This window comes from Rathayibacter sp. AY1G1, assembly GCF_002932095.1.
In the GTDB taxonomy this organism is placed as follows: domain Bacteria; phylum Actinomycetota; class Actinomycetes; order Actinomycetales; family Microbacteriaceae; genus Rathayibacter.
This window is the reverse complement of record NZ_PSUZ01000024.1, coordinates 1-55,271: the sequence shown is the minus strand read 5'-3', so window position 1 is coordinate 55,271 and position 55,271 is coordinate 1. Positions and strand designations below refer to the sequence as shown.

The following is a 55,271-nucleotide window of genomic DNA, read 5'->3' as shown; positions in this document are numbered from 1 at the left end:
GGGAGAGGACGAGCGTGGCGCCGAGCGCGAGGACGGAGGCGAGGGAGACGCCGACGGTCACGGACTTGAGGGCGCCGCGGACCGACTGGCCGAGGAAGCTCTGCAGCAGCCAGAAGGTGTTCGAGGTGACGTGGATGCAGAACAGCGCGCCGGAGCCCGCGGCGAGTGCGATCAGCAGCGGGTCGAGGCCGAGTGTCGCGGCGACCGGCGCGACGACTCCGGCCGCCGTGATCGCCGAGAGGGTGACCGAGCCGACCGCGATGTGCAGCACGGCCGCCATCACCCAGACGAGCAGCAGCGGCGCGGTCGCCGAGGTCGAGAAGTAGCCCTTCAGGATCTCGCCGAGGTCGCCCTGCGCGATCACCGCGGCGAGCGCCCCGCCGACGCCGGTGAGCAGGAAGATCTGCCCACCGTCCTGGAAGCCCTTGGCGACCGCCTTCTCCATCCGCGCGGTTCCCACGGTGGACCGGCCGACCACTCCGGTGCCGATCACGGCGAGGAGGAGCGCGATGACGGGGTTCCCGAGGAACTGCAGCACCGGCAGCTCGACCCCGGAGACGGTGAGCACCGCCTGCGCGGCGATGAGCAGGAGGGCGAGGAGCATGGGCGCGAAGAGGAACAGGAGCGGGCGCTCGCGGGCGGCGTGGGCGTCCTGCGCTCCGGCGGGACCCGCCGCGTCCTCGACGGACGAGCCGGACGAGCCGCCCGATGCCGCTCCGGCTCCGCTCGAGGACGCCCCGCCGCTCCCCCGCGCTCCGAACGACGGCAGCCGTCCGCCGTCCGCGGCGGGCGACGCCCCCACCGTCGCGAGCCCGGTCGTGTCGTCGCGCACGACCAGCTGCTCGTCGCGCGCCGGGTCCCAGAAGCCGAGGCGAAACGCGAGCGACATCAGCAGGATCGTGACCACGACCGTCGGCGCCACCACCGCGAATCCGCCGAGCATCATCACGCCCAGCGGCACTCCGAGCAGCCCCGCGAGCGCGACCGCGGCGAAGCCGGGCACCATCATCACGATGCCCGTCTCGAGCCCGACGGCGAAGGTCACGGCGACGATGCCGGTGCCGGCGCGCCCCAGCCGCGGCGCGATCCGGCGCGCGAGCGGGGCCGCGATCACGATCAGCGCGTCGACGAAGATCGTCTGCAGGTAAGTGGCGAAGGAGAGGCCCAGCGCGTAGGGGATCCCGCGGCGGCCGAAGACGCGCAGCAGGCCCTCGACGAGCCGGACGACGGCGCCCATCTCGTTGAGCATCGCGCCGATGAGCACGCCCCAGCCGATCAGGAGGCCCGCCTCCATCATCACCTCGCCGAAGCCGGTGGTCATCGTGGAGACGGTGTCGACGGGGCCGAGCCCGGTGAGCAGGCCGATCGCGGCGGCTCCGACGGCCAGCGCCAGCACCGGGTTGAACCGGAAGCGCACGATCGCGACGACCACCACGACGATCACGAGGGCGACGACGCCCAGGGTGTACCACTCGGGCATGACGTCCTCCTCCGCCCGCGACTGCGCGTGCCGTCACACCCTAGGGGACCGCCGCGCACCCCCTCGCCCCCGCCGGGCACGGGGCCCTAGCGTGGACGCATGGCACTGACGCTCCCCGAGCCCCGACTCCCCTCCCTCCTCGACTCCCCCGTCCTGCGCTGGGGGGTGATCGCGCCCGGCTCGATCGCCGGCTCGTTCGTCGAGGCGCTGCAGAAGCACACCCGACAGCGCGTGGTCTCGGTGGGCTCCCGCTCGCTGGAGCGCGCGGAGCGGTTCGCGAGCCGGTTCGGGATCGAGCGGGCCTCGGCCGGCTACGAGGCCGTGGTCGAGGATCCGGAGGTCGACGTGGTCTACATCGCCTCCCCGCACTCGGAGCACGCCCGCCAGGCACTGCTCGCCATCGCCGCGGGCAAGCACATCCTGGTCGAGAAGCCGTTCGCGCCGACCCCGGGCGAGGCCGAGATGATCGTGCACGCCGCGCGCGACGCCGGAGTCTTCGCGATGGAGGCGATGTGGATGCGCTACCTGCCGCACATGGACGTCGTGCGGCAGCTGCTCGCGGACGGGGCGGTCGGCGCGCCCGCCGTCGTCTTGGCCGACTTCGGCGCCGCCTTCGACTTCGACCCCTCCAGCCGCATCTTCGACCCGGCGCTCGCGGGCGGCGGCCTGCTGGACGTCGGCGTCTACGCCTCCTCCTTCGTCTCGATGGTGGCGGGCACCCCGCAGAGCACCGTCGTCGCCGGCAGCATGACCTCGACGGGCGTCGACGCGACCGCGACGATCGTCGGCAGCCACGCGCACGGGGTGCAGTCGGTGGCCACCTCGACCGTGCTGGCCGACACCCGCCACGCGGCGAGCGTCGCGGGGCGGGCGGGGCGGATCGACGTGCACCCGTCGTTCTGGACGCCGGGCGGCGTGACGCTCACCCGCGGCTCCGAGAGCGGGTCGTGGATCGACGAGACGCCGCTCCAGGGCGGCGAGGGCCTCGCCTGGGAGGCGCTGCACGTCGCGCAGTACGTGACGGAGGGGCGCACCGAGTCGCCGCTGCACCCGCTCGACGAGGTGGTCGCCGTGGTGCGGACCCTCGACGACGCGCGCCGCCGGCTGGGCGTCTCGGTGTAGGGCGGGGCGGCGGGAGACCGCCGTTCCGGCCCTCAGCCCGCCGGCAGCTCGACGCGGAAGCTCGTGCGCCCCGGCTCGGACGCGACGAGGACGCGCCCGCCGTGGGCGTCGACGACCGCCGCCACGATCGCCAGGCCCAGCCCCGTCGATCCGGTCGTGCGCGCTCGGGAGGAGTCGCCGCGGGCGAAGCGCTCGAACAGCACCGGCACCAGCTCCGGCGCGATTCCCGGGCCGGAATCGGTGACCGTGACGACCGCGATCGGCCGCCCCTCCGACACCTCCTCGGCGAGCGCCGCCACGACCCGGGTGCCGGGGGGCGTGTGCACGGTCGCGTTCCGCAGCAGATTGGCGACCACCTGGTGCAGCCGGAAGCCGTCGCCGCGGATCTCGATCGGCTCCTCGGGGAGCTCGAGGTCCCACTCGTGGTCGGGGCCCGCGGCGTGCGCGTCCGACAGCGCCTCGATCACGAGCAGCGTCAGGTCGACGGGCTCCTTCTCGAGGTCGCGGCCCTCATCGAGGCGGGCGAGCAGGAGGAGGTCCTCGACCAGCGAGGTCATCCGGGTGGCGGCGGACTCGATCCGATCGAGGGAGTAGACGGCCGACTCCGGCAGCTCGGTCCCGCCCCGACGGGGCAGCTCCGCGTAGCCGCGGATCGCCGCGAGGGGAGTGCGCAGCTCGTGCGAGGCGTCGGCGACGAACTGCCGCACCTTGTCCTCGCTCGCCTGCCGCGACTCCAGAGCACCGGTGACGTGGTCGAGCATGCGGTTGAAGGCGGCGCCGACGCGGCCGACCTCGGTGCGGGTGTCGGCGTCCTCCTCCGGGACCCGCTCGACCAGCTCGACGGCGCCGCGGTCCAGCGGCAGCTCGGCCACGCGGGTCGCCGTCGCCTCCACCCGCTCCAGGGGCCGCAGGGCCACGCGGATGATCGCGGTGGCGACGAGGGCGACCAGCAGCATCGCCAGCAGCACCACCACGACGACCACCCAGGTGAGGGAGGCGAGCGTCTCGGCGACCTCGCCCAGGGGGACGCCGACGACGACGACGGAGCCCTCGACCGCCGCCGCGCGCACGCGGTAGGTCCCGAGGCTCCCGGGCAGCTCGATGGTCGCCTCCTCGCCCCCTGCGGCGACGGCCGCCGCGAGCACCGAGTCGGCCGGGTCCGAGAACTGCCGGCAGACCCCGTCGGCGTCGACGTAGGCGCCGATGAAGGAGCCGTCCGAGCCCTGGACGGCGGTGATGGTGCTGAGGTTCTGGCTCGGGCCGCCGCCGAAGGATCCGCTCGGGCAGGTCGTGGCCTGCTCGATCGCGCTCGACCCGCCGAAGCGGCTCGGCCCGTCGAAGTCCTGGAGGCGCGTGACCGACTGGCTGAGCGACGCGTCCGTGCTGCCGTAGAGGATCGAGCGGGCGGAGAGCACGCTGACCGCTCCCACGACGCCCGCCGTCACCGCGACGAGCGCGACCACGGCGACGACCATCCGCCGCCGCAGAGTCCACGGCGCGCGCCGGCCGCGGCGGGAGCCGCGGAGGGCGGAGCGGGTCGCGAAGTCGCCGAGCGACGGGCGGCCGGTACGGCTCACTGGTCGGCGGGCTTCAGGAGGTAGCCGGCGCCGCGCACGGTGTGGATCATCGGCGAGCGGCCGGCGTCGATCTTCTTGCGCAGGTACGAGATGTAGATCTCGACCACGCTCGACTTGCCGCCGAAGTCGTACGACCAGACCCGGTCGAGGATCTGGGCCTTGCTGAGCACGCGGCGCGGATTGCGCATCAGGAAGCGCAGCAGCTCGAACTCGGTGGCGGTCAGCTCGATCTCGTCGCCGCCCCGGCGGACCTCGTGGCTGTCCTCGTTCAGCACCAGGTCCCCCACGACGACCTCGGGGTCGTCCGCGTCGTTGGCGAGCAGGGTGCTGCGGCGGATGAGGCCGCGCATCCGGGCGACCAGCTCCTCGAGGGAGAAGGGCTTGGTGACGTAGTCGTCGCCGCCGGCGGTGAGGCCGGCGATCCGGTCGTCGAGCGCGTCCTTCGCGGTGAGGAAGAGGACCGGGGTCTCGCTGCCGTCCGCGCGGACCCGCTGCAGGACCTGGAGGCCGTCGATGTCGGGGAGCATCACGTCGAGCACGATCACGTCGGGCCGGAACTCGCGGGTGATCGTGATCGCGGCGCGGCCCTCGGCCGCGGTGCGCACCTCCCAGCCCTCGTAGCGCAGAGCCATCTGGAGCAGGTCGGTGAGGGTGCTCTCGTCGTCGACGACGAGGACGCGGATCGGCGTCCCGTCGGCCCGCTTCAGGCGGGTGCGCTGCGCGGGGGCGAGGTGCTTCGAGGGGGCCGGGGTGCTCATGACTCCAGTATCGGGAGTTCCCTATGGATCGGCTATGACCGGCCGATGCCGTCGCTGTGCGCTCCCGATGCGTCCTCCGCGGGATCGGCATCGAGCTCCTCCGGAGCGATCGCCGCGGTGCGCGCGTAGCCGCGGACCCGCCGGTCGATGAAGGTCGCCGCCCAGAGCAGGACGCCGATCACGAGCAGCACCCCCGCGATCCCGTACTGGGCCGTGTCGCGTCCCGAGGTGATCGGCAGCACCAGGTAGACGCAGGCGATCGTGCCCAGCACCGGCAGCACGGTGGGGGTCCGGAAGTGACGGTGCTCGACCGGCTGCCGGCGCAGCACCAGCACGGAGACGTTGACGACGGCGAAGACCGCCAGCAGGAGGAGCGACGTGGTCCCGCCCAGGAGCACCGCGATGGGGTCGGAGGGGTCGCGCGACACGTAGGCGGTGAGGAGCAGGGCGATCACCGTCGTGAAGAGGATCGCGGCCCACGGCGTGCGCCGTCCGCGCAGCACGTTCTGCAGGAACGGCGGCAGCACGCCCTGGCGGCTCATCCCGTAGAGCAGGCGGCTGGCCATCATCATGTTGATCAGCGCGCTGTTGGCCACGGCGAAGAGCGAGATGAAGGGCAGCAGCGTCGAGATCGGGAAGTCGGGCGCCGCGGCCTCGACGACCGTGACGAGCGGAGTGTCGTTGCCGGCCAGCTCCCCCACGGGGACGATCGCGACGGCGAGCGTGGACACGAGCACGTAGACCACGGCGGTGATGCCGAGACCCGTGAGCATCACGCGCGGGAAGATGCGGCTGGGCTCCTTCGTCTCCTCCGCCATGTTCACGGAGTCCTCGAATCCGACCATCGCGAAGAACGCCAGCGAGGTCGCGGTGCTCACCGCGAGCAGCAGCGACTTGTCCTCCGGCGCCTCGAACGCGACCACCCGCGAGAAGTCGGCCTGCCCGCCGAACACCGCGAAGAAGCACACGAAGATCACCAGCAGCAGGCCCGAGAGCTCGATCAGGGTGAGCACCACGTTCAGCCCGACGCTCTCGGCGACACCGCGCAGGTTCACCAGGGCGATGCAGACCATGAACACCAGCGCGATGCTCAGCCGCGTCCCCGCGCCGTCCCCGAGCCCGAAGCCGATCGCGAAGTTGCTCGCGAAGGCGCCCGAGGCGGCGGAGGCCGAGGTGATCCCGCTCGCCATCACGGTGAAGCAGACGAGGAACGTGACGAAGTGGATCCCGAACGCCTTGTGCGCGTAGAGCGCGGCGCCCGCCGCCTGCGGGTACTTCGTCACCAGCTCCAGGTAGGAGCAGGCGGTGAGCGTGGCGACGACGAACGCGATCACGAAGGGGAGCCACGCGGCCCCGCCCACCTCGGCCGCGACCTGCCCGGTGAGGGCGTAGATCCCGGTGCCGAGGATGTCGCCGACCACGAACAGCAGCAGCAGCTTGGGGCCGAGCACGCGCTTGAGCTCGGGCGGGGCGGACGTCTCTCTCGTGGCGGTCATCGTCGGCCCCTCCCGTTGCGGATGAGCGCGAGCCTACGACCGCGGGCACCGCCCCGGGAAGAGCGGGCGCCCGGAGAGCAGGAGCCGACGACACCCACCACTCTGCCGTCGCGCCGTGCGCAGCGCAGCCTCCACCTCGCCGGCGGGAGGCTGCGCGAGGCCGGCTGACCGGATGCTGCCACGGCCGGAGCCTGCCCGGACGTCCCGTGGGCCCCCGACCCTCCGCCCCGCGCGGAGCCGGGGGTCCGCCGCATGTCCGGATGCTGCCGTGCCCGGATGCTGATCTGGTGCCGCCGACGGGCCTCCGCGAGGCTCGGAGGACCACGACGAGAGGACGCACCATGACCGCCACTGCACCCGCCGCCACCCCGCACCTCGGCCCCGTCGCCGCCGGAGGCGCCCTCGCCTGGGCCGCGCTGTCCGCGCTGCTCCTGCTCGGGGAGCCGCACCCCGCGGCGGTCCTCCTGCTCGTGCTCGCCGCCGCCGCCGCGACCTCGCTGAGCGTCGTCGCCGTCGCCCGCCGGCAGCCCCCCGCCCGCCGTACCGGAGTCGTGATCGGTCTCCTCGCCCCCCTCCTCGCGAACGCCGGTCTCACTCCGCTCGCCGCGCTGGTCGGCCCGGCCGTGTTCGGAGCGGTAGCGCTGGTCCTCGCCGGTGAGCTCGCCGTCGTCGCGGTTCTCGCGCGGCGGCGCTGAGTGCGCGCCTCCTACACTCGGGAGGGTCGGGAGAACGGGGGGCCGCCGGTGCTGAGCGAGAACGCGATCGCGCTGTACCTGCACGCGTCCGTGCGCGGAGACTGGTCTCTCGAGAGCGCGTCGGACGAGCTCGGCGTCACCGTCGACGGCCTCCGCGAGGCGCGCGACGAGCTGATCGGGCTCCGGCTGCTCGCTCCGCTGCACGCGGGGGCGGAATCGCTCGCCACGGCCGCACCGGACATCGCCCTGGCCGAGCTGATCGCCGAGGACGAGCGGCGCCTCCTCGAGCTGCAGACCGGGATCACCCGCCGCCGCAGCGAGCTGATGGCCCTCGTCCCCGCCTACCGGAGCGCCCGCAGCGCCCTCGCCGCCGCGGAGCAGGTGGAGGTGATCGAGGACCCGGCGACCGTCCTCCGGCTGCTCCTCGACCTGCAGCGCGGAGCCTCGGAGGAGGTGCTGATCGCCGCTCCCGGCACCAGCAGCGTGGAGCGGCACGAGGCGAGCGACGCCGTCGACCGCGAGCTGCTCGGGCGCGGCATCGCGAGGCGGACGCTGTACCACGACCGCCGCCGCGACAACGCGGCCCTCCGGCGCTCGGTCGCGGAGCTCGAGCCGCTGGGCGCGCGGTTCCGGACCCTCCCGACGCTGCCCTTCCGGCTGGTGGTCTTCGACCGCTCCCTCGCGATCGTCGCCCGCTCCCGCGACGAGGACGACCGCGCCGCCCTGGTCGTCCGCTCCCCCGAGCTCGCGGCGACCCTGGCGCGCGTGTTCGACGCGGCGTGGGAGTTCGCAGCGCCCCTGCACGCGGCAGGTGCCGAGGAGGAGCCCTCCCTCTCCGCGGTGCAGCGGTCGATCCTGCAGGGCCTCGCCGCCGGGCTCACCGACGAGGCGCTCGCGGCACGGCTGGACCTCAGCGTGCGCACCTGCCGTCGGCACATCGCCGGTCTCTTCGATCTGCTCGGCGCCGAGAGCCGCTTCCAGGCGGGCGCGCTCGCGGCCCGGCGGGGCTGGCTGCCGGTCCGGCCGCGCTGAAGCCGGCCGTCGGCGAGCTCAGCGCCGCGGAGCCGCAGTGTCGGAACGGGGTGTCCGCTAGCGGACACGTCCTCTTCCGGCTCTTGTCCCGGCACTCTCCCAGGTCGAACATGGGGACCGCCGCCGACATCCCCGATGACGGGCGGCCTCCGCACCGCGACCCCGTACCCGACGGGACCGCGGCCCCGACGCCCGCGCCGTACCCGACGGACCGCGGCGCATCAGCGACCTGAGCCGAACGCGCGCACAGGCGCTCCTCCGGCGCGCCGTCCGGTACCCCCGACCGACGACGCTCCGGGCCCCCGCTTCCGCCTACCCGAAGAGCTCACCCGTGAACCCCAGCACCCCCGCCCGCCCTGTTCCTCCCTCTCCACCCGAGATCCGTCCGCTCCTGACGCGCCAGCAGCGCGTCGCCAGCCCCCGTGCCGTCACCAGCCGCGCCAAGCAGCAGTCGCCCTCGCTCATCATGATCGTGCTGCTCTCCGGCGCCGGCGCTCTGCTCTACGGCGCCTTCCTGCTCAACCCGCGCAACATCGGCGACCCCCTCCCGTTCGCCATCGTCATCATCTGCGAGCTGTACCTGATCGGCCAGGCCGCGCTCACGATGTGGACCGCCCTGTCGAGCACCTACGACCCGCGCGACTCCGCCTTCCACTCCGCTCGAGCGACGCTCTACGGGAGCCCGGTCGACGGCATCCCGATCGGCGAGGACCTCTACCTCGGCCGCCGCCGCATCACCGTCGACGTCTTCATCACGACCTACAGGGAGGACCCCGCGATCATCGAGGAGACTGCCCGTGCGGCCCGCGACATGCGCGGCACCCACGTGACGTGGCTCCTCGACGACGGGGACGACCCGCAGGTCGCCGCGATCGCCGAGCGCCTGGGCGTCCGCTACGTGGTGCGCGAGGACCGCGCGGGTGCCAAGGCCGGCAACGTGAACCACGCGCTCCGTCTGACCGACTCGGACTTCGCCGTGATGATCGACGCCGACTTCGTGACCGTGCCGGAGTTCCTGGAGGAGACTCTCCCCTTCTTCGCCCACGACGACGTCGCCTTCGTGCAGGCCCCGCAGGTCTACGGGAACGCGCACAACTTCATCTCGCGCGGCTCCGCCTACATGCAGATCGTCTTCTACGCCCTCACCCAGCCGGGCAAGAACAAGTACAACTCCGCCTTCTGCGTGGGCACCAACGCCGTCTTCCGCCGCAAGGCCCTCGACGACATCGGCGGGATGTACGAGGGCTCGCAGTCCGAGGACATCTGGACGTCGATCTTCGTGCACGAGCGCGGCTGGCGCTCGATCTTCGTGCCGATGACCCTCGCGGTCGGGCGCACGCCCGAGACGATCGAGGCCTTCGTCCGCCAGCAGGTCCGCTGGGCCGTCGGCGGGTTCGAGATCCTGCTCAAGCACAACCCGTTCTCGCCGAAGCGCCGGCTCACGACCGACCAGCGCGTGCAGTACTTCATGACCGTCACGTTCTACTTCACCGGGATCGTGCCGCTGGGCCTGATCGTGCTGCCCCCGCTGCAGATCTACCTGAACATCACGCCGGTCAGCCTGGAGGTGCCGCTCGTCGAGTGGATCCTCTTCTACTGCGGGTTCTACGTGCTGCAGATCGGGCTCGCGCTGTTCATCATCGGCTCGTTCCGGTGGGAGACGCTGCTGCTGTCGACCGTCACCTTCCCGATGTACACGAAGGCGTTCTTCCTCGCTCTTGCGGGCCGGAAGCCGGCCTGGACCTCGACGGGCGCGACCGGGCAGGCCGCCTCGCCCTTCAACTTCATCAAGGTGCAGATGGTCTTCCTGGTGTTCCTGGCCGCGACCTCCGTCGTCGGCTTCCTCAAGGCGGAGTGGACCGCGGAGTACTCGGTGGCGCTCGCCTGGAACGTCCTGAACACCCTCACGCTCGGAGCGTTCGCGGTGATCGCGGCGCGCGAGCACGTCCTCCTGAAGCGCGCCGCCCGGGCCGAGGTGGTCGCTCCGAGCGGCCCCGCCGCCGCGGGACGCCACGGACTCGCCGTGGGTGCGGCATGACCGCGCTGCGCTGGCTCGGCTTCCTCGCCTCGTGCGCCCTCGCGCTCGGCGTCGCCGCCGCCGGCCTGGTCTACGCGAACAACTCCTCGCTCACCGTGCGGGCGGCGAGCGCTCAGCTCGTCACCGACGAGTACTCGCTGGGGACGCCCTACGCGGGCACGATCCAGGACCTCACGATCTCCCGCGGCGACGCGGTGGAGAAGGGCGACGTGCTCTTCAGCCTGCAGAGCACCGTCCTCGAGTCCGACATGCAGACGAAGACGTTCACCAGCGCCGATGTCGGCTACCGGATCGAGGAGGGCGGCCTGATGGTCTTCACGGCGGCGCTGGACGGCGTGGTCACATCGGTCGACGCCGAGATCGGCTCCTTCGTCGAGGAGGACCAGATGATCGCGGTCGTCGCGATCTCGGACTCGATCCACCTCGAGAGCGAGTTCGTGCTCGGCGCCCGGGACTACTCGCGGGTCCCGATCGGCGGCACCGTCGCCGTGGCGATGCCGGACGGGACGACCGTCGACGCCGAGATCTACGACGTCGAGGTGGAGCGGTTCCACGAGGGGCGGGCGACGACCTTCATCCGCGCGCGCACCGACGAGATCACGACGCAGGACTACACCGTGGTCGGAGCTCCCGTCGCGGCGGAGGTGCGGCTCCGCGACGACGACGACGGCTTCGGCGGCTGGCTGGTCGCCCAGCTCGGCAGGCTCTTCACGCCGGGCGGATTCGCGCGGTGAGGCGCGGGGCGGGGGCGGCCCTCGCTCTCGCCCTCGCGATCGCAGGCCTCACCGGATGCACGTCCGACGGCTCCGCGTCCGACTGGGCCGTGGCAGCGTCCGTGCACGCGCGGGAGCTGCCGCAGGTCCCCGGCCCCTACGCGGGGACGGCGCGGCTCGCCGAAGGGGTGCGGCCGCCGACGAACTCGTGGGTGTCCGGACCGGTGTTCGGGGAGGATCTCCCGCTCTACTCAGGGATCCTCACCGTCACGCCGCGCGCCGACGGCTTCACCGTGGGCCTCCCGATCGTGGAGGCGGCTCCGCGGACCGTCTACGCCCTCGCCCGGGACGATCTCACCGTGACGGTCCCCTCGAGCGCGGTGGCGCTCTCCGCGTTCGACGACCTCGTCGCGCACTGGAGCCTCGCGGGTGCCGGTGAGCTCGTCGCAGCCGAGGGCTGGCCCTACGCCTCCTACCGGACCGAGAGCGCCCAGACTGTGCTGATCGGAGGCGCCACCGCTCCCGAGCGCGCGGCCGGCGGCCTGCTCCTGGTCACCGCGGGCGGACAGCGGTACGGGCTGGTGGCGCCCGCCGCCGCCCTCGATACGTTCCCCCGGATGACGCTGGACGGCACGCTGCTCCTCTTCGCGGTGCCTCCGGGAGCGAGCAGGGCGCGGATCGACGAGCTTCGGCGTCGTGCAGTGCCCCTCGAGGGCGCGAGCGTCTCCCACGACGTCACGGCGAGCACCACCACCACGACCTACGCGCTGCGGACCGAGGGCGGCGCCGAGACGTTCTTCGGCCTCGGGGCCGAGGGGGCGATCGGCTACGACACGCTCTACGGCCGGGTGGGGCTCCGTGCGGGAACGTCGTTCTCCCGCGCCGCCCCCACTATCGTCGAGTCGGGGGCGCTCGATCTCGGCTCCCTCACGGCCGAGGAGAAGACGACGCTCCGGACGCAGGTGCCACTCGACGCCGCGGCCACCCGCTTCGCCGCGCCCGACACCTACGGAGCCGGCAAGGAGCTCTACCGCGCCGCTGCTCTGCACCGTCTCGCCGTCGACCTCGGCCTGGAGGAGGTGGCGGCCGACCTGCACGACCGGATCGCCGCCGAGCTCGACCAGTGGCTCGACCCGCGCGGCTGCGCACCGGGCGCCGTGAAGTGCGTCGTCTACGACCCGGTGCTCGGAGGCGTCGTCGGCTCCGCGCCGTCGTTCGGGTCCGACGCGTTCAACGACCACCATTTCCACTACGGCTACCTGCTCTCCGCCGTCGGGATGCTGGCCGCTGAGGACCCGTCCCTCCTCGAGCGGTACCGGACCGTCGCGGACCTGCTCGCCCTGGATCTCGCCTCTCCCGTCGACACCGCCGAGTTCCCGCGGCTGCGCGTGTTCGACGCGTACCGCGGCCACTCCTGGGCCTCGGGGCTCGCGCCGGCCCGGGACGGCAACGACCAGGAGTCGGTGTCCGAGGCGGTCAACGCCTGGAACGGCCTCGCCCTCTGGGCCGCCGCCTCCGGGAACGCGCCGCTGCTCGAGGAGGCGCGCTGGCTGCTCTCCCTCGAGACGCAGGCGGCCGCAGACCTCTGGCTGAGCCCGGAGACGCCGGTCGGCTTCGAAGCGCCGTTCGTCGCGATCAACTGGGGCGGCAAGCGCGACTACGCCACCTTCTTCGACGCGACACCCTCGGCGCTGCTGGGGATCGAGCTGATCCCGATGCCGCCGTCGACCGCGTTCCTCCCCGACCCCTCGCGGGTCGACGAGCTCGTGGCCGGAGCCCCAGGCGCGCCGCTCGCCGACTACGTGCTGATGCTGCAGGCGACCAGCGACCCGGCCGCGGCTCTCGCGCGGGCGGAGCGCCTGCCGGACTCCTCGATCGACAGCGCCGACTCGCGCAGCTACCTGGTGGCGTGGATCCTCACCCGCTGATCCCGCACAGCCCGCTCAGCCCGCGTGCGCTCCGAGGAACGCGAGCGCCCGCGGCCAGGCGTCGGTCGCCGCCTCGGCCTGGTAGGTCTGCTCGTTCGCGTCGTTGAAGAAGGCGTGGCCCGCTCCCGGGTAGACGACGACCTCGACGTCCTTGCCCTCGGTCGCCTCGCGGATGCGCGGCACCTGCTCGACGAGGGGAGCGTCCTGATCGCCCAGGAACGCCAGCACCGGCACCTGCAGCGCGCCGAGCTCCTCGGCGGACGCGGTGACGTGCCCGTAGAACGGCACGGCCGCCGCCAGCCGCGGCTCGGCCAGCGCGAGCGCCCACGAGAAGGTGCCGCCGTAGCAGAACCCGGTGACGGAGACGCTGGTCGCGCCCTCCTGGCGCAGGAGCCGCTCGACGAGGGCGCGGAGGATCGCGACGGTGCGCGTCGCGTGCTCCGGAGTGAAGACGGGGGCGAAGAAGGTGCGCAGCTCGACCTGGCGCGGCAGGCGCCGCACCGGGTGGTCGTAGTCGGCGCGCCGCTCCTCGTCGAGCTGCTCGAGCAGGCCGCTGTCGGCCAGGAGCTCGGGGGCGACGACGCTGTAGCCCTCGGCCGCGTAGCGGTCGGCGACCGAGCGGATGTGCCCGTCGACCCCCCAGACCTCGTGGATCAGGATCAGCGCCCGGCCGCCCTCACCGCTGCGGTACACCGGTACGTCGTGCTCGGCCAGGGTCCAGGTCTCATCGCTCGTGGGCATGCTCGCACCCTAGCCCCGGACCCCGGGAGCACGCGTCGTCAGAAGTCGTACTCGCAGTTGCGGAGGTTCGCCACGTCCTCGGTGAGCGTCGGCTCCCCGCCGAGCAGGAACGCGTAGTTCTTCGAGTTGGAGGCCAGGAAGCGCAGCGTCGAGTCGTGCACGCAGTCGCGCTCGGTCAGCAGCACGGACGAGCCCAGGGCCGCCGCCGTCGTCGCTCCCGAGAGGGCGTCGGCGAAGGAGGACCCCGCGGCGAGGAAGACGCTGTCCTGCAGCAGCGACTGGGGGTAGGCGCTGTTCAGCTCGACGCTGGTCTCGTAGCGGTCGCGGCCGGCGATCCTCGAGACCGAGGGGGCGAGGCCGCGACGCTCGAAGTCCGCCACGTACGCGTCCCGGATCGAGGGGTCGCCGCCGAGGAACTCCACGTGCTCCGGCGCCAGGGCGCGCACCGCGGTCGCGGTCGCGGAGTCGGCGCCCGAGGTCGCACCGTCGACCAGCAGCACGGGCTGCGCACGCCAGCCGGCGATCGGCGCGGCCGACAGGGCGTCAGGGAAGTTCGTGCCGGTCGCGACGAACATGTTCGAGTAGGGGCCGGTGCCGAAGGCGTCCGCGACGATCCGGCGGGAGGTGTCGTAGCGGTCCGTCCCGCCGATGCGCTCGGTGCCGCCGACGATCGAGCGGATCGCGGACAGGACCCCGGGGCTCACGCTCAGCTCGCTGCCGACGACCACGACCCGCTCCGGGCGGAGGCGGCGGATCTCGTCGGAGACGACCCGAGGCAGGCGGTCGGGATCGGTGAGCAGGAGCGCGCCTCCGAGGGCGGCGGCGGCCGGGCCGGCGCTCAGCGCATCCGGCCAGTTCGCCCCGCTGGCCACGTAGAGCACCGGGATGCCCGGGGAGAAGTAGCCCGTCGCCTCCACCGAGGTCGCGTAGCGGTCCGATCCGGCGAGGCGGCCGGTGTACTGCTGGTAGTCGCTGCTCAGCGAGAGGTCGATCCCGGCGGCCGATCCGCCCACCGGGACGCGCACGTCGCCCGCGTCGCCCGAGCGGAGGACGTGGTCCCAGTAGCTGTCGTCGATCACGTCGTCGCGGCTCGACGCCCGGACGAGGTAGTCGCCGGGGACGACCTGCTGGAACGAGTACGGGTTGTCGCCGCCCGTGATCAGGTCGAGCTCGCCGGTGCGGAAGTAGCCGTCGGTTCCCGGGTCGCGGTACCAGATGTCGACGCGCTGGTCGCCCGCGACGCCGCTCAGGCGTCCCTCGAGCGAGCCCAGCCGTGCGGTGCGCAGCTGCACGCCGGCCGCAGGGGCCTGGAGCGGCTCGGCGCTGCGGGCGACGGCGCTGCCGCCGGACCAGAGGTCGGCGTACAGGTCGGCGTTGTCCTTGATCAGCAGGTAGTAGGTCTGCCCGGCGGTGAGCCCGTCGATGCTGAAGGTGAGGTCGCCGGCGACGGAGTGGTTCCCGAGGAGCCCCGCCTCGCTCGACCAGACCTCGACGTTCAGGAGGGCGCCGCGGGGAGTGGTGGTCGCGATCGAGCCGTCGGCCTCCTCGACCACGACACGGCCGCTGATCGACGCCGCAGCGCTCGCACGGGCGGCGCTCGGCGCCTCGTCCGGCACGGCAGGCAGGGGGGACTCGGCGCTGGGCTGCCAGAGAGGCTGCCCCTCGGGGAGCACGATCGAGCGGGGCGCGTCGGAGGCGGCGCCGAATGCGGCGACGGGGGCGGCCGACGGCGCGGCCGCCGATGCGGCGGAGGCGAGCGGGCTGGAGGTGATCGCCAGGGCGGCGACGAGGACCGCGGAGGCGGCGGACCTCAGAACGAGCGGGGACACGGCGGAGTGCCTGCTTCCAGGAGGAGGTCGCCCTGCGGCCGACCCGGCGGAGGGGATCGCGCTCATGCTAGCGGCGGCCCGCGCCCCGTCGTCCTCCCCGATCAGGGGTCAGGAGACAGGCGGCGCGACGAGGATGTCGTCCCACTCCAGAGCACGCTCGAACAGGAAGCCGTGCCGCTCGTAGAGGCGGCGGGCGTCGCTGCGCTTCAGCACGTCGAGCCGGAAGGGCAGACCCGGCCGCGCCTCCTCCGCCATCACCCGACGCAGGACGGCGCCGCCGACTCCGCGTCCCTGTGCGTGCGGCGCCAGGTAGAAGTGCTCGATCCAGACCGCGTCCGGCTCGACCCGCGCGGCGATGCTCCCGGCGAAGGCGCCGTCGAGCTCGATCACCCGGGTGAGCTCGGGCCGGTAGCCGTCGAGGAAGCGGTGCCGCACGCGGTGCTCGTCGTAGCGGTCGAGCGTCTCGAGCGACGGGCGCATGACGACCGCGCGCAGCTCGGCGATCGCTGCGGCGTCCTCCGCGGTGGCGGGGCGGAGCGACCAGCCGGCGTCGTCGGCCACGGTCAGCGGCCGCGGGGCTTGCGGGTGCGCCGCACCGCCGGCGCGGACGCCTTGGCGCGGGCCGGCTTCTTCTTGCCGCCGCCGGCCCTCTCCGCCTTCTCGCGCGCCTCCCGCGCCTTCGCCTTGGCGGCCTTCGCCCGCGACTCGACCTTCGGCGTCGCGGCGGTTCCGCGCGTGGTGTTCGCGCTGCGGCCGCGGACGACTCCGATGAAGTCCTCGACATCGTCGCCCTTGTCGTCCGTCACCCAGGCGAGGCGGACGGAGGAGGGAGCGACGCCGGTCACCGGCACCGCGGTGACGTCCTTGCGGCTGTGCACGCGCGCCACCGACTGCGGCACGATCAGCACGCCCACTCCGGCCGCGACCTGCTCGACCGCGTCGTCGAGGCCGGCCATGCGCGGCAGCGGGCGCCGCGAGCCGTCCGCGAGCTCCTCGGCGACCGCGGCCCACTCCGGCACGTCCTCCGGATCCTGGAGGAGATGCTCGCCGGCGAGCTCGGCGACGTCGAGCTCCTCCGCGGCGGCCAGGACGTGCTCGCGGCCGACGACGGCGACGGGCTGCTCGTCGTAGAGGTGGATGGAGCTGAGGGCGGAGGAGGAGACGTCGCCGCGGACGAACGACAGCTGCGCGCGGCCGTCGAGCAGCGCCTGCTCCTGATCGCGCTCGGCGACGACGGTGATGCGCAGCGGGAGATCGGAGCGGCGCTGGCCCCAGACGCGGGTCCACTTGGTGGGGGTGACGCCGGGCACGAGGGCGACGGCGAGCACGGGGCCGTCGGGGACGGCGTCCTCGGCGTCGGAGTCGGCGTCGTCGGAGTCGGCGTCGTCGACATCGCTGTCCCCGGCGTCGCTGTCCTCGGAGTCGAGGTCGTCGGAGTCGCCGTCCTCGGAGTCGCCGTCGGTGTCGTCCGACTCGGTTCCGGCTCCGGCGCCGACCGCGCCCGATCCGGCCGACGCGTCGACAGCCGCCGCGTCCGCCCCGCCCTCCGGACGCCCCTCCGCCTCGGGAGCGGCCTGCGGGTCGACGGTCTCGGGCTGCTCGCTCATCCCCTCAGGGTAGGTGGTCCGCGCCGCGCCGGTAGGGTTGCCGCATGGCCAAGGCGACACAGACGATGAAGGCTGCGACCGCGGCGAAGAAGCTGCAGGTCTACCTGCCCGCGACCCCGGAGGAGTTCCAGGAGTCGGCGATCACGCGCGAGCAGTACGACGAGCTCGCCGCGAACCCGCCCGCCTGGCTCGTGCAGCTCCGTGAGGAGGGGCCGCACCCGCGCTCCGTCATCGCCTCCCGGCTGAACGTCTCCATCTCGGGGCTCGCCCGCGGCGGCGTCACCGAGGCGCTGACCACTCCCGAGATCCAGGCCCTGCTCGACGAGGTCCCCGAGTGGCTGCGCGTCGAGCAGAACCGCTACGCGGAGGTCCGCCGCGAGCAGGCCCGCATCAAGTCCGAGCGCGCCGCCAAGGCCGCCGACTGACCGCTCTCCCGCCTGCGGGACCCCGATCCGGCGCGGGCGACGTGGCCTGCGGACCGGAGCGGGATCCCGCCGAGGGGAGCCGCGCGGCTACTGGTTCGAGAACGCGGCGTCGAACGACGCGGTCGGGGTCCTCCAGAGCAGCGAGCGGATGAAGCCGACGGCCTCCTTCGCGCCGTGGAGGCGGTCCATCCCGGCGTCCTCCCACTCGATGGAGATCGGGCCGGAGTAGCCGATCGACTCCAGCGCGCGGAACGCGTCCTCCCACGGGACGTCGCCGTGCCCCGTCGAGACGAAGTCCCAGCCGCGGCGCGGGTCGCCCCAGGGCAGGTGCGACCCGAGCACGCCGGCGCGGCCGTTCTTCGGGCGCAGGCGGGTGTCCTTGCAGTCGACGTGGTAGATCCGGTCCTTGAAGTCGACGATGAAGCCGACCGGGTCGATGTCCTGCCACATCATGTGCGACGGGTCCCAGTTGAAGCCGAAGGCCGGGCGGTGCCCGATCGCCTCGAGGGTGCGCACGCTCGACCAGTAGTCGTAGGCGATCTCGGACGGGTGCACCTCGTGCGCGTAGACCACGCCGTTCGCGTCGAACTCGTCGAGGATCGGGTTCCAGCGGGTCGCGAAGTCCTCGTACCCCTCGTCGATCACGGAGGCCGGCACCGGCGGGAACTGCGCCACGTAGGGCCAGATCTTCGAGCCGGTGAAGCCGACGACCACGTCCACGCCGAGCTTGCGGGCGACCCGCGCCGAGCGCTTCATGTCCTCGGCGGCGCGCTGACGCACCCCCTCCGCGTCGCCGTCGCCCCAGGTGTAGTCGCGCACGAGTGCCTTGTGGCGGAAGTCGATCGGGTCGTCGCAGACGGCCTGGCCGGTGAGGTGGTTCGAGATGGCGAAGACCTCGAGGCCGTAGCGGTCGAGGATCTCCAGGCGCGAGGCGGCGTAGGCGTCGTCCTCGTCCGCGCGCTTGAGGTCGAGATGGTCGCCCGAGGCCGCGATCTCGAGTCCGTCGTAGCCCCACTCGGCGGCGAGTCGGGCGACCTCCTCGAAGGGCAGATCGGCCCACTGGCCGGTGAACAGCGTCACGGGGTGGGTGGCGGGGTAGGTCTTCTCGTCGCTCATGCGGCGATCTCCGTCCGGTCGTCGGCGGCGGGCACGGTCACCCAGGCGCCTGTCTCGGCCGCGTCGAGCACGGCCTCGGTGATGCGCGCCGCGCGGAGGCCGTCGGCGAAGGTCGGCAGACCCTCCACGTCGGCGCCCGCCACGGCGGCGTAGGTGTCGCGGGCGAACGCCGTGAAGGCGTCCTGGTAGCCCATCGGATGACCGCTCGGCACGATCGAGAGCCGGGCCGCATCGGGCGCGAGGATCGAGGCGTCGCGCGGCACCAGCAGGGCGCTGTCGCGCCGGCCGACCCACAGCGTCTCGGGGAGCTCCTGCTCGAAGCGCAGCGACTCCTCCAGCCCGGACACCTCGAGCACCAGCTCGTTGCGGTGGCCCGCGGTGACCTGCGAGACGAGGAGCGTGCCGACGGCGCCGCCCTCGAGCCGGACGATCAGGCCGGCCACGTCCTCGGTGCTCACCGGGCGGCCGCCGCGCTCGGCGTGGACGGTGCTCGTGATCGCGGCGAGTGAGTCGATCCGGTCGCCGGTGACGAACTCCAGCAGGTCGACCAGGTGCGAGCCGATGTCGCCGAAGGCGCGCGAGCGGCCGCCGGCGGCCGGGTCGACGCGCCAGTTGTCGTCGGAGGCGCCCAGCAGCCAGTCCTGGAGGTAGCTCCCGCGGACGGTGACCAGGCGGCCGGTCTCGCCGGAGGCGACGCGGGCACGGGCCTCGCGCACCATCGGGTGGAAGCGGTAGGCGAACGGGACGGTCGCCACCACGCCGGCGGAGGATGCGGCCGCAGCGAGCGACTCCGCCTCCCGCAGCGTCGCGGCGAGCGGCTTCTCGCACACCACGTGCTTGCCCGCCTCGATCGCCGCGAGCGCGAGTGCGGCGTGCGTGGCGTTCGGGGTGCAGACGTGCACGAGGTCGATGCTCTCGTCCTCGATCAGGGCCCGGGCGTCCGGGTAGGCACGCTCGACGCCGAGCTCGGCCGCCGCCCGCTCGCCCTTCTCCGGGGTGGAGGAGGCGACTCCGGCGAGCACCGCTCCGGCGCTGCGGGCCGCGCGGCTGTGCACGGCCGCCATGAAGCCGCCGCCGAGCACGCCGACGCGCAGGGGCGCGGGCATCAGGAGAGGGTCGCTTCGGTCGGGTCCCAGCTCTCGGGCAGTGCGGGGCGGGGCGTCACGGAGCTCGTGACGAGGACCTTCTCGCCGGTCTCGGCGGCCTCGAGGAGCGAGAGCATCACGTCGGTGACGTGGTACGCGAGGTCTCCGGAGGCGGCCTCGGGGCGGTCGGCCCGGATCGCACGGGCGAGCTCGAGCACGCCGGTGCCGCGGGAGGCGGTCGAGCCGGTCGCCGCGATGACCTCCGGCTCGGCGGACCCGCGGCGGTGCAGGGTGATCTCTCCGTCGTGCTGGTTCGGGTCGGGGAGGACGAGGGTGCCCTCGGAGCCGTTGATCTCGACGAAGCCGGTGCGCGGCAGGCTCGACTCGAAGCTCCACACGCCCTGGGCCGAGGCCCCGGACTCGAAGCGGAGCAGCCCACCGATGTGCGTCGGGATGGTCACCGGGAACTCGGTGCCCTCCTTCGGGCCGGAGCCCACGACGCGGGTGGCGCGGGCCTGGGACGAGACGGCGGTGACGCTCTCGACGGGGCCGAGGTTCTGCACGAGCGTGGTGATGTAGTACGGGCCCATGTCCAGCAGCGGTCCGCCGCCCTCGGCGAAGAAGAACTCCGGGTTCGGGTGCCACGACTCGGGGCCGGGGCCCTGGAAGAGGGTGAGGGCGGAGAGCGGCGTGCCGATGGCTCCGCTCTCGATCACGCGCTGCGCCGTCTGGAGGCCCGCGCCCAGGAAGGTGTCGGGAGCGGTCGCGACGCGCAGCCCCTTGTCCTTCGCCAGCGCGAGCAGCTCGATCCCGCTGTCGCGGTCGAGCGAGAAGGGCTTCTCGGTCCACACGTGCTTGCCCGCCTCGACCGCGCGGCGCGCGACCTCGACGTGCGCGGCCGGGATCGTGAGGTTCACGACGATCTCGATGCCCTCGTGCGCGAGGAGCTCCTCGACGGTGCCGGAGGCGGGGACGCCGAAGGCCTCGGCCTGGGTCCTCGCCCGCTCGAGGTCGATGTCGGCGACGAAGAGCACCTCGAGGTCGGGGAAGACGGTGAGGTTGGTCAGGTACTGGGTGCTGATGTTGCCGGCGCCGATGACGCCGACGCCCACGCGGCCGGTGCCGCTCATGCGCCGAGCCCCGAGACGTAGCGGTGGGCCGACTCCAGGCCCTCGAAGATGTCGCCGGCGTAGGCGTCTAACTCCAGCACGGGCAGGGCCTGCGGAGCGGCGGCGAGGATCGCCGGGACGTCCATCGCGCCCTCGCCCGCGGGCAGCTGCTCCTGGGTGTCGGCCGAGATCGGGCCGTCCTTCACGTGCAGGAAGCGCACCTGGTCGCCGAGGCGTCCGAGCACCTCGACCGGGTCGTCGCCGCCGACGGCCGCCCAGTAGGTGTCGAGCTCGAGGACCATGCGCGGGTCGAGCAGGCCCGCGAGGTGCTCGAAGGCGCTGCGGCCGTCGACGCGGTTCTCGAACTCGAAGGCGTGGTTGTGGTAGCCGAGCACCAGGCCGCGGGCGGCGGCGGAGTCGACCAGCGCGTTCAGCTCGTCGGCGATGCGGGCGACGTCGTCCGCGGTGGTCCAGCGGGTCGGGTCGACGTAGGGGTCGATCACGGTCTCGACGCCGAGCGAGGCGGCCGTGTCGAGGATCTCGTCGACGGTGGCGTCGCCCTGAGGGCCGAGGAGGCGCGCGTGGGCGCTGGGAGCGCGCAGTCCGCTGGCCGGGAGCGCTACGCGGTAGGCGTCGGCCAGGTCGACGAACCCGAAGAGCTCGACCGTGGTGAAGCCGATCGCCGCGAGGCGGTCGAGGGTGGCGGGAAGATCGGCCGCGAGCGGCTCGCGCACCGAGTACAGCTGGACAGAGAGGTCTGGGGGTGTGGCCACCGGTGGGGCTCCTGATCGCATCGGAAGGTGTGCCTCGAACCCTACGCGGACTTTTGCTCACGGACAAGCAAAACTAGCCCTGCGCGCCCGCCAAGTCGGGCGCCCGCCGCACAGAAGCACGGGCGCTGTGGTTGACTCTGGCCATGTCCCCGCGCCGCCGCATCACCGTCAGCGCGGTCGGCGAGCTGCTGCTCCTGCTGGCCGACGGGGCTCCCCGGACTCGGGCCGACGTGGTCGCCGAGACGGGCCTGCCGCGCGCGGCCGTCTCCGCCCAGCTCGACGTCCTCACCGCCTCCGGCCTGGTCGCCCGACAGGACGACGCCCCCTCCTCCGGCGGCCGTCCCGCCGCCCGCGTGGCCTTCGACCCCCGGGCGCGCAGCCTCCTCGCCGTCGACCTGGGCGCCGCGCACGCCGTCGTCGCCCTGACCGACCTCGACGGCACGGTCCTCGCCCGCCGCCGCGAGAGCATCGCCATCGCCGACGGCCCCCTCGCCGTCCTCGGCCACGCCCTCGACGTCGCCGCGGCCCTGCTCGGCCGGACTCCGGCGGCCGGCCCGCTCGCGGGAGTCGGCGTCGGCGTCCCCGGACCCGTCGAGCACGCGACGGGCCGCCCGGTGAAGCCGCCGATCATGCCCGGCTGGGACCGCTTCGACATCCCGGAGTTCGTCGGCCGCCGCCTCCCCGTACCCGTCCTCGTCGACAACGACGTGAACCTGCTGGCGCTCGGCGAGCACGCCGACCACTACGCCGACGTGGACGACCTCCTCTACGTGAAGGTCTCCACCGGCATCGGAGCCGGGATCGTCAGCGGCGGCGCCCTGCAGCGCGGAGCCCTCGGAGCCGCGGGCGACCTGGGCCACGTGCAGGTCCCCGGCGACCGCGGCGAGGCCGACCTCGAGGCGATCGCGAGCGGCTCGGCGATCGCCCGCCGGCTGACCGAGTCCGGGATCGACGCCGCCAGCACCTCCGACGTCGTCACCCTGCTGACCGGCGGGGACCCCACCACCGTCGAGCTCACGCGCGCCGCCGGCCGCGACATCGGCGAGGTGCTCGCCACCTGCGTGAACCTCCTGAATCCGTCCGTCATCGTCGTCGGCGGCAGCATCGCCCAGGCCAGCCACGAGGTCCTCGCCGGGGTCCGCGAGGTCGTCTACCGCCGCTCCCTCCCCCTGGCGACCCGCGCGCTCGACATCGTGCAGGCCGCGGCCCAGGGCGGAGGCGTCCGCGGCGCCGCCCTGATGGTCCGGCGCCACCTCCTCTCCCCCGCGCACGTCGACGCCTTCCTCGACGCCTGAGCCGCCGGCGCGAGCCGTCGCGCCCCGGTGAGACGCCGCGGGTCGGCGTGCCGATTCGACCGGGCGCCGCAGGGGGCAGAGAATGAATCGGTGCCCGACCTGCAGCTCTCCCTCCCCTGGGAGACGCAGCCCGTCTTCACGGACGCCGAGCCCCCGCACCTCCGGAGGGTCGTCGCCGACTCCTCGGACCGCGTCGCCTGGCTCCGCGCCCGCTCGCGCGGCATCACGGCGACCGACGTCGCCCGCCTCTCCTCCCCCGCCGCGATCGGCAAGGCAGCGCTCGACAAGCTCTACGGCACCGGCTTCGGCGGCAACGCCTTCACCGACCACGGCCGCGCCCGCGAGCCCGAGATCGCCGCCTGGGTGCGGAGCGAGCACGCGATCGAGCCCAGCAGCACCCTCTTCCACGCGAGCCAGGAGCGGCGCCACCTCGCCACGCCCGACGGCATCGGCCTCCGCGAGGACGGCCGGCTCGAGCTCTGCGAGATCAAGACCACGACGAAGCCGTGGCGGAGCATCCCGCGCCACTACCTGCGGCAGGTCTTCTGGCAGCAGTACGTCCTCGGCGCCGAGCGCACGCTCGTCGTCTGGGAGCAGCACCGCGACTTCGTGCCGATCGAGGGCGAGCCGAACTCCCGCTGGGTCGACCGCGACGAGGACGAGATCCACATCCTCGTGCGGCTGGCGGGGATGCTGATGGCTGAGCTGCACGAGCGGACGCGCGCCCGGTGACGGTCCTCCTCCTGCACGGCCTGGGCGGCGACCGCTCCCAGCCGCTGGGGCTGCTGCGCTCCGCCCTCCCCGCCGGCAGCGAGGTCATCGCTCCGGACGTCCGCGCCCACGGCGCCTCCGAGCTGCTCGGCGCGCCCGACAACTTCGCCCTCGAGGCGCTGGCCGACGAGGTGACGGAGGAGGTCGTGCGCGCCGGAGCCGCGCACAAGCCGCTCACGGTGCTCGGCATCTCGATGGGCGCCGCGATCGCCCTGCGCCTCGCGGTCCGACGCGTGCTGCCGATCGACCGCGCCGTCTTCGTGCGCCCCGCCTTCACCGCCGAGCCGCTGCCCGAGAACCTCACCGTGTTCCCCGTCATCGCGCAGCTGCTGCACGACCACGGCGCGAAGCGCGGCGAGCGGATGTTCCGCGCCTCGGGCCTGTTCGCGCGCGCCGCCGAGGTGTCCCCCGCGTCGGCGGAGGCGCTGACGCTGCAGTTCCGCTCCCCGCGCGCGGCCGAGCGCGCCGTCCGGCTCGCCCAGATCCCGCGGAACGCCGCCTACCGCGACTCCGGAGAGCTGGGCGAGGTCATCGCGCGCACCCTGGTGATCGCGGCCGAGCGCGATCCCGTGCACCCGGTCGAGGTCGCGGAGGCGTGGGCTAGGGCTCTTCCGGATGCGGACTGCGAGCGGGTGCCGTCGCGGGACGAGGGCTTCGCCGCTCAGCAGGACCGGATCCGCGGGCACGTCCGCGGCTGGCTCGCTCGGCGCTGAGGTCCTCGAGCGCGAGCACCAGGCCGACGAACGCGAGCCAGAGCACTGCGATCGCCGTCGCCACGAACTCGAGCGTGCCGCCGAGCCGCAGCCACACGCGCAGGAGCGACAGGATCCCACCCGTCCCGGCGACGACCGCCACCGAGATCCCGGCGGCGAGCGAGAGCCGCGCGACCGCAGGGCGCCCCCGCACGGTCGCCAGCTGGAGCATCGCGGCGCAGGCAGCCCCGAAGCCGAGCACGGCGGCCGAGGTGTGGATGAGGTCCTGCCAGCGGAAGGCCGGCCCGACCGGCAGCGGGCAGCCCGCCGTGCAGGTCACCTGCGAGGCGAGCGCGAAGCAGGCGGCCGCCAGGAGGATCGCGCCCGCCGGGCGGAGGGCGGGGAGCAGGCGGGCGCGCACCGGCCAGGCGCCCGCGGCGATCAGCGCGCCGCCGGCCGCCACGAGCAGAAGAGCGGCCTCGAAGGCGCCCGCCGTCGGCAGGTCCGGCGCGCCCATCTCGCTGACGTAGACCCAGCGGCTGGTGCCGATGCTGATCCGGGCGGCCAGGAGGACCACGAGCCCGGCCAGGACCAGGAGGGCACCGCCGACCAGCAGGGTACGTCGGCGTCGCATCCCCTCATCGTGCCAGACCGGGCGCCCGCGGCTCCGCGCGCCAATCTTCTCCCGAGGGTGACACCCCCGTAACAGCGCCGACTCATTGCCTCGATTGACTGGTCGCGGCGTCGGATGCGGGGATCGGGGGCGACGTCCTCGGCACGCTCCACCCGCACGCCTCAGCGACAGGAAAGGCGACGATGCACACCAGCGCGCTCGGGCACGGCCTCGCGATCGGCGAGATCCCGGAGGAGGTCGTCCTCCCCGACACGATGACGGCGGCGGTGATCGACGCGCCGGGCGACGCCTCCGCCCTGCACCTGGCGACCGTGCCGACACCCTCCGCCATCAACGCCGAGTTCACCGTGAAGGTGGTCGCGGCCGGCGTGAACCCGCTCGACGCGAAGACGCGCGCGGGCCAGGGGGTCGCCTCGCAGATCGCCTCCTACCCTGCTGTCCTCGGCCACGACTTCTCGGGCGTCGTCGTCTCGAGCCCCTACCCGGCGCATCCGCTGCGGCCGGGCGACGAGGTCTACGGCTTCGTCATGGTGCCGCGCTACTCGGGCTCCTACGCGGAGTACGTCAGCGTGCCGAGCGTCTCCATCGCGCGGAAGCCGTCGACGCTCTCGCACGTCGAAGCGGCCGGCGTCCCGCTCGCGGCGCTCACCGCCTGGGGCATGGTCGTCGAGCTCGCCAAGGCGCACGAGGGTCAGCGGATCCTCATCCACGCCGGGTCGGGCGGAGTCGGCCACTTCGCGGTGCAGTTCGCCGCCTACTTCGGCGCCTCGGTGATCGCGACCGGCTCGACCCGCAACCTGCAGTGGCTGCACGAGCTCGGCGCCGCGCAGGTGATCGACCACACCGCCGAGCGCTTCGACGAGCTGCTGTCCGGCGTCGACGTGGTCATCGATCTGGTCGGCAACGTCCACGACGACACGGGCTCGCGCTCGCTGAGGGTCCTCCGCCCCGGGGGCCTGATCGTGAACGCGCCCACCGGGAGCTGGCCCGGGTTCTTCGAGGAGGCGGCCGCTGCGGGCGTGCGCGCCTCCACCTACCGCGTCGCTCCCGACGGGGCGACCCTCGGCGTGGTCTCGCGCCTTCTCGAGTCGGGCGACGTCCGCGTCTTCATCGACGGCATCTTCCCCCTCGCCCGCGCCTGCGAGGCGCACGAGCAGCTCGAGACGGGCCACACCCGCGGCAAGATCGTCCTCACCGTCTCCGAGGGCTGACCTCGGCGAGAGGCCACTCGGATACGCCGCGCGGAGCGGGTCGCGTACCCGGGTGGCGTCTCGCGGGGAGGGTCAGGCGAGAGAGCGCTCGAGGACGAAGTCGTCCTCCCAGCGGTCGCCGACGAGGAAGCGCTTGCGGCCGACGACCGCGAAGCCGTGCTTGGAGTAGAACCGTTGAGCACGCGCGTTCTGCTCGTTGACGCCGAGCCAGACGCCCGCGGCACCGTGATCCAGCGCCTCCTCGAGGGTCGCGGCCATCAGCGCGGCCGCCGCTCCGGAGCCGTGCCGGCCGGGCAGGAGGTAGAACTTGCTGAGCTCGACGGTCGGACGCAGCCGGATCGCCGCGACGACGTCGGCGTCGGCGGGCTCCCCGCGCACGAGCATCGCGTAGCCGGTCAGCGCGCCGGAGTCGTCGTCGACCAGGAGCGAGCGGAGCGGATCGGCGAGGTGGTCGCGGAAGCGCTCGACCGAGAGCACGGTGCGCACGAATTCGGCCTTCGCCTCCGCGGTGGTGTGCGGCGGGCAGGCCAGTGGGAAGGTCGCGGCGGCCAGCTCGGCCAGGGCGTCGGCGTCGGCGGGGGACGCCCGGCGGACGGTCACGGGAGGCGCGACGGAGCGGAGCGGCGGATCACCGGTCCAGTATGCCGGGACGACGAAGGAGGGGGCCCGCCGAAGCGGACCCCCTCCTCACGTCAGTGCGTGCTCGGCTCAGGCCAGGACGTTGACGTCCAGCGGGATGCCGGGGCCGAAGGTCGTCGAGACGGCGGCCTTCTGGATGTAGCGGCCCTTCGAGGAGGACGGCTTGAGGCGGAGGATCTCGTCGAGCGCGGTCTTGAAGTTCTCCTGGAGCTGCTCCTCGGTGAACGCGGCCTTGCCCACGACGAGGTGCACGTTGGCGTGCTTGTCGACGCGGAACTCGATCTTTCCGCCCTTGATCTCGGTCACGGCCTTCGCCACGTCCGGGGTCACGGTGCCGGTCTTCGGGTTGGGCATGAGGCCGCGGGGGCCGAGCACCTTTCCGAGACGGCCGACCTGGCCCATGAGCTCCGGGGTCGAGACGGCGGAGTCGAACGAGGTGTACCCGCCCGCGACCTTCTCGATGAGCTCGGCGCCGCCGACCTCATCGGCACCGGCGGCCAGCGCGGCCTCGGCGGCCGGACCGGTCGCGAACACGATGACGCGGGCGGTCTTGCCCGTGCCGTGGGGCAGGATGACCGTGCCGCGGACCATCTGGTCGGCCTTGCGGGGGTCGACACCGAGCTTGAGGGCGACCTCGACGGTGCTGTTGAACTTGGCGGAACCGGTCTCGCGGGCGAGCGCGACGGCCTCGTCGGCCGTGTAGAACTTGCCCTCTTCGAGCTTGGCCGCGGCGGCCCGGTAGGCCTTCGACTTCTGTGCCATGTTGTTTCTCCTTGAAACGAGAATGTGGTTCTAGAGCCTGGCGGGCTCTCCCACGGGGGTGATGGAGTTCTGGTGGTGCCGCGATCGCGGCCGTGACTGCTGCTCGCGGGAGGCGGGGAGGTCCTGCGGAGGCGTATCCGGACCGGGCGTGCGACCCCGCTGAGGGGCCGCCGTCGGGTTCATGAGGCTTCCGCGGTGGGTCCGCGCCGATGGGCGCGTCGCTCCCGCCGTCGAGCAGCGCGTCGCGCTACTCGACCGTGATGCCCATCGAGCGGGCGGTGCCGGCGATGATCTTCGCGGCGGCGTCGATGTCGTTGGCGTTCAGGTCGACCTGCTTCGCCTCGGCGATCTCGCGGACCTGCGCCTGGGTGAGCTTCGCGACCTTCACGGTGTGCGGGGTCGAGGAGCCCTTGGCGACGCCGGCGGCCTTCTTGATGAGCTCCGCCGCGGGCGGGGTCTTCAGCACGAAGGTGAACGAGCGGTCCTCGTAGACGGTGATCTCGACGGGGATGACGTTGCCGCGCTGCGACTCGGTCTGCGCGTTGTACGCCTTGCAGAACTCCATGATGTTGACGCCGTGCTGACCGAGCGCCGGACCGATCGGGGGCGCGGGGTTGGCCGCGCCGGCCTTGATCTGGAGCTTGATCAGGCCGGTGACCTTCTTCTTGGGGGCCATTCTGATTCCTTTTCTCAGGGTTCGAGCGGTCGGGGGCTCCCGGCCGCTCTCCCGCGCATCCGACGGTGCCGGATCGCGGTGGAGGAGGGTCGTCCGGCGCGCGCAGAGGCGGGCGCCGACACGAAAACCCGTACGAGCTTACACGAGCGGGGCCACCCCGACAGGGCGGAGGAGGGGCCGGCGCCCGGGTGCGCGCTGGCGGTGCCGGAGGAGGCGCCGCCCGGAACGGCGAACGCCCCCTCCGACGTGCGGAGGGGGCGTTCACGCGGCGCGGAGGCGACGCGTCAGAGCTTGGTGACCTGGTCGAACGACAGCTCGACCGGGGTCTCGCGCTCGAAGAGCGAGACGAGCACGGTGAGCTTGCCGCTCTCGGGCTTGATCTCGCTGATCGAGCCGGGAAGACCCGCGAACGAGCCCTCCTTGATGGTGATGGTCTCGCCGATCTCGAAGTCGACCTCGGCGGGCAGCACGCGCTGGGCCTGCTTCTGGCCCTTGGCACCGGAGGTCTTCGAGGGGGCGACATCCTTGATCTCGACGAGGCTCTTCAGCATCGTGAAGGCCTCCTCGAAGCGCAGCGGGGTCGGGTTGTGGGCGTTGCCCACGAAGCCGGTGACGCCCGGGGTGTGGCGGACGACCGACCACGAGTCCTCGTTGAGGTCCATGCGCACCAGCACGTAGCCGGGGATGCGCACCCGGGTGACCATCTTGCGCTGGCCGTTCTTGATCTCGACCACGTCCTCCATCGGGACCTGGACCTCGAAGATGTAGTCCTCGGCCTCGAGCGAGACCTTGCGGTTCTCGATGTTCGACTTCACGCGCTTCTCGAAGCCGGCGTAGGAGTGGATGACGTACCACTTGCCCGGCTTGCCGCGCAGCTCGGTGCGGAAGGCCTCGTACGGGTCGATGTCGGCGAGGTCCTCACCGGCGGACTCGGCGTCCTCGGCGGCGACCTCGGCCTCGTCCTCGACGGCCTCGAGGGCCGCTTCGGCCTCCTCGACGGTGTCGATGTGCGCGGCCTCGTCGACGGCGGAGTCGGCCTCGGGGTCATCGACGGAGCCGATGGCGTCCAGCGCTGCCTCGAGGTCGGAGGCGAGGTCGTCCTCGGACTCGTTCTCGTCGATGATGCTCAGCGCACCCTGCTCGGCGGGCTCGACGGCGTCCTCAGCCTGCGACTGGACGTCGCCCTCCTGCTCCTCCTCGACCTCCGACGACTGCTCGGCAGCCGTCGCCCAGTCGACGTCGTCGCGGTTTCTGTCAGACACTCGTCACAACTCTCTCTCGATCGATCGGTCGCGCCCCTCGGGGCGCGTCCCGCTGTCGCCGGCACCCTCCGCTCGCGCGGCCCGGATGCTCTCGGGTCAGGCGGCGGGTGTGCCGAACACGTACGTCACGGCCAGGGCGAAGACCCAGTCGAGGAAGGACACCAGCGCCATCATGATGACGACGAAGATCAGCACGACCACGACGTAGTTGCCCAGCTCCTTGCGGGTGGGCGTCACGACCTTCTTCAGCTCGGCGATGACCTGCCGGATGAAGAGGGCGATGCGCGCGAACGGGTTGCGCCGCGCGGCTCGCTGCTGATTGGCGATCGCGACGACGTCCTCGCTCGGCTCGTCGACTGCTTTCCCGGCCACCTGCACGCACCTTTCCCGCACCGGAACCTCCGGTGTGGCCGACCGCCCGTCATGGGCGGCCCTGGACCGATGACCGCAGCGTCGCGGGGACCGCGTGCGACGGGCATCGATGTGCAGGGCGGACAGGGCTCGAACCTGCAACCTGCGGTTTTGGAGACCGCTGCTCTACCAATTGAGCCACCGCCCTATGGATGCCGTTGCGAGCATCCGAGGAGGAGACCGACCCGCCGCCCCACCGCCGCGACCCTCGCGGGCGCTGCGGATGAGGGCAGAGATCGACTACCTCGGACGAGTGTACGTGGACCCGAAGGGCGTGTCCAGCCGAGCGGCGGGGGGCCTCGGAGCCCCGTGTGCGCGCAGGATACGCTGGCCGTCGTGTCCTCCACCACGCGCATCTCCGCCCGCATCGCCGCCATCGCCGAGTCCGCCACTCTGAAGGTCGACGCCAAGGCGAAGGCCCTCCAGGCCCAGGGCCGCCCGGTCGTCTCCTACGCCGCCGGCGAGCCCGACTTCCTCACTCCCGAGCACATCGTCGAGGCCGCCTCGGCCGCCGTGCTCGACCCGAGGAACTACCGCTACACCCCCGCGGCGGGCCTCCCCGACCTCCGCGCGGCCATCGCGGAGAAGACGGCGCGCGACTCCGGATGGGCCGTCGACCCCTCGCAGGTCGTGGTCACCAACGGCGGCAAGCAGGCCGTCTACCAGGCCTTCCAGACCCTCCTCGACGACGGCGACGAGGTGCTGGTGCCGACCCCGTACTGGACCACCTACCCCGAGGCGATCAAGCTCGCCGGCGGCGTGCAGGTGGACGTGTTCGCGGGCGCCGACCAGGGCTACCTGGTCACGGTCGAGCAGCTGGAGGCCGCGCGCACCGAGCGCACCAAGGTGCTCCTGTTCGTCTCCCCCTCCAACCCCACCGGCGCCGTCTACTCGGCCGAGCAGACCCGCGAGATCGGCGAGTGGGCCGAGGAGCACGGCCTCTGGATCATCGCCGACGAGATCTACCAGAACCTCGTCTACTCCACCGGCGACCAGGACGACGCGAGCCCGCTCGAGCACGCGACCTCGATCGTCGAGGCGGTGCCGGCCCTGCGCGACCGGACGATCCTCGTCAACGGCGTCGCGAAGACCTACGCGATGACCGGCTGGCGCGTCGGATGGATGGTCGGCCCGGCCGACGCGATCAAGGGCGCCTCGAACCTCCAGTCGCACCTCTCGAGCAACGTCTCGAACATCTCGCAGCGCGCCGCGATCGCCGCCCTCACCGGCCCGCAGGAGCCGGCCGAGGAGATGCGCCTGGCCTTCGACCGCCGCCGCCGCACCATCGTCGCCGAGCTGAACGCGATCGACGGGATCGAGTGCCCCACCCCCGGCGGCGCGTTCTACGTCTACCCCGACGTGAACGGGCTGCTGAACCGCGAGTGGAACGGCACCACCCCGACGACCTCCCTCGAGCTCGCCGACCTCATCCTCGAGCAGGCCGAGGTCGCCACCGTCCCCGGGGAGGCCTTCGGACCGAGCGGCTACCTCCGCCTGTCCTACGCCCTCGGCGACGACGCGCTCCTCGAGGGCGTGCGCCGCTTGCAGCGGCTCTTCGGCACCGTCTAGCCCCTCTCCTCCTGCGTCGTCGATAGGCCGCGGCCGGCTCGACGACGAGGTGCGTCGCAGAGAGCGGGATGCGCAGCGCGGACGACGATCCGCCGACACGCGGATCGCCGGTCGCCGCTCGACCGTGCCTCACGGTGACCGGCGGGTACTGCGACGCGCCTGTCCGACAGGTGAGGGGTGCCTGGCATCTCGGGGCGGGGAGGGCAAGAGGGAGGCGGAAATCGGGGATCACTGTCGCCGGAGGGGTGCGACAGGGCACGCTGTGACGATGAGCGAAGACCACGCCGTCCGAGTCCGCGACCTGCGGAAGGACTACGGGGGCGCTCCGGCGGTCGCGGGAGTCTCCTTCGACATCCACCGGGGCGAGACCTTCGCGCTCCTCGGCCCGAACGGCGCCGGGAAGTCGACGACCATCGAGATCCTCGAGGGCTACCGCGACCGCTCCGGCGGCGAGGTGTCGGTGCTCGGGGTCGACCCGCGCCACGGCGACCTGGCGTGGAAGGCGCGTCTGGGGATCGTCCTGCAGTCCAGCGGCGAGTCCGGCAACGCGACGGTCCGCGAGCAGATCGCGCACTTCGCCAGCCTCTACCCGCGACCGCGCGACGTCGACGAGACCATCGAGGCCGTCGGGCTGACGTCCAAGGCCCGCTCGCGCATCGGGCGCCTCTCGGGCGGCCAGCGCCGCCGCGTCGACGTCGCCCTCGGCATCATCGGCCGTCCCGAGCTGGTGTTCCTCGACGAGCCCACCACGGGATTCGACCCCGAGGCCCGCCACTCCTTCTGGGACCTGATCGCCCTGCTCAAGAGCGAGGGCACGACCATCCTCCTCACCACCCACTACCTCGACGAGGCCGCCCGCCTCGGCGACCGCGCCGCCGTGATCTCCGGCGGGCGGCTCCTGGCCATCGGCCCGATGAGCGCGATCGGAGGAGACGAGGCGCGCGTCCCGATCGTGCAGTGGCGCGAGGACGGCGTGCTGCACCGGCTGCGCACCACCGAGCCCGCCCGGACCGTCGCCGAGCTGCACTCCCGGATCGGTGAGCCGACGGCCCTCGAGGTCGTCCGCCCCAGCCTCGAGGACATCTACCTCGACCTCATCCGCGAGGACCGCGACGCGGTCGACCTGATCGGAGAACCCGCGTGACCGCCGTCGCCACCCGCCCCCGCACCCTCTCCACCGGCCCGGGACGCACCGTCCGCCTCGGACTCGCCCGGGCCCGCTACGAGATCCGCTCGTACTTCCGCGCTCCGGACCAGGTGTTCTTCACCTTCCTCTTCCCGGTGCTGCTCCTGACGATCTTCTCGGTCGCGTTCGGCGACACCGCGGTGATGCAGGCGAACCCGCAGGACCCGGGCATCCCGATGGCGGAGTACTACGTGCCGGGCCTGGCCGCGGCCGGGATCCTGCTCTCGGGCGTCCAGAACCTGGGCGTCGACATCGCGGTCGAGCGCGGCGACGGCACGCTCAAGCGCCTCGCGGGAGCACCGCTGCCGGTCTTCAGCTACTTCATCGGCAAGTTCGGCCAGGTGCTCGTGACGAGCCTCGCGCAGACGGCCCTGCTGCTCCTCGTCGCGGCGACGGTGTTCTCGGTCGAGCTGCCCACCGACAGCGGACGCTGGGCGACCTTCGCCTGGGTCTACCTGGCAGGAGTCGCGACGTCGGCCATCCTCGGCATCGCCGTCTCCGCGCTGCCCCGCTCGGGCAAGAGCGCGACCGCCGTGATCGTGCCGCCGCTGCTCGTGCTGCAGTTCATCTCGGGGTCGTACCTGTCGTTCACGACGCTGCCGGACTGGCTGCAGAACACGGCGAGCGTCTTCCCGCTCAAGTGGATCGCGCAGGGCATGCGCGCCGTGTTCCTGCCGAGCGGGTTCGAGGAGGCGGAGGTGAACGGGTCGTGGGACCTCGGCGGCGTCGCGCTGGTGCTCGGTATCTGGCTCGTCGTGGGGCTCGTCGCCTGCCGCTTCGGCTTCCGCTGGATCCGCCGCGACAGCTGAGCCGGAGGAGGCCGCGGCCGGAGGGCGCGCGTCCCCGCGAGCGCGGGGCCTGCGCGCGCAGACCGCGCGGACTCAGACCGCGGTGCCGACCACGACGGGCTCGGGGTGCAGCAGCACGCCGAACTCCGCCAGGACGCGGCCCTGGACGTACCGGGCGAGCTCGGCGACCTGTTCGGCCGTCGCTCCTCCGCGGTTGGTCAGGGCGAGGGTGTGCTTGCTCGACACGGCGGCCCGCGAGCCGGGCAGGGCGAAACCGCGCGAGACGCCGGCGTGCTCGATCAGCCACGCGGCGCTGAGCTTCACCAGGCCGTCGGCGCGGGGAGGCACGGGCAGCCCGACGGGCGCTCCTGCCTCGACCGCGGCGAGCGGGGTGATGACGGGCGCCTCCGCCGTCGGCTCGACCGGCCAGCGCGGCGCCTCGGGCGGCAGGGAGTCGGCGAACGCGCTCGTGACGAGGGGGTTGGTGAAGAAGGAGCCGGCGCTCGCGGTGTCCGGGTCCTCCGGATCGAGGACCATGCCCTTGCCCGCACGCAGCGCCAGCACGGTCTCGCGCACCCGCGCGAGCGGTACGCGGTCGCCGAGCGCGACTCCGAGCGCCGACGCCAGCTGACCGTAGGCGACGGGAGTGCCGTCGCCCTCGGCGCCGACCTCCTCGAGCGCGAACTCGACGGCCAGCACCGCGCCCCGGCGGCCCTGCTTGATCACGGAGGTGCGGTAGGCGAACTGCAGCTCCTCCGCCGTCAGCCGGACGGGCTCGCGGGCGCCCTCGTCGAGGAAGTCGACCGCGACCAGCGTGTCCGAGAGCTCCTGGCCGTAGGCGCCGATGTTCTGCACGGGCGACGCACCGACCGTGCCGGGGATGCCGCTGAGGGCCTCGAGGCCCGCCCAGCCGCGCTCCACGGTCGTCGCGACGAGTCCGTCCCACGACTCGCCCGCCTGGACCCGCAGGAGCACGCGCCCCGGCTCGTCGGAGGGGAGCCGCTCGACGCCGGTGGTGCGCACGCGCACGACCGTGCCCTCGACCCCGTCGTCGCCCACGAGGAGGTTGGAGCCGCCGCCGAGCAGCAGCCACGGCTCGTCGTCCGACCACAGGCCGACGAGCGTCTCGACCAGCTCCGCCTCGGTGGCGGGCTCGACGAGGCGCTCGGCGGGTCCGCCGACGCGGAGGGTGGTCAGGGCGGAGAGCAGCGGCGCGGAGGTCACGCGAGTCGGACCCGTGCCTGGGCCTTGCCGAGGACGGACTGGCCCTCGACCGAGACGGCGAGGTCGACGCGGACCCAGCCCTCCTCGGCGTTCACAGCACCGATCCTGGCGACCACGTCGATGGCGGCGCCGTCGCGCGGGTCCACCACGACGGGGCGGGTGAAGCGCACCTGGTAGTCGACCACGCGTCCGGGGTCGCCGACCCAGTCGACGACGACCTGCACCGCGGTGCCCATCGTGAGCATGCCGTGCGCGAGCACGCCGGGCAGGCCGACCTCGGCGGCGACGTCGTCGCGGTAGTGGATGGGGTTGAAGTCGCCCGAGGCGCCCGCGTAGCGCACCAGGGTGCCGCGGTCGATCGGGAAGCGGCTCTCGGCGACGACCTGGCCGACGCTCAGCTCGGCGAGAGCGGGCAGTGCGGTGCTCATTCGTCTCCCCTGACCACGAGGGTCGAGATCGCGGTGACGACGTGCTCGCCGCTCGCGTCGACCATGCGGGACTCGGTGGTGACCATCGAGTGGGCGCCGAGCTTCTTGATGGCGGCGACCGAGAGGGTCGCGGTCAGCTCGTCGCCGGCCACGACCGGACGGGACAGCACGAAGCGCTGGTCTCCGTGCACGACGCGGCTGAAGTCGATCCCGCCGTCGGGCTCGGCGAGCAGCTGCTGGAGCGTGAACTCCTGCACGACGACGGCGAAGGTGGGCGGAGCGACGAGGTCGGGGTGCCCGGCGGCGCGGGCGGCTTCGACGTCGTGGTGCAGGGGGGAGGTCGCGGAGACGGCGCGGGCGAACTCGCGCACCTTCTCGCGCCCCACCTGATAGGGCTCCGTGGGCGCGAAGACGCGCCCGACGAGTTCGGGGTTCACTGGCACCCGGCCATACTAGGCGCTGCCGTCGCGGGGCCCTCGGGGCTCCGGAGGCGCCGCCGGTGGTCACCCGGGTATGACCACCGGGAATTTCCCATCCGTGTATGGCTGACCCGCGGCCGAACTTCTCCGAAGCTGGCGGGCATGTCGACACCCACTCCCGAGCGCGACTGGGCGACCTACGCCCGCGAGCTCGGCACCAACATGCACCGGGCCCGCATCGCCAAGGGCGCCAGCCAGGAGCGGATCGCCCACGCGGCCGGGCTCGCGGGCTACACCTACCAGAAGTTCGAGAAGGGCGAGTCGAAGCCCGGCTCGCCCGCGAACCCCACGCTGCACACCCTCCTCGCGCTCTGCGAGGCGCTCGAGATCGAGCTGACGGACCTCCTACCGCCCGACCCGCCGCGCACCTCACGAGGCGCCGAGTAGCCGGAGCACCGCGCCGGCCAGCCGCGACCCCGAGCTGAGATCGAGGTCGACCTCGCCGAGCCCGTCGGCCTCCAGGCGGAGCCTGTCCTCCCCCGACTCCCCCGGGCGGCACAGGGAGACGTGCACCGTCGCGCCCGCGGCCCCGTCTCCACGCGCCCAGAGCACCACCGGGAGCGAGCTCGCCGCGGAGCGGTGCAGCCGCTCCGCCACTGCGACCAGCTCGTCGTGCTCACCCGTACACCAGCGCGGGCACCCCTCGTCGTTCCTGCCGTCCATCCGCTCCTCCACGTTCCGCACCCCTCGGTCGAGGAGACCAGCCCACCAGGCGGTACCGACACCGAGGGCCCGCCGCGCCCCGATCCCGACCGGGGTGTGGACAGGAGACGGTCGTCCGCCCGTTGTGGAGGAGCGAGGACCAGGATCCCATACGCAGGTGGTGCCGCCAGGGGTCCGGCACGAAGCACCGGCGCGGTGTCAGCGGTGGACGATCAGCCAGGTCGCGATCGCCGTGGTCGAGCCCGTGTTGACCATGCGGTGCGGCCGCTCGCACGGGAACGTGATGGCGTCGCCCGGCCCGAGGACGACCGACTCGTCCTCGAACTCGACCGTCAGCTCTCCGAGCGTCACCGTCCCCATCTCGAACCCGTCGTGGCGGAGCAGCTGCCGGTGCGCCGTCGAGGTCGAGCCCGGCGGGTAGGTCGACTCGAAGAAGTCGACGGCGTCCAGCGGACGCGGCGCCAGACGGCGGAACAGCACTCCGCCCTCGAGCGCCACGGGCGCCGACTCGCGCGCCCGGACGACCGCGGTCTCGACCGGCGCCGACGCGCCCTGGTCGAACACGGCGGACAGCGGGACCCCCAGCGCGTCCACGAGGGCGATCAGCCGGCCGACCGAGGGCTGCATGGCTCCGCGCTCGATCTGCGAGACGGCGCTCACGGAGATGCCGAGTCGTCCGGCGAGTGCCTTCAGCGACAGGCCCGCCGAGAGCCGCAGCTCCCGCAGCCGGGCGCCGAGTCCGGCCCCGTCCGCGATCGCCCGGGCGGCCGCCTCGTCGGGCGCGGTGTCGTCGGAGGGCATGGCCCGTCCCCTCTCGCGGATCGTCACACAGCCGTAACGGAGCCGAAACGAGCGGCGGCCTCCCGACTCGTAGCGTGGCCCGCGTGAAGTGATCACTTCACTCGGAACGCTCTCCGCGACGCCCCGCCTCCTCGGCCGGACGTCCCGACCACCCTGACACATCCGCTCCGTGCCGCTCTGCGCACGACCGCCCGAGAGGTGGATCCACCCATGTCCGACCGCGTCACCGCACCCCGAGTCACCGCTCCTCCCGTCGATCCGGATCCCGCCGCCGCGGCGAGCGCCGGCTACGACGACCGCCTCTCCAACGAGGACCTCGCCCCGCTCCGGAAGCAGCGCTGGTCGAGCTACAACATCTTCGCGTTCTGGATGTCGGACGTGCACAGCGTCGGCGGGTACGTGACCGCGGGCTCGCTCTTCGCGCTGGGCCTGGCCGGCTGGCAGGTGCTCGTCGCCCTGGTGGTGGGCATCGTGATCGTGCAGGTCTTCTGCAACCTCGTCGCCAAGCCCAGCCAGGTCACCGGCGTGCCCTACCCCGTCATCAACCGGGCGATCTTCGGCATCCGCGGCGCGAACATCCCGGCGATCATCCGCGGACTGATCGCGATCGCCTGGTACGGCGTGCAGACCTACCTGGCGGCGCAGTCGCTGAACATCGTCTTCCTCAAGTTCTTCCCGGGCATGGCCGCCCTGAACACGCCCGAGGCGTCGTTCCTCGGCCTCTCGGCCCTGGGCTACCTCTCCTACGCGATCCTCTGGGTCGCGCAGGCCGCGCTGTTCTGGCGGGGCATGGAGTCGATCCGCCGCTTCATCGACTGGGCGGGACCGGCGGTCTACGTGGTGATGCTCGTGCTGGCCGTCTACCTGGTGTCGCAGGCGGGCTGGGAGAACATCTCGCTCACCCTCGGCTCCGGCGAGCCGCTCGACCTCGCCGCCGCGGTGCCGGTGATGATCTCGGCCGTCGCCCTGGTCGTCTCCTACTTCTCGGGCCCGATGCTCAACTTCGGCGACTTCTCCCGGTACGCCCGCAGCTACGGCGCCGTGAAGCGCGGCAACCTGCTCGGCCTCCCGATCAACTTCCTCTTCTTCTCCCTCCTCACCGTGATCACCGCGTCGGCGACCGTGCCGGTCTTCGGCGAGCTGATCACCGACCCGATCGAGACCGTCGAGCGGATCGACACCTGGTTCGCCGTGCTCCTCGGCGGGCTCACCTTCGTCATCGCGACGATCGGCATCAACATCGTCGCCAACTTCATCTCCCCCGCGTTCGACTTCTCGAACGTCAACCCGAAGAAGATCAGCTGGCGGATGGGCGGCATGATCGCCGCCGTCGGCTCGGTGCTGCTCACCCCGTGGAACTGGTACTCGAACGACACCGCCATCCACTACACGCTCGGCATCCTCGGCGCGCTGATCGGACCGCTGTTCGGCGTCCTCATCGCGGGCTACTACCTGATCAGCCGCCAGCGCGTCTGGGTGGACGACCTCTACACGATGAGCGAGAAGGGCCGCTACTGGTTCTCGCGCGGCTTCAACCCCAACGCCGTCTGGGCGACCGTGATCGGCGGAGTCCCCTCCGTCGCCTCGGTGCTCGTGCCGCGCTGGATCGCGGAGGCGGGAGGCGCGGAGTTCACCTGGCTCGGCGACTACAGCTGGTTCCTCGGCTGCGGGCTCGGATTCGTCGCGATGGCCGTGCTCGAGCGGCGCGCGCCGCGGATCGGGCGCCTCGACGAGGACCTCGAGCACGTCAGCGACGGCTCGACCGTCTGATCCGGCCGGCACGGAGGAGGGATCCGCTCCGGCCGCTCCGCATCCCGCGGACCGGCGGCCGGGCGGGTCCCTCCCCCTCCCGGCACCCGAACCGAGGAACCACCATGCGCATCACCGTCGTCAACCCGAACACCAGCACTGCGATGACCGCGGCGATCGGCCGGGCCGCCCGCTCCGTCGCCTCGCTCGGCACCGAGATCACGGCCGTCACCCCGCCGATGGGTCCGGCGTCGATCGAGAGCCACTACGACGAGGCGCTCGCCGTGCCCGGCGTCCTGCACGAGATCGCCCGGGCGGAGGCGGCCGGCTGCGACGGCGCGGTCATCGCGTGCTTCGGCGACCCGGGCGTCGACGCCGCGCGCGAGATCGCGAGCGGCCCGGTCGTGGGGATCGCCGAGGCCGCCATGCACATGGCCGCGCTCGTCGGCCGGGGCTTCAGCGTGGTCACCACGCTCTCGCGCACGAGCGGCCGCGCCTGGGACATCGCCCGCCGCGCCGGGTTCGGCGACGCCTGCCGTCAGGTGCGCGCCTGCGACATCCCCGTGCTCGAACTCGACGACCCCCGCTCCGACGCCCGCCGCGCGATCCTGGCGGAGTGCGCCGAAGCGCTGGCCGTCGACGGGTCCGACTCGATCGTGCTGGGCTGCGCGGGCATGGCCGACCTGTGCCGCGACCTCTCACGGGAGCTGGGCGTGCCCGTGATCGACGGCGTCGCCTCGGCGGTGCGCCTGGTGGAGGGGCTCGTCGCGATGGGCGTCAGCACCTCGCGGCGCGACGAGTACGCCGCGCCGCGGACGAAGGCGATGGCGGGGCTGCTCGCTCCGTTCGAGCGGGTCTGAGGTTCCACGTCCCGTGCAGTCGGGCGTTCTGCCGGACCCCCGACCCGGACCCACCTGCGAGGATCGGGGGATGAGCGTCCTCCGCGATCTCGGCCTCGGTGCCCGGCTCTTCCTCCGCGGCTTCCGCACCTGGGTCCGCTCGCCGCGGGCGATGCTCCTCGGCGCGATCCCGCCCCTGATCGTCGGTCTGGTCTTCGTCGGCGTGCTGGTCCTGGTGCTCACGCGGGTGCAGGACGCGGTGACCGCGCTCACCCCGTTCGCAGGCGGCTGGGACGAGGGCACGGCCGCCACCGTCCGCCTGGTGCTCTCGATCGCGGTGGTCGGCGCCGCGCTCGCCCTCGGCGTGGTCCTCTTCGCCGCGGTGACCCTGCTGGTCGGCGACCCCTTCTACGAGCGGATCTGGCGGCGGGTCGAGGACGACCTCGGCGGCGTGCCCGACGAGCGCGAGAGCACCTTCTGGCAGGGGGTCGGCCGCGGCCTCCGCGACTCCGCCGTGCTGGTCGCCACCTCCCTCGGGATCGGCGTGGTCCTGGTGCTGCTGGGCCTGGTGCCGCTGGTCGGCTCGATCGTCGGCCTCGTCGCCGGCGCCCTGGTCGGCGGGAGGGCCCTCGCGCTCGAGCTGACCGGGTTCGCGGGCGACGCCCGGGGGCTCTCCCTCCGCGACCGCCGCCGCCTCCTCGGCGAGCACCGCGCGGTCTCGCTCGGCTTCGGCATCGCCGTCTACCTGGCGTTCCTCGTCCCCGGGGGCGCGGTCGTCGCCACCCCCGCCGCGACGGCCGGCGCGACCCTCCTGCTCCGGACCCTGCGGGGCGAGCCGACCGAGCGGCCGGCCGCCTGACACCGCTTGGCCGCCGCCCGGCTCTCCCCTAGACTCGCCGCGTGCGCACGTCGATCCGAAGCCCCTGGTGGCCCGCCTCCTAGGCGGACCGACGCGCAGACCCCTCGCACGCGACCGCCTCCTCCGGGCGGTCGTTCTGCATGTCAGGGCCCGGGTGGGGCACGACCCGATTCAAGGACCACGATGACCTCGCTCCTCTCCCGCATCCTCGCCTCCGACGGGACGCTGCCGTTCGCGGTGGTCCTCCGCCAGGGCCGCGACGCCGTCGACGTGTTCACGGGCGACGTGCTCGACGTCGAGGGCCTGGCCGACATCCCGCTCGACGGCGACGACGTGCTGACCCTCGTGCCCTACCGGCAGGTGCGCGAGCGCGGCTTCGCGGCGAAGGACGACGGAGCCCCGCTGCGCAACCTCGTGGTGCGCGAGCGCGAGAGCGTCCCCCTGGCGGAGGTGCTGCGGCTCCTGCCCGAGCGGGAGATCCCGGTCGAGGAGCGCGGCTTCGACGTGCCGGACGACGAGTACGCCGACATCGTCCGCCGGGTGATCGAGGACGAGATCGGCCGCGGCGAGGGCGCCAACTTCGTCATCAACCGCGCCTTCGTCGCGCAGACCGACGCGCCGCCCGTCGAGGCGGTCCTGGCCTGGTTCCGCCGCCTGCTCACCGACGAGTCCGGCGCGTACTGGACCTTCGCGATCCACACCCCCGGCGTCGACGGCGCGCAGACGGTCACCGCCGTCGGCGCGACCCCCGAGCGCCACGTCTCGGTGCGCGACGGCGTCGCGATGATGAACCCGATCAGCGGCACCTTCCGCCACCCCGCGGCCGGACCCACCGGGGAGGAGGTGCTCGCGTTCCTCGCCGACGTCAAGGAGAGCGAGGAGCTCTTCATGGTCGTGGACGAGGAGATGAAGATGATGAGCGCGGTCTGCCCGGACGGCGGCCGCATCCTCGGGCCGTTCCTCAAGCAGATGTCGCGGCTCAGCCACACCGAGTACCTGCTCGAGGGCCGCACCGGACTCGACGTGCGCGAGGTCCTGCGGCTGACGATGTTCGCGCCCACGGTCACCGGCTCGCCGATGGAGAACGCGTGCGCCGTGATCGCCGAGTACGAGAAGGAGCCGCGCGGCTACTACTCCGGCGTGCTCGCCCTCTTCGAGCCGGAGGAGCACGGCTACACGGTCGACGCCCCCATCCTCATCCGCACCGCCTACCTCCGCGCGGACGGCCGCCTCACCGTGCCGGCCGGCGCGACGCTCGTGCGCCACTCCACCCCCGAGGGCGAGGTCGCCGAGACGCGGGCGAAGGCGTCGGGCGTCCTCTCCGCCCTGGGCCTGCTGCCGCACCGCGAGGTGCCGCCGGCCATCGACCTGAACGCGCAGCCGGGCGTGCAGGAGGCGCTCGAGGCGCGCAACGAGCGGCTCGCCTCGTTCTGGCTCCGGCCCCAGGCGCCCGAGCACATCGCCGGCCTCGCCGGGCACACCGCGCTGATCGTCGACAACGAGGACCAGTTCACGACGATGCTCGCCCACCAGCTGCGCCACCTCGGGATGGACGCCCGGGTCGAGCGCTGGTCGGAGGTCGCCGACGTGCTGAGCGACGACCTCGTCGTCTTCGGCCCCGGCCCGGGCGACCCCCGCGACGACTCCGACCCGCGGATCGCGCACCTGCGCTCGCTGATGACCACCCGCCTCGAGGCGGAGCGGCCGATGCTCGCCGTCTGCCTCAGCCACCAGATGCTCTCACTGCTGGCGGGCCTCCCGGTCGAGCCGCTGCCCGCGCCCCGCCAGGGCGTGCGCCTGGCGGTGGACGTGTTCGGCGAGGACGCCGCGATCGGCTTCTACAACACCTTCTCCTCCGTCGCCCCCGGCGTCGCGCGCACGCCCCGGCTGGGGCTCGAGGTCTCGGTCGACCCGGAGACGGGAGTGGTCAACGCCCTCCGCGGCGAGCACGTCGCGTCGGTGCAGGGGCACCTGGAGTCGGTGCTCTCCTCCGACGGCCTGCGCACCCTGGAGCGGCTGGTCCGCACCGCGACCGCTCAGCCCGCGCGCGCATGAGCGGCCTGCGGCTGATCGCGTCGCCCGCCTACCCGGCCGAGCTGCAGGAGGCGGTGGCCGCCGCCGTGCGCGCGGCGGCCGAGGCGGCGCGCGGCTGGTACGGGCGCGGCGACAAGGTCGCGGCGGACGAGGCGTCGGTCGCGGCGATGCGCGCCGTGCTGGCCGACGCTCCGTTCGACGGCGTCGTCGTGATCGGCGAGGGCGAGAAGGACGAGGCCCCGATGCTCGCGAACGGCGAGCGCCTCGGCCGCGCCTCCGCTCCCTCCTGCGACGTGGCGGTCGATCCGCTCGACGGCACCCGGCTCACGGCGGAGGGGCTCCCCGGCTCGGTGAGCGTGATCGCGCTCGCCCCGCGCGGCACGCTGTTCGACCCGCGCGACGTGTTCTACATGGACAAGCTGGTCTGCTCCGGAGCGGGCCGGGGCGCCGTCTCGCTCGACCTCCCTCCCGCCGAGAACGCCGCACGGCTGGCGGCGGCGCTCGGGAAGCCCGTCGCGGAGCTGGTCGTCGTCGTGCTCGACAAGCCGCGTCACTCCGGGCTGATCGCGGCCCTGCGCGCGGTCGGGGTCGCGCTCGAGCTGCGCGGCGAGGGCGACGTGTCGGTCGCGATCGAGGCGGCCGATCCCGCGGGCCGCGTCGACCTCGTCCTCGGCATCGGCGGCACCCCGGAGGGAGTGGTCGCCGCGTGCGCCGTCCGCGCCCTCGGCGGGGTCATGGAGGGGCGCCTCGCCCCCCAGACCGCACCGGAGCGCGCCAACGCCCTGGCCGCCGGCCACGACCTCGACCGCCTGCTGACCCTGGAGGACCTGGTCTCCTCGGACGACGTGCTCTTCGCGGGCTGCGCGGTCTGAGACCTCTCCCGCGGGCAGGACCTCGCCCGGGAACGCCGAAGGCCCCGGCTCGACGCGCGAACCGGGGCCTTCTCGCTGTAGCGGGAGCGGGACTTGAACCCGCGACACCACGATTATGAGCCGTGTGCTCTAACCACCTGAGCTACCCCGCCGCGCGTTCTTCGCAGGTCTGGCCTGCGGGGAACGGAGCCCCCTGTGGGAATCGGACCCACTACCTCTTCCTTACCAAGGAAGTGCTCTACCAATGAGCTAAGGGGGCGCACCTGCGGGTCTGACAGCCCCTCTCGGGGCGTGCCCGCGATTTGGCACCGTTAGACGATAGCACCTCCGCGGAGCGTCGATGACCGCGGGGGACGCGCCCCCGCGGCCGCCCGTCTGCGGCTACGCCCGGCTCGCCTCGTCGAGCGCGGCGAGCTCCTCGGCGCTCAGCTCGAGGGAGGCCGAGGCGATCAGCGCCGGCAGCTGCTCCATCACGCGGGCGCTGGCGATCGGCGCGACCACTCCGGGCTGCGAGCGGAGCCACGCGAGCGCCACCGTCGCCACCTCGGCGCCGTGCGCCTCCGCCGCCGCATCGAGCGCCGCCAGCACCCGGCGGCCGCGGCCGTCGAGGTAGCGGGAGGCGCCGTCGGCGCGCGGACCCTCGGGCGTCGATCCGTCGCGGTACTTGCCGGTCAGGAAGCCCGACGCCAGGGCGGAGTAGGGGACGACGGCCAGCCCCGCCTCGCGGGCGAGGGGCAGCAGGTCGGCCTCGATCCCGCGCTCCACGAGGTTGTAGTGCGGCTGCAGCGCGACGGGCGCGTGCAGGCCATCCTCGCCCGCGATGCGCAGCCACTCCGCGACGCGATCGGCGCTGAAGTTCGACACTCCGATCGCGCGGACCAGGCCCTGGTCCACGAGCTCCGAGAACACGGCGGCGATGTCGGCCATCGGCACGGCCTCGTCGTCGAAGTGGGCGTAGTAGAGGTCGATCCGGTCGGTCGCGAGGCGCTCGAGGGAGGCGCGGGCGGCCGCGCGCACGGTGTCGGGCGCGAGGCCGGTGAACTGCGGGTGGCGGCCCGCCTTCGTCGCGATCACCACGTCGTCCCGGTCCCCCGAGCGATGCGCGAGCCACTCGCCGATGATCGTCTCGGACTCGCCGCCCGTGTTGCCCGGGACCCAGGCGGAGTAGGCGTCGGCGGTGTCGATGAAGTCGCCGCCCGCGGCCGTGTAGCCGTCGAGGACGTCGAAGGAGGTCTGCCGCCCCGCGGTCCAGCCGAAGACGTTGCCGCCGAGCGAGAGCGGGAAGACGTCGATGCCGGAGTCGCCGAGCGGCGAGCGGGTGACGGAGGAGGATGCTGCGCTGTCGATGCTCATCCCCCGATTCAAGACCCGCTCCCCGCCGTGATCGATCCCCCTCCCGCGCATGCGCGGCAAGGACTCAGGCTCTCAGCGCCGCGGGTAGTCGGCGTAGGCGAAGCGCGTCGAGTCCGGCGCCCAGCCGGAGACGTTGATCGTCCCCTGCCCGCCGTGGAGGCGCTCCAGCACGCGGCCGGGCTCGAGCGTCGCGCGCCCGGGGAGGTCGAGCAGCCGCAGCTCGACGTCGACGTTCTCGGGGTGCCCGGCTGTCCCCTCCGGATAGGCGAGGTAGAGCAGGTGCGCGCCGTCGGGCGACTCGTGCGGGAACCAGTCGACCGTGTCCGACTCGACCAGGCGGGAGAGCGCGGAGCCGTCGAGACCGATGCGGAACAGCTGCGCCCCGCCTCCGGCCCGCTCGGAGTTGAAGACGAGGGTGCGGCCGTCGGCCGAGACGTCGACGCCGTCGTCGGCCGGCTCGTCGTCGGTCAGGGCGGTGAGCGCGCCTCCTCCGGCTGGCATCGTGTAGACGTCGGTCCGCCACCGCCCGGAGGCGTCGCCGCCGCCGATCAGCGCGAGGGTCGCGCCGTCGGGCGAGACGCCGTGCAGGTAGTGCTTGAAGCGCGCGCCCTCGCGCTCGGCGGTCAGGCGGCGGGCGGGGGCGGAGCCGTCGAGCTCGACCGCGTAGAGGTGCCCGTCGCGCGCCGAGACGTAGGCGAGCCCGCCGGACGGGGCGAGCACGTGGTCGTTGTTGAGCTCGGCCGGCACCCCGTCGAGCGGGATCGGCTCGAGCACGGCCGCCCCCTCGAGCGGCAGCCGGAAGAGGCCGCCGTCGCCGTTCACGATCAGGGCGGAGCCGTCCGGAGTCCAGTTCGGCGCCTCCACGAGGACGGAGTCGGACTCGAAGACGGTCGTCGACTCCCCCGTCGCGAGGTCGTGGACGCGGAGTCGGCAGAGCTGGTCGGGGAGGAGCGAGCGGGCCATGCTCCCCACGGTAGGGCCCTGGCGGATCACGACGGGGCCGTCAAGCCTCTCCGCACTCAGGTTGCGCGGGAGGGCGCTCCGATATTCTTGACCGACTTATGCGCTGGGTACACCTTGGAAGGAACATGTAATGCTCCTCATCCTCGTGATCTCGTTCGCGATCGCCGTGGTGACCCCCTGGCTGGTGGACCGGTTCGGGCCGAAGACGTTCTACGCGCTGGCGCTGATCCCGGCCGCGAGCTTCGTCGCCACCGCGACCGCCCTGCCGACGATCCTCGACGGCGGCGAGATCCGCGAGTCCGTGCCGTGGATCCCCGCGCTCGACATCGCCCTCTCCTTCCGCCTGGACGCGCTCTCGATCGTCCTCGCCCTCGTGGTCAGCGGAGTCGGCGCCCTGGTCCTCGCCTACTGCGCGACGTACTTCAGCCGCGACGAGCCCTCGCTGGGCCGGTTCGCAGCGCTCCTGTCCGCGTTCGCCGGAGTGATGTACGGGCTGGTCACGGCCGACGACGTGATCATCCTCTTCGTCTTCTGGGAGGCGACGAGCGTCCTCTCCTACCTCCTCATCGGCCACTACAGCGGGCGCAAGGAGAGCCGGGGTGCCGGTCTCCAGGCGCTCCTGGTCACGACTCTCGGCGGGCTGGCGATGCTGGTCGGGGTCATCGTCCTGATCGTGCAGGCCGGCACCACCAGCCTCTCCGGGATCGTCGCCGCCGCCCCCTCCGGCCCGATCGTGTCGACGGCGCTGGTGCTGGTGCTGCTCGGCGCGTTCTCGAAGTCCGCCCTGGTGCCGTTCCACTTCTGGCTGCCGGCCGCGATGGCCGCTCCCACGCCGGTCAGCGCCTACCTGCACGCCGCCGCGATGGTGAAGGCGGGCATCTACCTCGTCGCGCGCCTCGCGCCGGGCTTCGCCGACGACTCCGTCTGGCTGCCCGTGGTGGTGAGCGTCGGAGTCTGGACCATGCTCGTCGGCGGCTGGCGCTCGCTCCGGCAGTACGACCTCAAGCTCGTGCTGGCCTACGGCACCGTCAGCCAGCTCGGCTTCCTGACCGTCGCCGTCGGCTTCGGCTCGCGCGACGCCGCGCTGGCCGGACTGACCCTGCTCGTCGCCCACGCCCTCTTCAAGGCGCTGCTCTTCCTCACCGTCGGCATCGTCGACCACCGCGCCGGCACGCGCGACCTCCGCAAGCTCAGCGGCCTGGGACGGCAGGCGCCGGTGCTCGCGGGCGCCGCCCTCGTCGGCGTGCTGTCGATGGCGGGCATCCCGCCGCTGCTGGGCTTCGTCGCCAAGGAGGCCGTGTTCACGAGCCTGATCTCGGCGATCGAGCAGGGCTCGTTCTGGGCCTGGGTCGCGCTGGTCGGCCTCGTCCTCGGCTCGATCCTCACCGTGGCCTACTCCGCGCGCTTCTTCTGGGGCGCCTTCGCCCGGAAGAAGGGGCTCGAGGACACGCACCTGCACGCCGAGCCGTGGACCTTCACCGCCGCCCCGGTGCTGCTGGCCGCCGCCAGCATGATCGGCGGGATCGCCGCCTCCGTGCTCGACCCGCTCGTCGCCGTCTACGCGGACACCCTCCCCTACGCCGCCCCGGACGCCGATCCGGAGCTCGCCGCCGCCGCGGAGGCCTCCGACCACGGCGGCTACCACCTCGCGCTCTGGCACGGCTTCGAGCCCGCGCTGGCACTCAGCGCCCTCGTGATCGCCCTGGGACTCCTGCTCTTCGCCAAGCGCGTCGCCGTCGCGCGCGCCCAGTCGATGCTGCCCAACCGGATCGACTCCGCCGAGGGCTACTGGGCCACCGTCCGCTGGCTCGACCGTGTCGCCAGCACGGTCACCGAGTCCGTCCAGCGCGGCTCGCTCCCCCGCTACCTGACGGTGATCTTCGCGGTCTTCGTCCTCGGCGTCGGCGGTGCGGCCGCCCTCAACCGCACCTGGCCGGGCGATCTCGTCTTCTGGGACAGCCCGGGCCAGCTCGCGGTCGCGGCCGTGATGATCCTCGCGGCGGTGCTGTGCGCGATCGCCCGCAACCGCGTCGCCGCCGTGCTGCTGGCCGGCGCCACCGGCTACGGGATGGTGGCCCTCTTCGCCCTGCAGGGTGCACCGGACCTCGCCCTCACCCAGGCGCTCATCGAGACGGTGACCCTCGTGGTCTTCGTCCTGGTGCTGCGCCGCCTCCCGACCCGCATCGCCGCGAAGCACCAGCCGATGCGCAAGCGCCTGCGCGCCGTCATCGGCATCGCGGTCGGAGCGGTCATGGCCCTCGCCGCCACCATCGCCCTCGGCGCCCGGACCGCGACGCCGATCTCGGCCGAGCTGCCCCGCCTCGCCTACGAAGAGGGCAAGGGCCGCAACATCGTCAACGTCCTGCTCGTCGACATCCGCGCCTGGGACACGATGGGCGAGATCTCGGTCCTCGTCGTGGTCGCCACCGGCGTCGCGAGCCTGATCTTCCTCTCCAGCCGGGCCGGAGGCGCGCCCCGCCTCGAGTCGCAGAGCGCCGACGACCGCCGCGAGCGCGCGATGGACCTGACCACCTCCTCCGCCGACGCCGAGCGCGACGGCGACCGCGGCTCCTGGCTCGTCGCCGGGCGCACGCTCCGGCCGGAGAACCGCTCGATCGTGCTCGAGGTGCTGGTGCGCCTGCTCTTCCACCCCGCGATGATCGTGTCGGTCTACCTGCTCTTCACCGGACACAACACCCCGGGCGGAGGCTTCGCGGGCGGCCTGCTCGCCGGTCTCGCCCTCGTCGCGCGCTACCTCGCCGGCGGCCGCTTCGAGCTCGGCGAGGCCGCGCCGATCGACGCGGGCAAGGTCCTCGGACTCGGCCTCTTCTTCGCCGTCGGCACGGCCGTCTCCTCCCTCGCCTTCGGCCTCGAGGTCCTCGAATCGAGCTGGCTCGACCTCGAGGTGCCGGTGCTGGGCGAGCTCCACCTGGGCACGTCCACCCTCTTCGACATCGGGGTGTACCTGATCGTGATCGGCCTCGCCCTCGACATCCTCCGCAGCCTCGGCGGCGAGGTCGACCGCCACGGCGAGGAGGCCGAGCAGGGCTCCCCCTCGGGCGACGGCGTCACGCACTCGACGGACAGCACCCCCGGCCCCGGCCAGGGCACGGTCGACGGGCTCGAGACCTCGCTCCCCACCGGCTCCACGGTCGTCGGCGGACCGGGCAGGGGGGACGGCGCATGAGCATCACCCTCGTCCTCGTCGTCGTGATGGCAGTGATGTACGCGGCGGGCGTCTACCAGATGCTCGAGCGCAGCCTCACCCGCATCCTGATCGGGTTCCTGCTCGTCGGGAACGCGACCAACATCCTCATCCTGCTGATGGCCGGCCGCTCGGGCATCGCGCCGTTCGTCACCGACGACGGGCGCTCCTACGAGCAGATCGCCGCCGAGATGGCCGACCCGCTGCCGCAGGCGCTGATCCTCACCGCGATCGTGATCACCTTCGGGGTGTCCGCCTTCCTCCTCGCGATGATCTACCGGCGCTGGCGCCTCGCCAACGCCGACCAGGTGGAGGACGACGAGACCGACGCCTCCGTCCGCGAGGACGCGGCGGGCATCTCGGCCCAGACCACCGCCGACGACCGGGCGCTCGACGTCCTGCTCGAGTCCAGCGACGAGGGCACCGCCGCCAAGCACGGGGAGAGCGCCATGACCGACGACAGGAAGGAGGACCGATGAACGCCCTGATCCCGCTCGTCGTCACCCTCCCCCTCCTGGGAGCGGCCGTCGCGCTGATCCTCGGACGCCACCGGCGCGCGCAGATCACCGTGAACATCGTGACGCTCTCGAGCGTTCTGGTGATCTCCTCGGTGATGCTCGTGCTGGTCCTCACCGGCGACGGAGGCGGCAGCGCCGTCTACGTGGGCGGCTGGGAGCCGCCGTGGGGCATCGTGCTGGTCGTCGATCCGCTCGCCGCGCTGATGCTCGTGATCACCTCGATCACCCTGCTGGGCGTCCTGCTGTTCTCGGTCGGCCAGGGCCTCGTCGACGGCAACCGCGAGACGCCGGTCACGATCTTCCACCCGACCTACCTGATCCTCTCGGCGGGCATCCTCAACGCCTTCGTCGCGGGCGACCTCTTCAACCTCTACGTCGGCTTCGAGATCCTGCTGGCCGCGAGCTACGTGCTGATCACCCTGGGCGGCACCGCGCCGCGGATCCGCGCCGGCACGACCTACGTGGTCGTCAGCCTGGTCTCGAGCGTGTTCTTCCTCTCGGCCATCGGCCTGCTCTACGGCGCCACCGGCACGGTCAACATGGCGCAGCTCTCGATCCGCATCGCCGAGCTCCCCGCCGACGTGCAGCTGGTGCTCCACGTGGTGCTGCTGCTCGGCTTCGGGATCAAGGCGGCCGTGTTCCCCCTGTCGTTCTGGCTCCCGGACTCCTACCCCACGGCTCCGGCGCCGGTGACCGCCGTCTTCGCCGGACTCCTCACCAAGGTCGGCGTGTACGCACTGATCCGCACCGAGACCCTGCTCTTCCCCGGCGGGAGGCTGAGCGAGGTGCTGCTGGTGGTGGCGCTGCTGACGCTGATCGTCGGCATCCTCGGCGCGGTCGCGCAGGCCGACATCAAGCGGATGCTGTCCTTCACGCTGGTCTCGCACATCGGCTACATGGTCTTCGGGATCGCCGTGGGCACCCCGGCCGGCTACGCGGCGACGATCTTCTACGTCATCCACCACATCACGGTGCAGACGACGCTCTTCCTCGCGACCGGCCTGATCGAGCGCGTCGGCGGCACCACCTCGATCCTGCGCCTCGGCGGGCTGCTCAAGGCCTCGCCGCTGCTGGCGCTGCTCTACTTCATCCCCGCGATGAACCTCGGCGGGATCCCGCCGTTCACCGGCTTCCTCGGCAAGGTGGGGCTCTTCGTCGCCGGCACGGAGGCGGCCGTCGACCAGCCCTCGTGGCTGATCTGGGCCGTCATCGCCGCCGGAGCCGTCACCTCGCTCCTGACCCTCTACGCCGTCGCGCGCGTCTGGAACATGGTTTTCTGGCGCCGGCAGGAGGAGGTGCCCGGCTACGAGTCGCCCCTGATCGACCAGCTGCAGGAGGACCCCGACGACACGGGCAGCATCCGCACCCGCCACTCGCCGCCCATGATGGTGCTCGCCACCGCGGGGATGGTCGTCGTCGGCGTCGTGCTGACCGTCGGCGCCGGTCCCCTCTACGACGCGAGCGAGCGAGCGGCGAGCGCGGTCGCCGACCCCGCGACCTACATCGCGACCGTCTACCGCGACTCGTCCTTCGGAGAGGAGGGGCCGCGATGAGCCCCCGCCGCCGCGTCGACATCTGGAACCGCGTCGCGATGTTCGTGACCCTCGTCGGGATCTGGGTGCTGCTCTGGGACGACGTCTCGGTGCTGTCGATCGTCACCGGCTTCCTGGTCGCCCTGCTGATCACCCGGGTGTTCTACCTGCCGCCGGTCGAGTTCTCGAACCGCATCAACCCGTGGTTCGTGCTCCTCTTCCTCCTGCGCCTGCTGGCCGACATCGCGGTGGCCTCGGTGCGGGTGTCCTGGCAGATCCTGACCCTGCCCGTCCCGGTGCACAACGCCATCGTCGCCGTGCACCTGCGCAGCCGCTCCGAGGGGATGCTCGTCTGGACGACGGAGGCCGTCTCGCTCGTCCCCGGCTCCCTGGTGATCGACGTGGACCCGCAGCTGAACGTCCTCTACCTGCACGTGCTCGGCGTGACCCACGACGAGGGCGAGCGGATCGACGAGGTGCGCCGGACGGTCCTCCGGACGGAAGCGCGCATCGTCCGGGCCATCGGCTCCCGCGAGGACGTGCAGCGCGTGAATCGGCCGATCGAGGCCGGATCGGGGGTGGTCCGGTGATCGACTGGCTGATCTGGATCCTGGTGCCGGTCTTCGGCGCCGCCTGCCTCCTCGCGCTCGTGCGGATCCTCCGCGGTCCGTCCGTGCTCGACCGGGTCGTCGCGGCCGACGTGCTCGTCGCGACGATCATCTGCGGGATCGGCGCCGAGATGGCGGTCAACCACCACGCGCGGACCCTGCCCGTCGCGCTCGGGCTCGCGCTGTTCGCCGTCTTCGGATCGATCAGCGTCGCCAAGTTCATGGCCAACCGCGAGGAGGACTGACATGGACCTGTTCTTCGACGTGCTCACCGCTGTGCTGCTGCTGGTCGGCGCCCTGCTCTCGCTGCTGGCCGCGATCGGCTTGATGCGGTTCGACGACCTGCTCTCCCGGATGCACGCGGGCACGAAGCCGCAGGTGCTCGGACTGATCTGCGTGATGCTCGCGGTCGCCATCCGGAACCCCGGCTTCGCCGCCGCAGGGACCATCGTGCTGGTGATCGGCTTCCAGCTGCTGACCGTGCCCGTCTCGGCGCACATGGTCGGCCGGGCGGCCTACCGGGCCGAGGCCGTCTCTCCCGGGTACCTCGTCGCCGACGAGCTCGCGGAGGCGGTCACCCGCGCCGACGAGCAGGCCCGCGCGACCGGGCCCGAGACCGCGCACGCGTCCGAGGAGCGGGCGCGCACCTCCTCCGCGCCCCCGCCCGAGGACGAGGACGGCCCGGCCGCGACCGCCTAGGCGACGAGGACGAGCTGCACGGCGGAGGCGCCGGTCATGCTGCGCAGCGCGAATCCGCCGATCGCGAGGGTGACGGCGACCAGGCCGCCGACCAGCAGCACCAGCAGCGGCACCACCCACAGCAGCGCCCGTCGGCGTCGGGCTCGGGCCTCGTCCGGTGTCTCATCGATCACCCGTCGACTGTACGGGACGGCGGAGGGCGTGCCCCCGGCGCCCCCGGGGCGCCCGATAAACTCGACCCCATGACCCTGGACTCCGCTACCTCCGGCGCGCCCGAGAACTCCCCCGGCCCCGACTCCGAGGCCGAGCACCGCCGGGCAGCCGAGTGGTGGCGCACCGCCGTCATCTACCAGATCTACCCGCGCTCCTTCGCGGACGCGGACGGCGACGGCATCGGCGACCTGCCCGGCATCGCCTCGCGCCTCGAGAGCCTCGCCGAGCTCGGCGTCGACGCGATCTGGCTCTCGCCCTTCATGACCTCGCCGCAGAAGGACGCGGGCTACGACGTCGCCGACTACTGCGACGTCGATCCGCTCTTCGGCACCCTCGCCGACTTCGACGCGATGCTCGCCCGCGCTCACGCCCTGGGCATCCGCATCATCGTCGACCTCGTCCCCAACCACTCCTCCAGCGCCCACCGCTGGTTCCAGGAGGCGCTCGCCGCTCCCGCGGGCAGCGCCGAGCGGGCGCGCTACCTGTTCCGCGACGGCCGGGGCGAGTCGGGCGAGCTGCCCCCGAACAACTGGGAGTCGGTCTTCGGCGGCCCCGCGTGGACCCGCGTCATGGAGCCCGACGGCTCGGCCGGCCAGTGGTACCTGCACCTCTTCGACACCTCGCAGCCCGACTTCGACTGGACGAACGAGTGGGTGCGCGAGCGCTTCCGGGAGGTCCTCCGCTTCTGGCTCGACCGCGGCGTCGACGGCTTCCGCGTCGACGTCGCGCACGGGATGATCAAGGCCGAGGGGCTGCCCGACTACACGCCGCCCGCCGACAGCGGGTCGATGGGCGGAGTCGCTCCCGCCGACGGCGAGGAGCCCGCCACCGCCCCCTACTGGGCGCAGGACGGCGTCCACGAGATCTACCGCGACTGGCACTCCCTGCTCGCCGAGTACCCGGACGACCGCGTGCTCTGCGCCGAGGCGTGGGTGCAGCCCCTCTCCAAGCTCGCCCGCTGGGTCCGCCCCGACGAGATGCACCAGGCCTTCAACTTCGCCTACCTCGAGACCCCGTGGAGCGCACCCGCCCTCCGCGACATCATCGACTCCTCCGTCGAGGCCTTCGCCGCCGTCGGCGCCCCGTCGACCTGGGTGCTGTCGAACCACGACGTCGTGCGCCACGCGAGCCGCCTGGCACTGACGTCCGACAACCCGCAGGGCTACGGCATCGGCCCGCGCACGCCGGGACTCCCCGACCCCGTCCTGGGGCTGCGCCGCGCTCGTGCCGCGACCGCCCTCATGCTCGCGCTCCCCGGCTCCGCCTACGTCTACCAGGGCGAGGAGCTCGGGCTCCCCGAGGCGATCGACCTGCCGGACTCGGCGCGTCAGGACCCGACCTGGTTCCGCACGGGCGGCGAGCGCTACGGCCGTGACGGTTGCCGGGTGCCGATCCCGTGGGAGGCGGACGCACCCGCGTACGGCTTCAGCGGCACCGGCGACTCCTGGCTGCCGCAGCCCGGCGACTGGGCGCCGCTCGCGCGCGACCGCCAGCGCGGTGTCGCGGGCTCGACGCTCGAGCTGTACCGGTCCCTGCTCGCGGTGCGCCGCGCCGAGGACCTGGGCTCCGGCGCCGTCGAATGGCTCGAGGGCTACCCGGAGGACGTCGTGGCGTTCCGCAACGGAGCCGTCACGGTGATCGCGAACCTCGGCGAGGCTCCGGTCGAGCTGCCCGTCGGCTCCGTGGTGCTGTCCTCGGAGGAGCTGCACGAGCCGGCGCTGCCCGCCGACACCACGGTCTGGCTGCACGCGGAGTAGCGGGCCGCGGGGTCCGCCCGGCGGCTCCCGCGTCCCGCCGCCGGGTCAGCGCCCGGCGTTGGCCTTGAGCCAGAGGTAGGAGTCGACCTTCGTCACGCCGTCGAGGCGGATCTCGAAGTGCAGGTGCGGGCCGGTCGACATGCCGGTCGTGCCCACCAGGCCGAGGAGCTGACCGACCTTCACCGGGTCGCCCTCGGAGACGGCCGCCGAGCCGTGCTGCATGTGCGCGTACACGCTCGAGACGAGCTGCCCGTCGATCTCGTGGTCGACGATCACGTGCACGCCGAGCGAGCCCTCGCCGTCGATGACCGTGCGCACGACGCCGTCGGCGATCGCCTGGATGGGCGAGCCGTCGCCCGGGTTGAAGTCGGTGCCGCCGTGGTTCACCGAGCAGCCCGCGCAGTTGCGGTAGCCGAAGCGGTCGCCCACCGGCACGCCGACGGCGAAGGGCCACTGGATGGACGCGTTCGGGTCGTTCGTGAAGCCGGTGTCGGAGGTGCGGACGATGTCGGCGACGTTGGTCTGCGTCTTGCGCTCCTGCACGCCGAACCCGTCGCGGGCGACCGTCTCGGCGCTGACCTCGCCGGCGACGAACGACTGCGCGCCGCGGCGGGCGTCGGCGCCGAAGGGGGTCGAGAGGCTCTGCGCCTGCACGTCCTCCGCGGTCAGGAGAGATGTGGCCGGCAGAGAGGTCGCCGCCACGATGGCCGCGACGAAGGAGAGGGCGACGAGTCCGCCGACCCGGGCCCGGCGCACGGGCCGGAGCGGCGTCGCGCGCGGAGCGGGGACGGGCGCCGGGGCGCTGCGGACCGAGGCGACGCGGCGCTCCGCCTCGCGCAGCTGCTCCGCCGTGGGAGCCGCGAGGAGGTCGTCGGAGCCGCTCGCCAGCGAGACGTCGGAGGCGAGGGCCAGAGCGCGCTCGCGCTCGCGGAGCTCGCGACGGGAGAGGGGTGGAGTCGATTCGCCGGGGGTCGATGCAGGGGCGACTCGTAGCCGGGCACCTCCTCCTGCCGGCGCCAGAAAACCATGTTCCAGACGCGCGCGACGGCGTAGAG

The 55,271-nt window shown here is 72.9% G+C and carries 54 protein-coding genes and 3 tRNA genes (1 of these 57 running past the window's edge); 27 read left to right on the top strand and 30 right to left on the bottom strand.

Features of this window, described 5'->3' with window-relative positions; all coding sequences use genetic code 11:
- Window positions 1-1,480, bottom strand: the 5' portion of a protein-coding gene (locus tag C5C36_RS13555) for a GntP family permease (RefSeq protein WP_104309887.1). 11 nt of this gene lie to the left of the window's left edge; 1,480 of the gene's 1,491 nt are visible here — the first part of the coding sequence; it begins with the start codon at window positions 1,478-1,480; the stop codon falls past the left edge of the window.
- A gap of 99 nt (window positions 1,481-1,579) precedes the next feature.
- Here C5C36_RS13555 and C5C36_RS13550 point away from each other — a divergent pair, with 99 nt between their 5' ends.
- The gene (locus C5C36_RS13550; RefSeq protein ID WP_104309886.1) at window positions 1,580-2,602 is read left to right on the top strand and encodes a Gfo/Idh/MocA family protein; all 1,023 of its coding nucleotides are present in this window, start codon (window positions 1,580-1,582) and stop codon (window positions 2,600-2,602) included.
- Window positions 2,603-2,634: 32 nt separating this feature from the next.
- Here C5C36_RS13550 and C5C36_RS13545 read toward each other — a convergent pair whose 3' ends face one another.
- Genes C5C36_RS13545 through C5C36_RS13535 form a run of 3 tightly spaced genes read right to left on the bottom strand, consistent with a single transcriptional unit; the run spans window position 2,635 to window position 6,433 of the window.
- Window positions 2,635-4,179 (bottom strand): cell wall metabolism sensor histidine kinase WalK, encoded by a 1,545-nt coding sequence (locus tag C5C36_RS13545; RefSeq protein WP_219812657.1) that lies wholly within the window; start codon window positions 4,177-4,179, stop codon window positions 2,635-2,637.
- On the bottom strand, window positions 4,176-4,937 hold the full coding sequence (locus C5C36_RS13540; protein WP_104223650.1) for a response regulator transcription factor: 762 nt from the start codon (window positions 4,935-4,937) through the stop codon (window positions 4,176-4,178). The genes C5C36_RS13545 and C5C36_RS13540 overlap by 4 nt, the downstream gene beginning before the upstream one ends.
- A gap of 32 nt (window positions 4,938-4,969) precedes the next feature.
- A complete protein-coding gene (locus C5C36_RS13535) occupies window positions 4,970-6,433 on the bottom strand; it encodes an APC family permease (protein ID WP_104247764.1) in 1,464 nt (487 codons plus the stop codon).
- A 341-nt stretch (window positions 6,434-6,774) separates the two neighbouring features.
- On the opposite strand from C5C36_RS13535, the gene C5C36_RS13530 reads away from it, so the two are divergent.
- The 5 genes from C5C36_RS13530 to C5C36_RS13510 all read left to right on the top strand — a co-directional run bounded on the left by C5C36_RS13530 (window position 6,775) and on the right by C5C36_RS13510 (window position 12,839).
- Window positions 6,775-7,128 (top strand): hypothetical protein, encoded by a 354-nt coding sequence (locus C5C36_RS13530; RefSeq protein WP_104309885.1) that lies wholly within the window; start codon window positions 6,775-6,777, stop codon window positions 7,126-7,128.
- 48 nt (window positions 7,129-7,176) lie between these two features.
- Window positions 7,177-8,160: a LuxR C-terminal-related transcriptional regulator gene (locus tag C5C36_RS18120; RefSeq protein ID WP_104309884.1), complete on the top strand. Its 984-nt coding sequence runs from the start codon at window positions 7,177-7,179 to the stop codon at window positions 8,158-8,160.
- A gap of 331 nt (window positions 8,161-8,491) precedes the next feature.
- Window positions 8,492-10,198, top strand: a complete 1,707-nt coding sequence (locus C5C36_RS13520) for a glycosyltransferase family 2 protein (protein ID WP_104266760.1) — start codon at window positions 8,492-8,494, stop codon at window positions 10,196-10,198.
- A complete protein-coding gene (locus C5C36_RS17685; protein ID WP_181133823.1) occupies window positions 10,195-10,932 on the top strand; it encodes a biotin/lipoyl-binding protein in 738 nt (245 codons plus the stop codon). Before C5C36_RS13520 ends, C5C36_RS17685 begins: the two co-directional genes overlap by 4 nt.
- Window positions 10,929-12,839, top strand: coding sequence for a glycosyl hydrolase (locus C5C36_RS13510; protein WP_104260438.1), 1,911 nt, complete (start codon window positions 10,929-10,931; stop codon window positions 12,837-12,839). The genes C5C36_RS17685 and C5C36_RS13510 overlap by 4 nt, the downstream gene beginning before the upstream one ends.
- Window positions 12,840-12,854: 15 nt before the next feature.
- Here the strand turns inward: C5C36_RS13510 and C5C36_RS13505 are convergent, their stop codons facing one another.
- The 4 genes from C5C36_RS13505 to C5C36_RS13490 all read right to left on the bottom strand — a co-directional run bounded on the left by C5C36_RS13505 (window position 12,855) and on the right by C5C36_RS13490 (window position 17,016).
- Window positions 12,855-13,580, bottom strand: coding sequence for a dienelactone hydrolase family protein (locus C5C36_RS13505; RefSeq protein WP_104309883.1), 726 nt, complete (start codon window positions 13,578-13,580; stop codon window positions 12,855-12,857).
- Window positions 13,581-13,618: 38 nt separating this feature from the next.
- Window positions 13,619-15,409, bottom strand: coding sequence for a cell wall-binding repeat-containing protein (locus C5C36_RS13500; protein ID WP_104309882.1), 1,791 nt, complete (start codon window positions 15,407-15,409; stop codon window positions 13,619-13,621).
- A 108-nt stretch (window positions 15,410-15,517) separates the two neighbouring features.
- A complete protein-coding gene (locus C5C36_RS13495) occupies window positions 15,518-15,970 on the bottom strand; it encodes a GNAT family N-acetyltransferase (RefSeq protein ID WP_258063585.1) in 453 nt (150 codons plus the stop codon).
- 2 nt (window positions 15,971-15,972) lie between these two features.
- Entirely contained in the window at window positions 15,973-17,016 is a 1,044-nt protein-coding gene (locus C5C36_RS13490; protein WP_104247771.1) for a LysR substrate-binding domain-containing protein, read from the bottom strand.
- Window positions 17,017-17,060: 44 nt separating this feature from the next.
- Between C5C36_RS13490 and C5C36_RS13485 the strand changes: the two genes are divergently transcribed.
- Window positions 17,061-17,441, top strand: coding sequence for a DUF5997 family protein (locus C5C36_RS13485; protein WP_104223641.1), 381 nt, complete (start codon window positions 17,061-17,063; stop codon window positions 17,439-17,441).
- An 87-nt stretch (window positions 17,442-17,528) separates the two neighbouring features.
- Here C5C36_RS13485 and C5C36_RS13480 read toward each other — a convergent pair whose 3' ends face one another.
- From C5C36_RS13480 to C5C36_RS13465, 4 genes are read right to left on the bottom strand one after another with little or no spacing between them, the layout of a single operon-like run.
- On the bottom strand, window positions 17,529-18,557 hold the full coding sequence (locus C5C36_RS13480) for a sugar phosphate isomerase/epimerase (protein WP_167299019.1): 1,029 nt from the start codon (window positions 18,555-18,557) through the stop codon (window positions 17,529-17,531).
- Window positions 18,554-19,663: a Gfo/Idh/MocA family protein gene (locus C5C36_RS13475; protein ID WP_104223640.1), complete on the bottom strand. Its 1,110-nt coding sequence runs from the start codon at window positions 19,661-19,663 to the stop codon at window positions 18,554-18,556. Before C5C36_RS13475 ends, C5C36_RS13480 begins: the two co-directional genes overlap by 4 nt.
- A complete protein-coding gene (locus C5C36_RS13470; RefSeq protein ID WP_104223639.1) occupies window positions 19,663-20,772 on the bottom strand; it encodes a Gfo/Idh/MocA family protein in 1,110 nt (369 codons plus the stop codon). The genes C5C36_RS13475 and C5C36_RS13470 overlap by 1 nt, the downstream gene beginning before the upstream one ends.
- On the bottom strand, window positions 20,769-21,524 hold the full coding sequence (locus C5C36_RS13465) for a sugar phosphate isomerase/epimerase (RefSeq protein ID WP_258072304.1): 756 nt from the start codon (window positions 21,522-21,524) through the stop codon (window positions 20,769-20,771). Before C5C36_RS13465 ends, C5C36_RS13470 begins: the two co-directional genes overlap by 4 nt.
- Before the next feature lie 143 nt (window positions 21,525-21,667).
- Between C5C36_RS13465 and C5C36_RS13460 the strand changes: the two genes are divergently transcribed.
- From C5C36_RS13460 to C5C36_RS13450, 3 genes are all read left to right on the top strand, one after another.
- The gene (locus tag C5C36_RS13460) at window positions 21,668-22,819 is read left to right on the top strand and encodes an ROK family transcriptional regulator (protein ID WP_104223637.1); all 1,152 of its coding nucleotides are present in this window, start codon (window positions 21,668-21,670) and stop codon (window positions 22,817-22,819) included.
- A gap of 99 nt (window positions 22,820-22,918) precedes the next feature.
- Window positions 22,919-23,551 (top strand): YqaJ viral recombinase family protein, encoded by a 633-nt coding sequence (locus tag C5C36_RS13455; RefSeq protein ID WP_104309889.1) that lies wholly within the window; start codon window positions 22,919-22,921, stop codon window positions 23,549-23,551.
- Window positions 23,548-24,303 carry an alpha/beta fold hydrolase gene (locus tag C5C36_RS13450; RefSeq protein ID WP_104309880.1) on the top strand — a complete coding sequence of 252 codons (756 nt, stop codon included), beginning with the start codon at window positions 23,548-23,550 and terminating at the stop codon, window positions 24,301-24,303. The genes C5C36_RS13455 and C5C36_RS13450 overlap by 4 nt, the downstream gene beginning before the upstream one ends.
- On the opposite strand, the gene C5C36_RS13445 is transcribed toward C5C36_RS13450, so the two are convergent.
- Complete coding sequence (locus tag C5C36_RS13445) at window positions 24,191-24,916, bottom strand: DUF998 domain-containing protein (protein ID WP_104223635.1); 726 nt, start codon at window positions 24,914-24,916, stop codon at window positions 24,191-24,193. The genes C5C36_RS13450 and C5C36_RS13445 overlap by 113 nt on opposite strands.
- Before the next feature lie 182 nt (window positions 24,917-25,098).
- Between C5C36_RS13445 and C5C36_RS13440 the strand changes: the two genes are divergently transcribed.
- Window positions 25,099-26,127, top strand: a complete 1,029-nt coding sequence (locus C5C36_RS13440; RefSeq protein ID WP_374952914.1) for an NADP-dependent oxidoreductase — start codon at window positions 25,099-25,101, stop codon at window positions 26,125-26,127.
- Between the two features lie 72 nt (window positions 26,128-26,199).
- Here the strand turns inward: C5C36_RS13440 and C5C36_RS13435 are convergent, their stop codons facing one another.
- From C5C36_RS13435 to C5C36_RS13410, 6 genes are all read right to left on the bottom strand, one after another.
- Complete coding sequence (locus C5C36_RS13435) at window positions 26,200-26,727, bottom strand: GNAT family N-acetyltransferase (protein ID WP_104260445.1); 528 nt, start codon at window positions 26,725-26,727, stop codon at window positions 26,200-26,202.
- A 108-nt stretch (window positions 26,728-26,835) separates the two neighbouring features.
- Complete coding sequence (gene rplA, locus C5C36_RS13430) at window positions 26,836-27,528, bottom strand: 50S ribosomal protein L1 (RefSeq protein WP_104223633.1); 693 nt, start codon at window positions 27,526-27,528, stop codon at window positions 26,836-26,838.
- Between the two features lie 247 nt (window positions 27,529-27,775).
- Window positions 27,776-28,204: a 50S ribosomal protein L11 gene (gene rplK, locus C5C36_RS13425; protein WP_104223632.1), complete on the bottom strand. Its 429-nt coding sequence runs from the start codon at window positions 28,202-28,204 to the stop codon at window positions 27,776-27,778.
- Between the two features lie 284 nt (window positions 28,205-28,488).
- Window positions 28,489-29,466: a transcription termination/antitermination protein NusG gene (gene nusG / locus C5C36_RS13420; RefSeq protein ID WP_104223631.1), complete on the bottom strand. Its 978-nt coding sequence runs from the start codon at window positions 29,464-29,466 to the stop codon at window positions 28,489-28,491.
- 96 nt (window positions 29,467-29,562) lie between these two features.
- Window positions 29,563-29,838 (bottom strand): preprotein translocase subunit SecE, encoded by a 276-nt coding sequence (secE, locus tag C5C36_RS13415; RefSeq protein WP_068208793.1) that lies wholly within the window; start codon window positions 29,836-29,838, stop codon window positions 29,563-29,565.
- A gap of 114 nt (window positions 29,839-29,952) precedes the next feature.
- Window positions 29,953-30,025: transfer RNA gene (locus C5C36_RS13410), tRNA-Trp, on the bottom strand.
- A 179-nt stretch (window positions 30,026-30,204) separates the two neighbouring features.
- Between C5C36_RS13410 and C5C36_RS13405 the strand changes: the two genes are divergently transcribed.
- From C5C36_RS13405 to C5C36_RS13395, 3 genes are all read left to right on the top strand, one after another.
- Entirely contained in the window at window positions 30,205-31,446 is a 1,242-nt protein-coding gene (locus C5C36_RS13405) for a pyridoxal phosphate-dependent aminotransferase (protein ID WP_374953278.1), read from the top strand.
- Between the two features lie 268 nt (window positions 31,447-31,714).
- Window positions 31,715-32,590: an ABC transporter ATP-binding protein gene (locus C5C36_RS13400; RefSeq protein WP_104254889.1), complete on the top strand. Its 876-nt coding sequence runs from the start codon at window positions 31,715-31,717 to the stop codon at window positions 32,588-32,590.
- Window positions 32,587-33,441 (top strand): ABC transporter permease, encoded by an 855-nt coding sequence (locus tag C5C36_RS13395; RefSeq protein ID WP_104223629.1) that lies wholly within the window; start codon window positions 32,587-32,589, stop codon window positions 33,439-33,441. The genes C5C36_RS13400 and C5C36_RS13395 overlap by 4 nt, the downstream gene beginning before the upstream one ends.
- 72 nt (window positions 33,442-33,513) lie before the next feature.
- On the opposite strand, the gene C5C36_RS13390 is transcribed toward C5C36_RS13395, so the two are convergent.
- From C5C36_RS13390 to C5C36_RS13380, 3 genes are read right to left on the bottom strand one after another with little or no spacing between them, the layout of a single operon-like run.
- The gene (locus C5C36_RS13390; protein WP_104223628.1) at window positions 33,514-34,644 is read right to left on the bottom strand and encodes a UDP-N-acetylmuramate dehydrogenase; all 1,131 of its coding nucleotides are present in this window, start codon (window positions 34,642-34,644) and stop codon (window positions 33,514-33,516) included.
- Window positions 34,641-35,072, bottom strand: a complete 432-nt coding sequence (locus tag C5C36_RS13385) for a MaoC/PaaZ C-terminal domain-containing protein (RefSeq protein WP_104238284.1) — start codon at window positions 35,070-35,072, stop codon at window positions 34,641-34,643. Before C5C36_RS13385 ends, C5C36_RS13390 begins: the two co-directional genes overlap by 4 nt.
- Window positions 35,069-35,515, bottom strand: a complete 447-nt coding sequence (locus C5C36_RS13380; protein WP_104227045.1) for a MaoC family dehydratase N-terminal domain-containing protein — start codon at window positions 35,513-35,515, stop codon at window positions 35,069-35,071. Before C5C36_RS13380 ends, C5C36_RS13385 begins: the two co-directional genes overlap by 4 nt.
- A gap of 138 nt (window positions 35,516-35,653) precedes the next feature.
- Between C5C36_RS13380 and C5C36_RS13375 the strand changes: the two genes are divergently transcribed.
- Complete coding sequence (locus C5C36_RS13375; protein ID WP_104223625.1) at window positions 35,654-35,938, top strand: helix-turn-helix domain-containing protein; 285 nt, start codon at window positions 35,654-35,656, stop codon at window positions 35,936-35,938.
- Here the strand turns inward: C5C36_RS13375 and C5C36_RS13370 are convergent.
- Together C5C36_RS13370 and C5C36_RS13365 are read right to left on the bottom strand one after the other, a co-directional pair.
- The gene (locus C5C36_RS13370; RefSeq protein ID WP_104262968.1) at window positions 35,921-36,214 is read right to left on the bottom strand and encodes a DUF6907 domain-containing protein; all 294 of its coding nucleotides are present in this window, start codon (window positions 36,212-36,214) and stop codon (window positions 35,921-35,923) included. The genes C5C36_RS13375 and C5C36_RS13370 overlap by 18 nt on opposite strands.
- 198 nt (window positions 36,215-36,412) lie before the next feature.
- Window positions 36,413-37,015: a helix-turn-helix domain-containing protein gene (locus C5C36_RS13365; RefSeq protein WP_104227043.1), complete on the bottom strand. Its 603-nt coding sequence runs from the start codon at window positions 37,013-37,015 to the stop codon at window positions 36,413-36,415.
- Window positions 37,016-37,225: 210 nt separating this feature from the next.
- Between C5C36_RS13365 and C5C36_RS13360 the strand changes: the two genes are divergently transcribed.
- The 5 genes from C5C36_RS13360 (at window position 37,226) to C5C36_RS13340 (ending at window position 43,368) form a co-directional block, all read left to right on the top strand.
- Window positions 37,226-38,785 (top strand): NCS1 family nucleobase:cation symporter-1, encoded by a 1,560-nt coding sequence (locus C5C36_RS13360; RefSeq protein ID WP_104227042.1) that lies wholly within the window; start codon window positions 37,226-37,228, stop codon window positions 38,783-38,785.
- A gap of 104 nt (window positions 38,786-38,889) precedes the next feature.
- A complete protein-coding gene (locus C5C36_RS13355) occupies window positions 38,890-39,624 on the top strand; it encodes an aspartate/glutamate racemase family protein (protein WP_104234239.1) in 735 nt (244 codons plus the stop codon).
- 70 nt (window positions 39,625-39,694) lie between these two features.
- Complete coding sequence (locus C5C36_RS13350; RefSeq protein ID WP_104260448.1) at window positions 39,695-40,462, top strand: EI24 domain-containing protein; 768 nt, start codon at window positions 39,695-39,697, stop codon at window positions 40,460-40,462.
- Between the two features lie 183 nt (window positions 40,463-40,645).
- Window positions 40,646-42,517 carry an anthranilate synthase family protein gene (locus C5C36_RS13345; RefSeq protein WP_104254835.1) on the top strand — a complete coding sequence of 624 codons (1,872 nt, stop codon included), beginning with the start codon at window positions 40,646-40,648 and terminating at the stop codon, window positions 42,515-42,517.
- Window positions 42,514-43,368 (top strand): fructose-bisphosphatase class II family protein, encoded by an 855-nt coding sequence (locus tag C5C36_RS13340; RefSeq protein ID WP_104309879.1) that lies wholly within the window; start codon window positions 42,514-42,516, stop codon window positions 43,366-43,368. Before C5C36_RS13345 ends, C5C36_RS13340 begins: the two co-directional genes overlap by 4 nt.
- A 78-nt stretch (window positions 43,369-43,446) precedes the next feature.
- Here C5C36_RS13340 and C5C36_RS13335 read toward each other — a convergent pair.
- From C5C36_RS13335 to C5C36_RS13320, 4 genes are all read right to left on the bottom strand, one after another.
- Window positions 43,447-43,520: transfer RNA gene (locus C5C36_RS13335), tRNA-Met, on the bottom strand.
- 35 nt (window positions 43,521-43,555) lie between these two features.
- A tRNA-Thr gene (locus C5C36_RS13330) sits at window positions 43,556-43,627 on the bottom strand.
- A 122-nt stretch (window positions 43,628-43,749) separates the two neighbouring features.
- Window positions 43,750-44,721: an aldo/keto reductase gene (locus tag C5C36_RS13325; protein ID WP_104309878.1), complete on the bottom strand. Its 972-nt coding sequence runs from the start codon at window positions 44,719-44,721 to the stop codon at window positions 43,750-43,752.
- A gap of 72 nt (window positions 44,722-44,793) precedes the next feature.
- Window positions 44,794-45,684: a PD40 domain-containing protein gene (locus tag C5C36_RS13320; protein WP_104268588.1), complete on the bottom strand. Its 891-nt coding sequence runs from the start codon at window positions 45,682-45,684 to the stop codon at window positions 44,794-44,796.
- Between the two features lie 130 nt (window positions 45,685-45,814).
- Here C5C36_RS13320 and C5C36_RS13315 point away from each other — a divergent pair, with 130 nt between their 5' ends.
- The 6 genes from C5C36_RS13315 to mnhG are packed head-to-tail and all read left to right on the top strand — an operon-like array spanning window position 45,815 to window position 52,246.
- Window positions 45,815-48,871, top strand: coding sequence for a Na+/H+ antiporter subunit A (locus C5C36_RS13315; protein WP_104309877.1), 3,057 nt, complete (start codon window positions 45,815-45,817; stop codon window positions 48,869-48,871).
- On the top strand, window positions 48,868-49,368 hold the full coding sequence (locus C5C36_RS13310) for a Na(+)/H(+) antiporter subunit C (protein ID WP_104223614.1): 501 nt from the start codon (window positions 48,868-48,870) through the stop codon (window positions 49,366-49,368). Before C5C36_RS13315 ends, C5C36_RS13310 begins: the two co-directional genes overlap by 4 nt.
- Entirely contained in the window at window positions 49,365-50,960 is a 1,596-nt protein-coding gene (locus C5C36_RS13305) for a Na+/H+ antiporter subunit D (protein WP_104227034.1), read from the top strand. Before C5C36_RS13310 ends, C5C36_RS13305 begins: the two co-directional genes overlap by 4 nt.
- Window positions 50,957-51,529 carry a Na+/H+ antiporter subunit E gene (locus C5C36_RS13300; protein WP_104234245.1) on the top strand — a complete coding sequence of 191 codons (573 nt, stop codon included), beginning with the start codon at window positions 50,957-50,959 and terminating at the stop codon, window positions 51,527-51,529. The genes C5C36_RS13305 and C5C36_RS13300 overlap by 4 nt, the downstream gene beginning before the upstream one ends.
- Window positions 51,526-51,792, top strand: coding sequence for a monovalent cation/H+ antiporter complex subunit F (locus C5C36_RS13295; RefSeq protein WP_308470711.1), 267 nt, complete (start codon window positions 51,526-51,528; stop codon window positions 51,790-51,792). Before C5C36_RS13300 ends, C5C36_RS13295 begins: the two co-directional genes overlap by 4 nt.
- A 1-nt stretch (window position 51,793) precedes the next feature.
- On the top strand, window positions 51,794-52,246 hold the full coding sequence (gene mnhG, locus C5C36_RS13290) for a monovalent cation/H(+) antiporter subunit G (RefSeq protein ID WP_244229587.1): 453 nt from the start codon (window positions 51,794-51,796) through the stop codon (window positions 52,244-52,246).
- Here mnhG and C5C36_RS17680 read toward each other — a convergent pair.
- A complete protein-coding gene (locus tag C5C36_RS17680; protein WP_159939698.1) occupies window positions 52,243-52,419 on the bottom strand; it encodes a hypothetical protein in 177 nt (58 codons plus the stop codon). The two genes, mnhG and C5C36_RS17680, sit on opposite strands and share 4 nt — an antisense overlap.
- A gap of 69 nt (window positions 52,420-52,488) precedes the next feature.
- On the opposite strand from C5C36_RS17680, the gene C5C36_RS13285 reads away from it, so the two are divergent.
- Complete coding sequence (locus tag C5C36_RS13285) at window positions 52,489-54,216, top strand: glycoside hydrolase family 13 protein (RefSeq protein ID WP_104309876.1); 1,728 nt, start codon at window positions 52,489-52,491, stop codon at window positions 54,214-54,216.
- A gap of 45 nt (window positions 54,217-54,261) precedes the next feature.
- Here C5C36_RS13285 and C5C36_RS18200 read toward each other — a convergent pair.
- Window positions 54,262-55,271 (bottom strand): M23 family metallopeptidase (locus C5C36_RS18200; protein ID WP_146085332.1); only part of this gene is annotated, 1,010 nt, incomplete at its 5' end.

Coding starts and splice junctions, on each gene's coding strand:
- C5C36_RS13550 (WP_104309886.1), top strand. CDS start 1,580: ATGGCACTGACGCTCCCCGAGCCCCGACTCCCCTCCCTCCTCGACTCC.
- C5C36_RS13540 (WP_104223650.1), bottom strand. CDS start 4,937: ATGAGCACCCCGGCCCCCTCGAAGCACCTCGCCCCCGCGCAGCGCACC.
- C5C36_RS13535 (WP_104247764.1), bottom strand. CDS start 6,433: ATGACCGCCACGAGAGAGACGTCCGCCCCGCCCGAGCTCAAGCGCGTG.
- C5C36_RS13530 (WP_104309885.1), top strand. CDS start 6,775: ATGACCGCCACTGCACCCGCCGCCACCCCGCACCTCGGCCCCGTCGCC.
- C5C36_RS17685 (WP_181133823.1), top strand. CDS start 10,195: ATGACCGCGCTGCGCTGGCTCGGCTTCCTCGCCTCGTGCGCCCTCGCG.
- C5C36_RS13505 (WP_104309883.1), bottom strand. CDS start 13,580: ATGCCCACGAGCGATGAGACCTGGACCCTGGCCGAGCACGACGTACCG.
- C5C36_RS13490 (WP_104247771.1), bottom strand. CDS start 17,016: ATGAGCGAGCAGCCCGAGACCGTCGACCCGCAGGCCGCTCCCGAGGCG.
- C5C36_RS13485 (WP_104223641.1), top strand. CDS start 17,061: ATGGCCAAGGCGACACAGACGATGAAGGCTGCGACCGCGGCGAAGAAG.
- C5C36_RS13480 (WP_167299019.1), bottom strand. CDS start 18,557: ATGAGCGACGAGAAGACCTACCCCGCCACCCACCCCGTGACGCTGTTC.
- C5C36_RS13475 (WP_104223640.1), bottom strand. CDS start 19,663: ATGCCCGCGCCCCTGCGCGTCGGCGTGCTCGGCGGCGGCTTCATGGCG.
- C5C36_RS13470 (WP_104223639.1), bottom strand. CDS start 20,772: ATGAGCGGCACCGGCCGCGTGGGCGTCGGCGTCATCGGCGCCGGCAAC.
- C5C36_RS13460 (WP_104223637.1), top strand. CDS start 21,668: ATGTCCCCGCGCCGCCGCATCACCGTCAGCGCGGTCGGCGAGCTGCTG.
- C5C36_RS13445 (WP_104223635.1), bottom strand. CDS start 24,916: ATGCGACGCCGACGTACCCTGCTGGTCGGCGGTGCCCTCCTGGTCCTG.
- C5C36_RS13440 (WP_374952914.1), top strand. CDS start 25,099: ATGCACACCAGCGCGCTCGGGCACGGCCTCGCGATCGGCGAGATCCCG.
- rplA (WP_104223633.1), bottom strand. CDS start 27,528: ATGGCACAGAAGTCGAAGGCCTACCGGGCCGCCGCGGCCAAGCTCGAA.
- rplK (WP_104223632.1), bottom strand. CDS start 28,204: ATGGCCCCCAAGAAGAAGGTCACCGGCCTGATCAAGCTCCAGATCAAG.
- C5C36_RS13400 (WP_104254889.1), top strand. CDS start 31,715: ATGAGCGAAGACCACGCCGTCCGAGTCCGCGACCTGCGGAAGGACTAC.
- C5C36_RS13385 (WP_104238284.1), bottom strand. CDS start 35,072: ATGAGCACCGCACTGCCCGCTCTCGCCGAGCTGAGCGTCGGCCAGGTC.
- C5C36_RS13375 (WP_104223625.1), top strand. CDS start 35,654: ATGTCGACACCCACTCCCGAGCGCGACTGGGCGACCTACGCCCGCGAG.
- C5C36_RS13370 (WP_104262968.1), bottom strand. CDS start 36,214: ATGGACGGCAGGAACGACGAGGGGTGCCCGCGCTGGTGTACGGGTGAG.
- C5C36_RS13365 (WP_104227043.1), bottom strand. CDS start 37,015: ATGCCCTCCGACGACACCGCGCCCGACGAGGCGGCCGCCCGGGCGATC.
- C5C36_RS13360 (WP_104227042.1), top strand. CDS start 37,226: ATGTCCGACCGCGTCACCGCACCCCGAGTCACCGCTCCTCCCGTCGAT.
- C5C36_RS13355 (WP_104234239.1), top strand. CDS start 38,890: ATGCGCATCACCGTCGTCAACCCGAACACCAGCACTGCGATGACCGCG.
- C5C36_RS13350 (WP_104260448.1), top strand. CDS start 39,695: ATGAGCGTCCTCCGCGATCTCGGCCTCGGTGCCCGGCTCTTCCTCCGC.
- C5C36_RS13345 (WP_104254835.1), top strand. CDS start 40,646: ATGACCTCGCTCCTCTCCCGCATCCTCGCCTCCGACGGGACGCTGCCG.
- C5C36_RS13340 (WP_104309879.1), top strand. CDS start 42,514: ATGAGCGGCCTGCGGCTGATCGCGTCGCCCGCCTACCCGGCCGAGCTG.
- C5C36_RS13325 (WP_104309878.1), bottom strand. CDS start 44,721: ATGAGCATCGACAGCGCAGCATCCTCCTCCGTCACCCGCTCGCCGCTC.
- C5C36_RS13320 (WP_104268588.1), bottom strand. CDS start 45,684: ATGGCCCGCTCGCTCCTCCCCGACCAGCTCTGCCGACTCCGCGTCCAC.
- C5C36_RS13315 (WP_104309877.1), top strand. CDS start 45,815: ATGCTCCTCATCCTCGTGATCTCGTTCGCGATCGCCGTGGTGACCCCC.
- C5C36_RS13310 (WP_104223614.1), top strand. CDS start 48,868: ATGAGCATCACCCTCGTCCTCGTCGTCGTGATGGCAGTGATGTACGCG.
- C5C36_RS13305 (WP_104227034.1), top strand. CDS start 49,365: ATGAACGCCCTGATCCCGCTCGTCGTCACCCTCCCCCTCCTGGGAGCG.
- C5C36_RS13300 (WP_104234245.1), top strand. CDS start 50,957: ATGAGCCCCCGCCGCCGCGTCGACATCTGGAACCGCGTCGCGATGTTC.
- mnhG (WP_244229587.1), top strand. CDS start 51,794: ATGGACCTGTTCTTCGACGTGCTCACCGCTGTGCTGCTGCTGGTCGGC.
- C5C36_RS13285 (WP_104309876.1), top strand. CDS start 52,489: ATGACCCTGGACTCCGCTACCTCCGGCGCGCCCGAGAACTCCCCCGGC.